Genomic DNA, 56,966 nt, shown 5'->3' with positions numbered 1-56,966 from the left:
CACGTGCACCAGCGCCATCCCGTGACCGCGGCCGAGCTCGTAGTCGTCCTTCAGCCACGTCAGGATCTCGCCGGCCTTCGTGCCCGGACCGAACCCCTTCGAAGAGGCCTCGGCGATGAACTCGCGCGGGGTCTTGCCGGTCTTCTGCTCGATGTTGTCGAGGTACGCCTGGAACGACATGGTCGAAGAATAGGGCCGCACTAGGCTCGGGGCCATGCTTCTCAGCGACCGGGACATCAAGGCCGAGATCTCGGCCGGCCGCATCGGACTCGAGCCGCTCGATCTGAGCATGGTGCAGCCGTCGAGCGTGGATGTGCGCATCGACCGCTTCTTCCGCCTGTTCGACAACCACAAGTACCCCTTCATCGACCCGGCCGAGGATCAGCCCGAGCTGACCCGCCTGATCGAGACGAAGGCCGACGAGCCGTTCATCCTGCACCCGGGCGAGTTCGTGCTCGGCTCGACCTTCGAGCTCGTGACGCTGCCGGATGACGTCGCCGCGCGCCTCGAGGGCAAGAGCTCCCTCGGCCGCCTCGGACTGCTCACCCACTCCACGGCCGGCTTCGTCGACCCCGGCTTCTCGGGCCACGTCACGCTCGAGCTGAGCAACATGGCGACGCTGCCGATCAAGCTCTGGCCGGGGATGAAGATCGGGCAGCTCTGCTTCTTCCGCACGAGCTCGGCGGTCGAGAACCCCTACGGCTCCGGCGCCTACGGCAACCGCTACCAGGGCCAGCGCGGGCCGACCGCCTCGCGCTCGTTCCAGAATTTCCACCGCATCGACGTGCGCATCACGGATGCGGGTGCTGCCGGCGAATAAGCCTGCGGATCCGCGCGCCGAATGACGACGTCGCCGCGGTTCCCGTCGACCACCGAGCGATCTGCGCGCGCACGCGCCCGCGCGTGCCTGATAGCCAGCACTGAGAGACGAGTCAAGCGTGCGCCCCGCGCTCACCGGTGACTTATCCTGGGCGCGACGGCGTTATCGGTATGCCAACTCGACGGTCATGGGGGATCGGACGAGGGGTGGCGCTGGCAGCATCCGCGATCTGCGAGTTCTGCATGCGCGCTCGTGCGAGCGACGAATCCAGGGGGCCGACGCCATGACCACCACCGACTACGCGACTCCGCCGCCGGCGCGCTCGGGCGCGGTCGGAGGCCGCTATCAGCTGCTCGAGGCGATCGGATCCGGCGGCGCTGCGAGCGTCTATCGCGCTCGCGACACCGTGCTCGGCCGCGACGTGGCCGTGAAGGTCTTCCGCGCCGAGTCGATGGTCGCCGACGAGCTGGTGCGGCAGGAGCGCGAGATCCGCATGCTCAGCGGCCTGCAGCATCCCGGACTCATCGCCGTCTACGACGCCGGCCGCCAGAACTTCGACGGCTCGATCCGCCGCTTCGTCGTCATGGAGCTCGTCGCGCACGCCTCGCTCGATAAGGAGCTCGAGCGCGGCAAGATGGCGCCGCACGACGTCGCCGGACTCGGCGCCCAGATCGCCGAGGCGCTCGCCTACGTGCACGAGCAGGGCGTCGTGCATCGCGACGTGAAGCCGGCGAATATCCTCATCGGCGATGGTGGCTCGGCGGGCTTCCGCCGCCGCGCGAAGCTCGGTGACTTCGGCATCGCGCACTACCTCGGCGGCCACCGCATGACGAGCGACGGCACGATCCTCGGCACCGCCGCCTATCTCAGCCCCGAGCAGGTCACCGGCGGCGAGGTCACGCCGGCGAGCGACGTCTACTCGCTCGGACTCGTGCTGCTCGAAGCCCTGAGCGGCGTGCAGGAGTTCGAGGGCACCGTGCTCGAGGCGGCGATCGCGCGCACCAACCGCGATGCGCGCATCCCCGATGACCTGGCCGAGGAGTGGCAGCTGCTGCTCGGCGCGATGACCTCGCGGGATGCCATGGAGCGGCCGAGCGCGGCCGAGGTCGCCGCGATCCTGCACGGGCAGCCCGAGCCCGAGTTCACCGGAACCGGACGCCGCGCCAAGGGATCGCGCCTGCACCGGCGCAACGCGTTCCATGGGCTGCGCAGCCGCCGCCGCCGCAATGCGGGACTCGGGGTCGCGCTCGCCGGCATCGTCGCGGTGTCGTTCTTCCTCGGCCTCTGGCTCGGCGCGGCGCTGTTCTGAGCGTCAGGCTCTCGCGGGGAACGCCGGCCACTCGGCCAGCTGCAGCGCGATCCACGGGCTGAACGCGAAGGGCGTCGCCTCGACGGCGGTGCGCAGCGCCCCCGGCTCGACCCAGGCCCACTCGACGACCTCGTCGGCCGCCGGCCGCGGGTCGCCTTCGGCGCGCGCCACGTAGACGGGGCAGATCTCGTTCTCGTAGACGCCGAGCGCGTCGCGGGCGCGGTAGCGGAAGTCGGGCAGCACGAGCTCGGGCTCGCTGATCGCCATGCCCAGCTCGCGCTCGGCGCGGCGGCGCACAGCGCTCGGGCCGGATTCCCCCGGTGCCGGGTGGCCGCAGAAGGCGTTGGTCCAGACCCCGGCGAAGGTGCGCTTCGACAAGGCGCGGCGTGTGATCAGCACGCGGCCCGCGGCATCCAGCACGTGGCAGGAGAAGGCGAGATGCAGCGGCGTCGCTGCGTCGTGCACGAGCGCCTTGTCAGCGGTGCCGATCGGTGTGCCGTCGTCGGCCAGAAGCACGACCAGCTCGGGATCGGCGGGGTCGCCTCCGGCGAGCGGCACCGGGCGGCCCTGCTCGGGCGCGGTCGCGTGCGACTCCAGTTCGGGATCGGTCGCCGACTCGGACTCGATCGGCGGCTCCGTCGTCTGCGGTTCCGCTGAATGCGCCGGAGAATGAGTCATGCCGCGGGATACCCTGCCTCGATGATGGACGGACCCGACCGCCTGTTGACCGCGACGAAGCGGCGTGAGCTGGTCGACGCCGTTCTCGGGCGCTTCTTCAGCCTAGCTCGCACTCGTGCGGCCGCTCTGGGCCCGGACTACGTCGAGCTCTGGGAGGCGCTGGAGGCCAACACCGTCGGGGGCAAGCGCTTCCGTCCGCGTCTCGTCTTCTCCGCCTACACGGCGCTGGGTGGATGCGACGACGAGGCCGCCGCGAACGTCGGCGCCGCCTTCGAGCTGCTGCACACCGCGCTGATCGTGCACGACGACGTGATCGATCGGGACTTCGTGCGCCGTGGCTCCCCCAACATCTCGGGCACCTACCGCGACCGCGCGGTGCGCCGCGGCGCGTCGGGCGCCGACGCCGAGCACCAGGGCATCAGCGCCGCGGTGATCGCCGGCGACCTCGCCCTGTTCAACGCCTACCGGCTCATCGACCGCAGCGGCGTCGCCGACGACGTGCGCTCCGCCCTGCTCGACCTGCTCGACGAGGCCATGTTCGCGAGCGCCGCGGGCGAGCTCATCGACGTCGATCTCGCGGGCGCGCCCGAGGTGCCGAAGGTCGACGACATCCTCTGGATGGAGCGGCTCAAGACCGCCGTGTACTCCTTCGAGGGCCCTCTGCAGGCCGGCGCCGTACTGGCCGGAGCCGCGCCGACCGTCGTCGCCGCCCTGGGCGAGTTCGGCCGCGAGATGGGCATCGCGTACCAGATCGTCGACGACGTGCTCGGCGTGTTCGGCGCCGAGGAGGAGACCGGCAAGACCACGATCGGCGACCTGCGCGAGGGCAAGCGGACCGTGCTGATCGCCTACGCCGACTCGACGCCGCAGTGGGGCGCCGTGGCTCACCTGTTCGGCGATCCGGAACTGTGCGAAGAGGATGCGGGCCGCCTGCGCGGCGCCCTCATCGACGGCGGCGCCCGCGAGTTCGCCGAGGGGCTCGCCCGCTACTACGCGAACCGCGCGCTCGCCCGCCTGGCCGAGCCGCACATCCCGACGGCTCTGCGTGCGGAGCTGCACCCGATCGCCGATGCCGTGCTGAGCCGGGTCCGATGAGCGCGGGACCACGGACCGGGGCTCGCGGCTCCGGGGCTCATGCCCGTGCCGTCATGGAGTTCGGTGCGGTGCTGGCCGCGGGCGCTGTGGGTCGCGCTCACGGCCGGGCCACGGGAGGATGGACGCGATGAGTCGCCTCAGCCTCTACGACCGGGTCGCCGACGAGACGTCGAGCGTCGTCATCCGGCGGTACTCGACCTCGTTCGGGCTCGCGTCGCGACTGCTCGCGCCCGGCGTGCGGCAGCACGTCGAGAACATCTACGCGCTCGTGCGCGTCGCCGACGAGATCGTGGATGGCGGGGCCGCCGAGGCCGGACTCGCGCCGTCGGCCGCGGGACGCGTGCTCGATGAGCTCGAAGCCGAGACGGATCGCGCCGTCGCCGAGGGATACAGCGCCAACCCGATCGTGCACGCCTTCGCGCGCAGCGCTCGGCACAGCGGATTCGGCCCGGAGCTGACGGCGCCGTTCTTCGCCTCGATGCGCACCGACCTCGACCGCAGCAGCTACGACGAGGCCGGCTTCGACGCCTACGTCTACGGTTCGGCCGAGGTCGTCGGGCTCATGTGCCTGCGGGCCTTCGTGCGCGACGAGCACGGCACGACCCCGGCGGCCGACGTGCTCTACGAGCAGCTGGTGCCCGGCGCGCGGGCGCTCGGCTCGGCGTTCCAGAAGGTCAACTTCCTGCGCGACCTCGCCGCCGACTTCCGCGAGCTCGGCCGCAGCTACTTCCCCGGCGTCAGCGTCACCTCCTTCACCGAGGCCGACAAGGTGCGCCTCGTCGACGACATCGACCGCGAGCTCGCGATCGCGGCCGCGGCGATCCCCGAGATCCCGAGCGGGTCGCGCCGCGCCGTCGCGCTCGCGCACGGACTCTTCGCCGAGCTGTCGACGCGCATCCGTGCGACGCCAGCCTCGGTGCTGATCGACACGCGCGTGCGGGTGCCGAACCCGATGAAGGCGAAGCTCGCGGCGCTCGCGGTCGCCGGCCGCTTGCCGGCGAATGCGGGCGGAACCGGGCCGGATGCGGCACCGACTCCGCCGGAATCAGAGGTGCGCGCATGAGCCGCATCGTCGTCATCGGGGGCGGAATCGCCGGGCTCGCCGGTGCCGCCCTGCTCGCGCGCGACGGGCACGAGGTCGAGCTCGTGGAAGCACGCCCCGAGGTCGGCGGCCGCGTCGGCAGCTGGGACGCCGACGGCTTCCGCTTCGACACCGGGCCCTCCTGGTACCTCATGCCCGAGGTCTTCGATCACTTCTTCCGCCTGCTCGGCACGACGACCGACGAGCAGCTGCGGCTCGTGCAGCTCGACCCCGGCTATCGGGTCTACGCCGAGGGCAACCCCATCCCGCTCGACATCGCCGCCGACGTCGAGGAGACCCTCGCGCGGGCCGAGCGCATCGAGCCCGGATCCGCGAAGCGCCTGCGCCGCTACCTCGCCCGCGCCGGCGAGACCTACGACATGGCGCTGCGGCGGTTCCTCTACACGACCTTCCGGTCGCTCCCCCGCGTCTTCGGGCCGGAGGTCGTGCGCCGCACGCCGCGCCTCATCCGCCTGCTGCTCGAACCGCTCGGATCGCTCGCCCGGCGCACGGTGAAGGACCTGCGGCTGCGTCAGGTGCTCGGCTACCCTGCCGTGTTCCTCGGCTCGGCGCCCGACCTCGCGCCGAGCATGTACTCGCTCATGAGCCACCTCGACCTCGTCGACGGCGTCCGGTATCCGATGGGCGGGTTCCGGGGCATCATCGACCGCATCGAGGCACTCGCACTCGCCGAGGGCGTGACCGTGCGCACCGGGTCGCCGGTGGCGCGCATCCTCACCTCCGGCGGCAGCGCGGTCGGCGTCGAGCTGGCCGACGGATCGACGCTGTCAGCGGATGTCGTCGTCAGCGCCGCGGATCTGCACCACACCGAGACGCGGCTGCTCGCCGAGAGCGAGCGCAGCTACCCGGAGTCGTGGTGGCAGCAGAAGGTCGCCGGGCCGAGCGCGCTGCTCGTGCTGCTCGGCGTGCGCGGCGAGATCCCCCAGCTCGAGCACCACACTCTGCTCTTCGCGCAGGCCTGGGAGGAGAACTTCGCCGCGATCTTCGGCGATGCGCCGAAGGTGCCGGATGTGCCCTCGCTCTACATCTGCAAGCCGAGCGGCATCGATCCTTCGGTCGCGCCGAACGGGCACGAGAACCTCTTCGTGCTCGTGCCGCTGCCGGCCGACCCGCTGCTCGGCGCGGGCGGCGTCGACGGCGACGGGGATGCGCGCATCGAGGCGCTCGCCGACCGGGTGATCCGGCAGATCGCCGACTGGGCCGACATCCCCGACCTCGCATCGCGCATCGTGGTGCGGCGCACGATCGGCCCGGCCGACTTCGTCGCCGATCTCAACTCCTGGCGCGGCACGGCGCTCGGTCCGGCGCACACGCTCAAGCAGAGCGCCTTCTTTCGCGCGGGTAACGCGAGCAAGAAGGTGAAGAACCTGCTCTATGCCGGCGGCTCCACGATCCCGGGCATCGGACTGCCGATGTGCCTGATCAGCGCCGAGTTGCTCGTGAAGCGACTGCGGGGCGACACCTCGACAAGCCCCCTGCCCGAGCCGCTCGCCCCATCGGGTTCTGCAGGATCGCCGCGCGATCCTGCAGAAACCGGCTCCAGGGTCGGCGCGTGAGCATCCTCTACCTCGTCGCGCTGGCGATCTCGCTCACCGGGATGGTCGTGCTCGACCGGCGGTTCCGCCTGTTCTTCTGGCGGGATGCGCGTCGCGCCGCGATCGTGCTGCCCGTCGGCATCCTGCTGTTCCTGGTCTGGGATCTCTTCGGCATCGGGCTCGGGATCTTCTTTCGCGGCGAGACCGTCTTCATGACCGGCCTGCAGCTCGCGCCCGAGCTCCCGGTCGAGGAGCTCTTCTTCCTGACGCTGCTCTGCTACCTCACGATGAACGTCTACGGCGGCGCGAGCGCCCTGCTCGACGCGCGCGGCCGGACACGAGCCGCTTCACATTCCGGTGACGGCATGGATGGCGCGGAGACGCCCGTCGACGGGAGCGCGCGATGACCTACTGGGCGCTCAATGCGTTCTTCCTCGGCGCGATCCTGATCGTCGTCATCGCGGCACTGCTGGCGCGCCGCACCCCGCGGTGGCGTGCGCTGGCGATCACGGCGGTCGTGCTGCTCGTGATGACCGCGCTCTTCGACAACGTCATGATCGCCGTCGGACTGGTGGGCTACGACCCCGCGCGCATCAGCGGCGCGAAGCTCGGCATCGCCCCCCTCGAGGACTTCTCCTACGCGATCGCCGCGGTCGTGCTCCTCCCCGTGCTCTGGCACCTCCTCCCCCGCAGCGCATCCCGCGCGACCCCTCACGAGGGCTCACGTCAGGAGGGGGAGGCGTGATCCGGGCACTGCTGCTGTCGTCGCGGCCGCTGAGCTGGGTCAACACGGCCTATCCCTTCGCGGCGGCCTACATCCTCGCGATCACGGGCGGCGTCGCCGCATCCGGTGGAGCGGGCGCGCCGGGCGGAGGAACGGCGCCCGGCGTGACGGTCGATGCCCTCGGCCCCTTCGTCGAGCCGAGCGTCTGGGATGCCCGCACGATCGCGCTCGCCGTGATCGGCACCCTGTTCTTCCTCGTGCCCTACAACCTCACGATGTACGGCATCAACGACGTCTTCGATTACGAGTCCGACCTGCGCAACCCGCGCAAGGGCGGGGTCGAGGGCGCCCTGCTCGACAAGCGCCTTCATCGCGCGACGATCCTCGCGAGCACCGTTCTGCCCATCCCCTTCGTCGTGGCTCTGCTCGTGATCGGCGGCCTCGACGCGTGGCCGAGCTGGATCGTGCTGGCCGTCAGCCTGTTCGCCGTCGTCGCGTATTCCGCTCCGGGCATGCGCTTCAAGGAGCGCCCGTTCCTCGACTCGATCACCTCGAGCACCCACTTCGTCAGTCCCGCGGTCTACGGCCTCGCGCTCGCCGGCGCGCAGATCGACGGCAAGCTGCTCGCCCTGCTGGCCGCGTTCTTCCTCTGGGGCATGGCGTCGCACGCCTTCGGCGCCGTGCAGGACATCGTGGCCGACCGCGAGGGCGGCATCGGCTCGATCGCGACCGTGATCGGCGCGAAGGCGACCGTGCGACTGGCGTTCGCCGCCTACCTGCTCGGCGGGGCGCTGCTGCTCGCGACCGACTGGCCCGGCCCGCTCGCCGCGATCCTCGTGCTGCCGTACGCCGCGAACGTCGCGCCCTTCTGGAACGTGACCGAGGCGGATGCCGAGACCGCGAACCGCGGCTGGAAGCGCTTCCTCTGGCTCAACTTCGTGACCGGTTTCCTCGTCACGATGCTGCTGATCTGGTTCGCCGCCGTGCGCACGGTGAGCTGACAGCACCGGGCGGTCTTCACCGTCGATGCGCCGCCCGCCGTCCGGCTCGACGCCGGCCACGCGCGCCGAGTCTGAGTGCGCCGCTCCGCGCGGACGGCGTAATGTCCGGTTGCGACACCGAGTCCGACGAGGGGAGACGCGATGCCGAACGGCGAGCTCAACCCGACCGTCTACGACGTCGCCGCCCGGTCGGGCGTCTCGATCGCGACCGTCTCGCGCGTGCTGCGTCGGCCCGACGAGGTGCGCCCCGAGACGGCCGCGAAGGTCATGGATGCGGTGCGCGAGCTCGGCTACGTGCCCAGCGCGTCCGCTCGTGGCCTGGCCGGCCGGCGCACCCAGGTCATCGGCCTGCTGCTGCCGGGCCATCAGGAGGGCGACCCGGTTCCGGATCCCGGCCCCGCCACTCCCCCGCGCATCCGCGACGACCGGGCGAGCGCCGAGCAGGCCGCCGAGGAGTCGGGCACGGGCGGGCCCGTGAACCTCTACTACGACGAGGTCATCCGCGGCGCTGAAGGCGAGGCGTCCGAGCAGGGCTTCGCGCTGCTCATCGCCGCCGGAACCGCCTCGCACCGCGAGCGTCTGGTCGGTGAGATCGCCGGCCGGGTGGATGGGCTCGTCGTGCTGGCCGCGACCCTCGGCGACGAACTGCTCGCCCGCACCTCGACGCGCGTGCCGGTCGTGCTGGTGGCCGACTCCGGCGACGAGCACGACCTCGATCACGTGGTGGTCGACAACGAGCAGGGCATGCGCGCCCTCGTCACCGAGGTGCTGCGGGATGCGGCGGTGCGCGACATCGCGTACATCGCCGGCCCCGAGGACTCCCCCGACGAGCGCGACCGCCGTCGTGGTTTCGACCGCGCGATCGACGACGCCCGCGACGACCGCACCGAGTTCGGCGACGCCGCCGACTCCCCCGCCGTGCGCATCCTGCGCGGCGACTTCTCGGTGGCGTCGGGGCGCCGACTCGCGGATCGGCTGCTCGCCGAGGCCGGTTCGGAGACCGAGAGCGATGCCGGCTCCGGCGTCCGACTGCCCGACGCGATCGTCTGCTCGAACGACCAGAGCGCGCTCGGGGTGCTGCAGTCGCTGACGGCGGCGGGCGTGGATGTGCCGGGTCGCGTGCGGGTGAGCGGCTTCGACGGCGTCGAGGCGGGCCGGTTCTCGACCCCGCGACTCAGCACCGTGCGGCAGCCGATGGCCGATCTGGGGCGCATCGCGGTGCGCACGCTGCTGCGTCGACTCGCCTCCCCCGATGCTCCGCGGCAGCGCGTGGTGCTGCCCGTCGAGGTGCTGCTGCGCGAGAGCGCGCCGCCGCACGTCTGAGCGTTCCGCCGCGTCGCCGACGCCGGCGACCCCGCTTCCGAGCGGTGCGCCCACCGCGCGGAGATCCCCACGATTCCGGCATTCGGGCAGGTTTCCGCACACCCGGCCGGGCGTCGCGACAGACCCTCACAACCTGAACGCGACCTGGCAAGCGAACTTGACACGCCGATGTAAGCGCATACATTGGGTGAGCCGGATGCGCTCTCACCAGCGCGCCCGACGGACCCGATGGCGGGACCCGGTTCACCGAGCCCCGCCCCAGCGAAGAGGCGGAGAGCGATGAGGCCGACGACGACGAGGCGATCAGCGCAGCGCGAGGGCGTCGGCCCCGCGCGTCGAGCAACCGAGGCGACACCCCTCCGCGACGAGCCCCGCCGCAGCAAGCCCAGCGGGCCCCGCACCCGCCGCGCCCGCATCCTCACCGGCGTCGCCGGTCTGGCCGCCGCCGCGCTCGTGCTCACCGGCTGCGCCGTGCAGGTGCGCTCGCAGCCCGACCCGACGATCGGCGCCGACACGATGCTGATCAACGCCGACCACGGCAATCCGCAGTTCGACCGCAACTTCAACCCGTATCTCGCGAATGCGCGCACGGCGTCGAAGTGGATGTACGAGCCGCTCATCCTCACGAACCCGCTCGACGGCGAGCAGACGCCCTGGCTCGCCAGCGCCGTCGACCAGCCCGACCCGAAGACGATCGACTTCACGATCCGCAAGGACGTGACCTGGAGCGACGGCGAGCCCTTCACGGCCGACGACGTGAAGTTCACCTTCGACCTGGCGAAGAAGTTCCCGCCGCTCGACATCAAGGGCATCTGGCAGCACATCGACTCGCTCGAGGTCGAGAAGGGGACGGGAAGCGGCGCCGACGCCGCCGACCACCTGATCGTGCATCTCAAGACCGACGACGTGCCGGCCGTGGGCATCCTCGGCGGCGTCTACATCGTCAGCGAGCACCAGTGGTCGAAGGTCAAGGACCCGACCACGTGGCGCAACCCGAACCCGATCGGCACCGGTCCGTTCACGCTCGGCAACTACTCGCCGCTGCAGTACTCGATGGACAAGAACGAGAACTACTGGCAGGCCGACAAGATCGAGATCGAGCACCTCATCCTGCCCGCCACGAACAGCCAGCTCGACACCGTCGCGCGCGGCTACGACTGGGCGTACAGCTACATCTCCGACGTCAGCGGAACGTGGGGCGCCGCCTCGAAGAGCAACCAGTGGTGGTTCCCGGCGGCCGGCGTCATCGGCCTCACGCCGAACCTGACCAAGGCGCCCTTCAACGACGTGGACGTGCGCCGCGGCATCTCGCTCGCGCTCGACCGCGACAAGATCGCCGACAGTGCGACCGAGGGCAACCTGACCGCGGCGGGTCAGACCGGCCTGATCCTGCCCAACCAGGAGAAGTGGCTGAACCCCGACATCCCTGACGGCGGGCTGATCAAGCAGGACGTGGATGCGGCTCTCGCGAGCTTCGCGAAGGCCGGCTACACCCAGAAAGACGGCAAGCTCGTCGACCAGAGCGGCAAGCAGCTGAGCTTCTCGATCCTCACCGCCAACGGCTACAGCGACTGGCTGCGCGCCGTGCAGGAGGCGCAGCGCAACCTGACCGCGATCGGCATCGACGTGAAGATCACGGCCCCGCAGCCCGCTGGCTACCAGCAGGCGATCGACAACGGCAAGTTCGACATGGCGATGGGCGGCATGGGCAACGGCGACGTCTACCAGGCCTACAACTCGCTGCTGTCGAGCGACTTCTACCAGCCGGTCGGCAAGAGCGCGCAGAACAACCGCGAGCGCTTCAAGGACCCGGCCGTCGACAAGCTGCTCGTCGAGCTGAAGTCGACCATCGACGAGGCCGACCAGAAGCCGATCGTCGACCAGCTGCAGCAGGTCGTCTACGACCATCTGCCCATCATCGGCATGTACTACGGCGGCAGCTGGGGCCTGTTCAGCGACGCGAAGTTCACCGGCTGGCCGACCGAGAAAGACCCGTACATGATCCCGCAGAACTACGACTCCGCCCCGCTCGGCATCTTCGTGCGGCTCAAGCGGGTCGACAAGTGAGGGGGAGGGGAACGATGAAGTACATCCTCCAGAAGCTCGGTCTGTTCGTGCTCACGCTGTGGGCCGCCGTGACCCTGAACTTCATCCTGCCGCGGCTCATGCCGGGCACCCCGGCCGACGCCGCGATCGCGAAGCTGTCGCAGAACGGCCCCGTCACCGAGGCGACCCGCAAGGCGATCGAGGCGCAGCTCGGAATCCCGAAGGGCAACATCTTCGAGCAGTACGTGAGCTACTTGCACCAGGTGGTCACGCTCGACTTCGGCACGAGCTACACCTTCTATCCGCAGTCGGTGTCGCAGCTGGTGAGCGGAGCGCTGCCGTACACGATCATCCTCGTCGGCGTCGTCACGATCCTCGCCTTCGTGATCGGCACGCTCATCGGCGTCGCCGCCGCCTGGAAGCGCGGCACGTGGATGGATGCGCTGCCCACCCTCAGCGGCAGCTTCATGTCGACGTTCCCCTACTTCTGGACGGCGCTGCTGCTGCTGTTCTTCCTCGGCTACGTGCTGCACGTCTTCCCGACGACGGGCGCCTACTCGGCGACCACAACGCCGGCATTCACCGGTGCGTTCGCGGTGGATGCGCTCTACCACGCGATCCTGCCGGCGATCACGATCCTGGTGACGTCGCTGGGCGGCTGGATCCTCGGCATGCGCAACGCGATGATCAACACCCTCGGCGACGACTACGTCACCTTCGCCGAGGCGAACGGCCTGAAGAGCCGCACCGTCGCCATCCGCTACGCCGCCCGCAACGCGATCCTGCCGAACCTGACCGGCTTCGGCCTCGCCCTCGGCGGCGTGGTCGGCGGCTCGGTGCTGGTCGAGCAGGTGTTCGGCTACCCGGGCATCGGCTACCTGCTCTTCAACGCCGTCATCGGGCAGGACTACCCGCTGATGCAGGCGCTGTTCCTCATGATCACCGTCAGCGTGCTGGTCGCGAACTTCCTCGTCGACATCCTTTACGGCGTGCTCGACCCGCGGACCCGGAAGTGAGGGGCACACGATGACCAGCACTCAGATGCTCAAGCTCGACGACCCGGCACAGCAGAAGCAGCCGGGGCCGCTGCGCACGATCGGCCGCATGATCCGCGTGATCTGGTCGAACAACAAGGCCAAGCTCGGCATGATCATCCTCGCGATCTTCCTGCTCGTCGCGATCTTCGCCCCGCTGCTGGCGCCCTACGGCGCGCAGACGAACACCTTCGAGCGCAACGCCGACGCGAGCCCCGCCCACTGGCTGGGCACGACGGCCGCCGGTGAGGATGTGCTGAGCCAGCTCATCTACGGCGCGCAGGTGAGCGTGCTGGTCGGCTTCGTCGCCGGCATCCTGGCGACGCTCGTCGCCGTCGCGGTCGGACTCAGCTGGGGCTACATCCGCGGCTTCGGCGCCGACGTGATCGGGTTCATCGTGAACCTGTTCCTGGTGATCCCGGCGCTGCCGCTCATGATCGTCATCGCCGCGTACCTGCAGAACGGCGGCTTCGGCGTCATCATCGCCGTGATCGTCGTCACCGGCTGGGCGTGGGGCGCGCGCGTGCTGCGCAGCCAGACCCAGTCGCTGCGCGGCCGCGACTTCGTCACCGCCGCCCGCTTCTCGGGTGACCGGGCAGGGCGCATCGTGTTCCGCGAGATCCTGCCGAACATGACGTCGCTCATCGTCGGCTCGTTCTTCGGCGCCGCGACCAGCGCGATCCTCGCCGAGGCCGGCCTCGAGTTCCTCGGGCTCGGCGACTCGAGCATCGTCAGCTGGGGCACGATCCTCTACTGGGCGCAGAACTCGAACTCGCTGCTCACCGGCCAGTGGGTGCTGCTGTTCGCCCCCGGTCTGTGCATCGCCCTGCTGGCGATGAGCCTGACCCTGATCAACTTCGGCGTGGATGCGGTCAGCAATCCCCGCCTGCGCGAGGGGAAGTCCAAGTGATGAGCGACACGACACTGACCGTCGGCGGCGCCGGCGCGCCCGCCGGTTCGCCGGCCGCCGGAGCGGGGGCGAACCCGGCCGAGCCTGCCGCCGAGAAGCCGATCCTCGACGTGCGCGAGCTCTCCGTCGTCTACGAATCGCCGGGCCAGGCGCCCGTGCAGGCCGTCGACCACGTCTCCTTCACCCTGAAGAAGGGCGAGTTCGTCGGACTCGTGGGGGAGTCGGGATCGGGCAAGTCGACCCTCGGCTTCGCGCTGACCCGCCTGCAGAAGCCGCCGGCCCGCACGAACTCGGGGCGCATCCTCTTCGACGGCCGCGACATCCGCGAGCTCGGCACCGAGGAGCTGCGGCAGCAGCGCCAGGGCGGCTTCGCGATGGTGCTGCAGTCGGGCATGAACGCGCTCAACCCGGTGCGCCGCATCCGCGACCACTTCATCGACATCTACAAGGCGCACGGCCACGTGCCGCGCGACCGCTGGCAGAAGAACAGCGAAGACCTCATCGCGAAAGTCGAGCTGCCCGTGTCGATGCTCGACCGCTACCCGGGCGAGCTCTCGGGCGGCATGCGCCAGCGCGTCTCGATCGCGCTCGCGCTTTCGCTCGAGCCGCAGCTGATGGTCTTCGACGAGCCGACGACCGCGCTGGATGTGCTGGTGCAGCACGCGGTCATGGACACGATCCGTGCGCTGCAGCAGTCGGAGGGCTTCACGGCCGTGCTGATCAGCCACGACCTCGGCATCGTGCTCGAGTCGACGGAGCGCGTGCTCGTCATGCACGAGGGGCGCATCGTCGAGGACGGCAGCTCGCAGCAGATCCTCGAGGATCCGCGGGACGAGTACACGCGGATGCTGCTGTCGCACTACGCCGACCCGCGTGCCGAGGTCGTGTCGCTGCCCGGCTTCGAAGACCGCAGCGTGCGTCGCGCCGAGAACCGCACGCGCGCCGACAGCGCGACGTCGACCCCTTCGGTCGCGACGCGCGGCAAGCGCTCGGCGCAGGCGGCGATCGTCGTCGACGGCGTCTCGAAGACGTACCCGGCGCCGCGGCGCGGTGAGGACCCCGTGCGGGCGGTGCGCGACGTGTCGTTCACGCTCGAACCGGGCCAGTCGCTCGCGCTCGTCGGCCAGTCGGGTTCGGGCAAGTCGACCCTGGCGAAGATGATCACCGGCGTCGAGGAGCCCAGCGAGGGCCGCATCACCTTCGGCGACCTGGATGTGGCGAAGCTGCGCGGGCGCGGGGTGCGCGAGCTGCACCGCGACGTGCAGATGGTCTTCCAGGATCCGTACGCGGCGCTGAATCCGCTGCACACGGTGGAGTACATCCTCACCCGGCCGATCGTGAACTTCACCGGCGCGACGAAGCAGCAGGCGCGGATGCGCGTGCGCGAGCTTCTCGAGACCGTCGGCCTCACGCCCGTCGAGCAGTTCGCGCAGAAGCTGCCGCACCAGCTCTCCGGCGGCCAGCGTCAGCGCGTCGTCATCGCGCGCGCCCTCGCGAGCGACCCGCAGGTGATCATCGCCGACGAGCCGGTCTCGATGCTCGACGTCTCGCTGCGGGCCGGCGTGCTCGCCCTGCTCGAGGACCTGCGCGAGCAGTGGGGCGTCTCGCTGCTGTACATCACGCACGACCTGCTGAGCGCGCGCCTGATCACCGACGACATCCTCGTGCTGCACGACGGCCAGGTCGTCGAGCGTGGCGAGACGGCCCAGGTGCTGCAGCACCCGCAGGACGAGTACACGGTCGCCCTGCTGGATGCGGTGCCCGACCCCCGTCGCGCCCGCGCCGCGAGCTGATCCGCCGAGCGCGGGCCTCCGTTCCGAGCGCGTGGTGTCGTCACCGCGCGCTCGGAACGGCACCCCGCCCTCGCGCCACTACGCGACGGCACTACTTGGATCGACCACGAAGCGTCCGTAGTCTCGGGGAGTGATCCGCGGTCGACGTCTGCTCATGTTCGGTGCTCTCGCCCTCGCGGCGGCTTCGCTCGCGGGATGCGCGGTGGGAGCGCCGGCACGCGACGCGACCCCGGCGAGCGGAGCCAAGAGCGGCACGGCGGCTGGCGCCGGCACGGGCGACGCCACCCCGGCCGACGCGGTGCGCGACCTGCCGAAGATCGCGAGCTGCGACGAGGTCGGCGCGGTCGTCGCGTCGTACATCGACGGCATCCCCCTCAGCCAGGAGGAGTCGTACATCCAGTCGGATGAGATCTCGTGCGTGTGGTCGCCGCCGCAGGGGTCGATCACCGACCTGTCGCAGATCCAGACCTTCGGGGTCACCATCTCCGAGGGCGAGGACGAGATCCCCGATCCCGCGGCACTGGGCGACTACGGATCGAAGCTGTACTTCACCGACCCGCGACTGGATGCTGTCGGGGGCATCGCACTCTGGCTGACGACCGACACCTCGGTCGTCGGCGGCGGAACCGGCACGGTGCTGGTGCCGGGGGTCGAGGTGACGCTGGTCGACGCCCGCTGGGATCAGAACGCGTACCTCGACAAGGACGCCCTCGTCACCCTCGGGTTGCAGCTGCTCGCCCTCTGACGGGACCCCCTGCTCGCGGTCACGGCGTCGCGACTCGCCCACTTCCGCGGCCTGTCGCCCTCGCGTGACCGCGGACCTGGGCAACTCGCGTTCGTGACGCCGTGAGTTGCCCAGTTCCGCCGGGTTCGGCGCCCGCAATCCGGCAGAACCGGGCAACTCGACGGGGGGTGATCGGCGTGCCGCCGACCCCGGCGGCGGGCGCGTTTCACTTCGCGGGCTGCGGCACCTTCACGAACAGCATCAGCACGAGCCCCGCGAGCAGCACGATCACGATGCCGAGGATGCCCCACGCCGTCGCGCCGAACAGGCCGATGAACAGGGCCCAGAGCGCGGGGGAGAGGAAGCTCGCCGCCCGTCCGGTTGTCGCGTAGAGGCCGAAGATCTCGCCCTCGCGTCCGGCCGGCGTGACGCGGGCGAGGAACGAGCGCGACGCCGCCTGCGCGGGGCCGACGAACATGCACAGGATCAGGCCGAAGATCCAGAACACGGTCGTGCCCGCGTCCCTCGCCAGGAAGACGATGAGGCCGACCGCGACGAGCCCGATCAGGGCCCCGAGGATGACCGCGCGGGCCCCGAAGCGGTCGTCGAGCCGGCCGACGGCGATCGTCGAGACGCCCGCGATGAGGTTCGCGGCGATGCCGAACACGATCACCTCGGTGTCGCTGAAGCCGAAGATGCGGGCCGCGATGATCGCGCCGAAGGTGAAGACGCCGGCCAGTCCGTCGCGGTAGACGGCGCTCGCGAGCAGGAACCAGAACGTCGGGCGGGTCTCGCGCCAGATGCGGCGGATGTCGCGCGCCAGCACCACGTAGCTGCCGAAGAACGACACGCGCTCGCGCTCCGGCGCGGGCGGCGCCTCGGGCACGTTGAGGAACAGCGGGATCGAGAACAGGATCGCCCAGACGCCGCAGCCGACCGCGATGAGGCGGATGTTGAGGCCCTCGCCGGTCGGGATGCCGAACCATCCGCTCTGCTGCATCACCACGACGATGCCGAGCGCGACGATGCCGCCGAGGTAGCCGAGACCCCAGCCGAGGCCGCTGATGCGTCCGATCGTCTTCGGAGTGGAGACCTGCACGAGCATCGCGTTGTAGTTGACGCCGGCGATCTCGCTGAACACCGAGCCGATCGCGACGAGCGCCGCGCCGTACCAGAACCACGACGCGGATGCCGTGGTGAAGAACATCGCGAACATGCACAGCACGAGCAGCACGGTCGAGATGCCGAGCCACAGCTTGCGGCGTCCGGCGGCGTCGGAGCGCTGGCCGAGCACGGGCGCGAGCAGGGCGATCAGCAGCCCGGCGATCGCGACCGCCCACCCGAGGTTCGAGGTGAGGTCGGCCGTGGCCGCCTCGCGGATCGGGTCGTTCTCGTCGAGCGCCGCGACATCCTTGGGCAGGAACAGACTGCTCGTCAGGTAGACCGTGAAGACGAAGGTCGTGATGACCGAGTTGAAGGGCTGCGTCGCCCAGTCCCACAGCGCCCACGAGGCGACCTGCTTGCGGGGGATGACGCGCCCCTCCTGCAGCTCGATGCCGGTCACGCCGACCGCGCCCGTGTTGGCGACGATCGGGGGAGTGGCGGCGTGGGTGGCGCCCGCGCTCGCGTCCGCGGGCGTGCCCGCGTCGGACTGCGGCGAGGCGGGCGTCGGCGCCTGGGGATCGCTCATGGCCGCACCCTAGTCGCCCCGGGTGTCGCGCTCGCGCCCCCTCTCCGGGGCGGGGACCGGCCGCCTCCTCGTTGCCGGTCTCCACCGCGCCGGAGGAAGGTGATCGGTCGCCAACTGTCGCTATCGCGGCCGGATGGCGACAGTCAGCGACCGATCACCTGGGGTCGAGAAGGGGTACGGCGCGCCCGAGCGAGACGACGGCTCAGGCCGCGGGGATGATGCCGATGTTGAACGACGGTCCGCGCTGCATCATGAGGATCGCGTAGAGCACGAACCAGTGCTCGGGGCCCTTCGCGGTGGCGATGCCGCCGAGGTCGATCTGCTGCGCCGGCGCCCAGCCGAGGTCGGCGAGCACGCCCGAGACGAGCTGCTTCGCCGACTCGTCGTCGCCCGACAGGAAGACGTTCGAGGTGGAGGCGAGCGCGCCCGGGTCGACCGCGGTCACGAGCGCGAGCGAGTTGAGCGACTTCACGACGCGGGTACGGGGGAGCGCCTGCTGCAGCTTCTCGCCGAGGCTCGAGTTCGGGTACATCAGCTCGAACGCCGGGGTGACCGCGTTGCCGAGGTCGATGAGCACCGTGCCGTCGAGCGCGTCGGCGAGCGTCGGCAGCACCTCGAGCGAGACGGAAGCCTGCAGCGCGCTGACGACGAGGTCGGCGCCGTCGATCGCGGCGGCGGGCTCGAGCGCCGGAGCCGGCAGCTCCTTGGCGTCGGGGGTGCGCGAGCCGAAGACGACATCGTGGCCGGCGCGGATCAGGCCGCCCGCGAGGGTGATGCCGACCTGACCGGTTCCGAGAATGGTGATACGCATGGGATGTCCTTCTTCCGAGATCCGACCTCGTGCCGGATCATTCGAATTGGAACAAGTGCACGGCATCCGTGGTTATTCCAATTCGAACGAAAAAGTTTTCCCGACGTCTGGAGAGCCCGTGGCCGACCGCAAGCTCGACGCGACCGAGCTCGCCACGTATCAGGCGCTCGTCACCGCCGGCACCCTGATCGAGCGCGCCGTCACCGCGCAGCTCGCCGAGCACGGGCTCACCCCGCTGCAGTTCTCGATCCTCGCGACGCTGCTGACTCAGGGCGAGAAGCGGATGCGCGATCTCGCCGACGCGATCGTGCACTCCCGCAGCGGCCTCACCTACCAGGTGACTCAGCTCGAGAAGCAGGGCCTCGTGCAGCGCTCCGCGGCCGCCGGCGACGATCGCGGCGTGCAGGTCGCGCTCACGGCCGAGGGCCGCGCCCGGGTCGAGGGCGCGTTCCCCGGGCACACCGCGCTCGTGCGCGACGCGATCTTCGACCACCTCGACCGCGCCGAGCTGGATGCGATCCGTGAGCCCCTCGACGGCATCGTCGCCCGCCTGCGCGAGCGCCGCTGAAGCGGATTGCCGTGCGCGGAATGCTGAGTCGCGACTGAGAGTTGAGTCTCATGTACTCAAGTTTCGACGTCTCGGGTTGACAGCAGTTATCCACAGGTTTCAGACTTGAGGCATCGCGGCTCAACCCGCGGTCTCGCCCGGGCGATCCCTTCGATCACCCGGGACGCCGAGGCCGCCGACCCAGCCGCCCTCAGAACTCCAAGAACGTCAGATCCACTTCATCCGCACCACAGAAACAGGAGCAGAACCGCACATGGCTCGAGCAGTAGGAATCGACCTCGGCACCACGAACTCGGTGGTCGCCGTTCTCGAAGGTGGAGAGCCCACCGTCATCGCGAACGCCGAGGGCTTCCGCACGACGCCCTCCGTGGTCGCCTTCACCAAGGACGGCGAGGTGCTCGTCGGCGAGACCGCGAAGCGCCAGGCCGTCACGAACGTCGACCGCACCATCTCGTCGGTCAAGCGCCACATCGGCACCCCCTGGACGACCGAGATCGACGGCAAGAAGTACACTCCGCAGGAGATCAGCGCCCGCATCCTCGGCAAGCTCAAGCGCGACGCCGAGCAGTACCTCGGCGAGACCGTCACCGACGCCGTCATCACCGTCCCCGCGTACTTCAACGACGCCGAGCGCCAGGCCACCAAGGAGGCCGGCGAGATCAGCGGCCTCAACGTGCTGCGCATCATCAACGAGCCCACCGCCGCCGCGCTGGCCTACGGCCTCGACCGCGGCAAGGAGGACGAGCTCATCCTCGTCTTCGACCTCGGTGGCGGCACCTTCGACGTCTCGCTGCTCGAGGTGGGCAAGGACGACGACTTCTCGACGATTCAGGTGCGCGCCACCTCGGGCGACAACCGCCTCGGCGGCGACGACTGGGACCAGCGCATCGTCGATCACCTGGTCAAGAAGTTCAAGGAGACCACCGGCGTCGACGTCTCGGGCGACAAGATCGCCCTGCAGCGTCTCAAGGAGGCCGCGGAGCAGGCGAAGAAGGAGCTCTCGAGCTCGATGAGCGCCAGCATCCAGCTGCCCTACCTCTCGCTCACGCAGAGCGGCCCGGCGAACCTCGACGAGACCATCACGCGCGCGCAGTTCGAGCAGCTGACCAGCGACCTCATCGACCGCACCCGCAAGCCCTTCGAAGACGTCATCCGCGAGGCGGGCGTCTCGGTGAACGACATCGCGCACGTGGTGCTCGTCGGCGGCTCGACCCGCATGCCCGCGGTCGCCGAGCTCGTCAAGAAGCTCACCGGCGGCAAGGACCCCAACAAGGGCGTCAACCCGGATGAGGTCGTCGCCGTCGGCGCCGCCCTGCAGGCCGGCGTCCTCAAGGGCGAGCGCAAGGACGTGCTGCTCATCGACGTCACCCCGCTGAGCCTCGGCATCGAGACCAAGGGCGGCATCATGACCAAGCTCATCGAGCGCAACACGGCCATCCCGACCAAGCGCAGCGAGACCTTCACGACCGCCGACGACAACCAGCCGTCGGTCGCGATCCAGGTCTTCCAGGGCGAGCGCGAGTTCACCCGCGACAACAAGAACCTCGGCACCTTCGAGCTGACCGGCATCGCGCCGGCCCCGCGCGGCGTGCCGCAGGTCGAGGTCACCTTCGACATCGACGCGAACGGCATCGTGCACGTCTCGGCGAAGGACAAGGGCACCGGCACCGAGCAGTCGATGACCATCACGGGCGGCTCGTCGCTGCCCAAGGAGGACATCGAGCGCATGGTGCGCGAGGCCGAGGAGCACGCCGCCGAAGACAAGGCCCGTCGCGAGAGCGCCGAGCTGCGCAACAACGCCGAGCAGCTCGCCTACTCGGTCGAGAAGCTGCTCACCGACAACGCCGACAAGATCGGCGACGACGTCAAGAGCAGCGTGCAGACCGACGTCGACGCGCTGAAGACGGCCCTGGCCGGTGACGACGAGGATGCGGTCAAGACCGCCTTCGAGAACCTGTCGACCAGCCAGACCAAGATCGGCGAGGCCATCTACGCCTCCGGCCAGGCCGACCAGGCCGCGTCGGACGCGTCGACCGACGGCCCGCGCCCCGCTGACGAGAAGGCCGACGAGGACATCGTCGACGCCGAGATCGTCGACGACGAGGAGCCCAAGAAGTAACCATGACCGACGAGCAGAACCCCGAGAACGACGGGCGCGACGAGCAGGAGTCGAACGCGGACCGCGTCAACGACAAGCGCAAGATCGACCCGGAGACGGGCGAGCCTCGCGGTCAGGCGGGTGCGGCATCCGGTGAGAACCCGGATGCCGCCCCGGCGGGCGCCGGAGCGGCGGACGCGGCCCCGGCCGGCGCCGACGCCACCGACGACGAGCTGGCCGCCCTGCTCGCCGAGGGCGAGCGCGACCTCGTGGCCGAGTACCGCGACACCGCGGCCCGCGCCCAGGCCGAGCTGGTCAACTTCCGCACCCGCGTGGAGCGCGACCGCGCCGCCAACCGCGAGGCCGTGATCGCCGAGGTCATCCGCTCGCTGCTGCCGGCGATCGACGACCTCGACCGGGCCGAGAAGCACGGCGACCTCACCGAGGGCAGCCCGCTCGAGATCGTCGCGCAGAAGCTGCGCGGCGGCTTCGACCGCTACGGCCTGAAGAAGGTCGGCGAGGTCGGCGAGCCCTTCGACCCCAAGCTGCACGAGGCGCTCGTGCAGATCCCCTCGGCCGACGTGACGGTCAATACCGTCGCCGACGTCATCGAGACCGGCTACCTGCTGGGCGAGCGCCTCATCCGCGCCGCCAAGGTCGCCGTCCACTCGCCCGAGTGAGGTGATCGATGGCCAGTCAGGACTGGTTCGACAAGGACTTCTACGCCGTCCTCGGCGTGAAGAAGGACGCCTCCGACGCTGAGCTGAAGAAGACCTACCGCAAGCTGGCTCGCCAGTTCCACCCCGACTCGAACCCCGGGGACGCGAAGGCGGAGGCCCGCTTCAAGGAGATCAGCGAGGCCTACTCGGTGCTCTCCGACAAGGAGCAGCGTCAGGAGTACGACCAGATCCGCGCCATGGGCTCGGGCGCTCGCTTCACGGCGGGCGGCCCGGGCGGCGGTGGCGGATTCGACGACGTGTTCGGCGGGATGTTCGGGCAGGGCGGCGGGCGCGCGCAGTACAGCGCCGGCCAGTACCAGGACCTCTTCGGCGGACTGTTCGGAGGCGCAGGCCAGGCCGGCTTCCAGCCGAGCGGCGGCTTCCGCGGCTACGGCGGTCCGACGCCGGGGCGCGACCTCAGCGCCTCCACCTCGCTCGACTTCACGACGGCCATCCACGGTGAGACCGTGGAGCTGCAGGTCGGCGGAGCCCGGGGGCGCACCGTCAAGGTGCGCATCCCCGAAGGCGTCGCCGACGGTCAGAAGATCCGTCTGCGCGGCAAGGGCGAGGCCTCGCCCGACGGCGGCAGCGCCGGCGACCTGGTCATCACGGTGCACGTGCGACCGCATCCGGTGTTCAAGCGCGACGGGCTCGACCTGCGCGTCGACCTGCCGGTGACCTTCGCCGAGGCCGCGCTCGGGGCGACCGTCGAGGTGCCGACGCTGGGCGGCAGCCCGGTCAAGCTCAAGGTCGCCGCGGGAACCCCGAGCGGACGCGTCCTGCGCGTCAAGGGTCGCGGCGTCGCCACCGCGAAGGGCACCGGCGACCTGCTCGCGACCGTGCAGATCGCGGTGCCGAGTCACCTCTCGGGCGACGCCCGCGAGAAGCTCGAAGCCTTCGCGGCGGCCATGCCGGCCGAGAACCCGCGCGAGGACCTGCTCGCCCGGGCGGGCGACTGACCTCGGCGGCTCACGCCGTGCCGACGGTGCAGACCGTTGCGAGATGGATGCGGGGCGCCCTGTCGCGGGCGCCCCGCATCATCCACACTGAGAACAGAGCCGCGCTGACGGCGTCACGCGGGCGGCGTATCCGGCACTGAGAACAGAGCTGGCCGACGAAGAAGGAGGAGCGCATGGACGAGCTGAGTCCCGTCTTCCCGATCGCGGTCGCCGCTGAGCTCGCGGGCATGCACCCGCAGACCCTGCGGCAGTACGACCGTCTCGGGCTCGTCGTGCCCCGGCGCACCGCCGGGCAGTCGCGCCGCTACTCGATGCGCGACGTCGTGCAGCTGCGCGAGATCGCGCGGATGAGCGCCGAGGGGCTGAACCTCGAGGGCATCCGCCGCATCCTCGAGCTCGAGAACCAGGTGTCGTCGCTCGGCGCGCGCGTGCGCGAGCTCGAGGCGGCGCTCGCCGACGAGATGCTCGCGCGCCCCGGCCGGCGCGTGTTCGCCGCGGGGGAGTCGGGCGACGTCGTGTCGCTGCGCGCCGGCACCCGCGCGAAGAAGTCGAACCAGGTCGTCGTCTGGCGGCCGTGGGGCGTGCGCGACTGATCCGCCGACAGAGTCGCGGAGCTGGGCTGAGCTGACCGAGCGGCCCGCGACGCCCGGGCTGCTGCGTCTAGCGCGGGACCCGGGTGTCGCCGACCGCGATGCGGGTGTCGACCGATCGCGCGACGCCCGCTCTGGGGGCGGTGATCCGGGCGCACCCCCATAGGGGCCGTCGGCCGCGGCGGGTACGCTCCGAACGGTGCGGATGCCCGACGTCCGCGTGATCGGGGAGCACTGACATGAGCTGGCAGCCGGAGAGCGCCTACGGCGACCGCGACGCGTCCCGTCCGGCCGCGGCGCAGCCCGCGCCCGAGTGGGTGGCGCCAGGCGGCGCGCCGTCGGCCGCTGCGGGATCCGCGCAGTCCTGGCCGGCGCAGTCGGGCCCTGGGAGCGCTCAGCAGCCGCAGCCGCAGCAGCAGGCCTGGCCTCAACAGCCCGCGTCGCATCCGCCGGCATCGCCCATCCCGCCGCAGCAGTACCCGCAGTACGGCCAGCCGCCCGTGCAGCCGTTCCCGCCGCAGCCGTTCCCGCAGTACGGCCAGCAGCCCTACCTCCAGCCGTACGGCGCAGCACCGACGATGTACCCGGCGCCGATGATGTACCCGGCTCCGGTGGCCTTCCGCCCGCCGCCCAGACCGCCGCTGACCCGCGAGCTCAATCGCGCGGCCGCTCGCGCCGGCATGCTCGGCTTCGGTGCGATCACGCTCGGCTGGAACCTGCTCAGCATCGGCGCGGTCGCGCTCGGCTTCCTCGGCCTCATCTACTGGGCGGCGAGCTCGAGCGGCGACCTCGGCAGCTTCGTCACGCTGGCCCACTACTTCGACCGTCAGACCGGCGGCATGCTGCTGCCGCTCTCGATCGGCTTCACCGTGCTCGGCGTGGTGCTCTGGGTCGGCGGCGTCATCGTGAGCCGTCTGCTGCTCAGGCGCGCCGGGCATCCGAAACCGGGCGGGGTCACCTGGGCCGGGATCGGCATCGGCGTGGGGATCAGCGCGATCATCGTGCAGCCGGTGACATGGGGCGTCGTGCAGGCCGCGCTGGTCTCGTCGTACTCGTCGATCGACACCGCGGCGCCGTCGTCGCTCGACCCCGGGATCCTCGGTCGCGCGTTCATCGCCCTGGGCGTCGACGTGCTGGTCGTCGTCGGCGTCTCGGTCGTCATCGGCTGGCTGTGCTGGTGGTGGATGGCTCACGCGATGCGCCCGGAGGCGCCCAAGCCCCCGGCGCCGTCGGGCCCGCTGCTTCCCGGTTTGGCGCCCGAGCGCGGACCGTGGGATCCGCCCGCGAAGCGCGAATCGGCGACCGGCTACTGAGCCTCGTCGGCGCCGGGTCACCCTGACGGGGACGTGAAGCGGATGCGCGGCGTCCCTAGCATCGGCGACATGACCTGGCAGCTCGGCGCGCATCCGGACGATGTGACGCGCACCGACGGTCAGGACGAGGGCGACCGCGCGGCGGAGAGCGCGGCGGCGGTCGACGGCGAACGCCGGGTCGGGGTGCAGCACCCGGGAGGGGAGCGCCCGATCAACCGGATGGTCGGCCGCGTCGTGATCCGGCCGCGTGCCGACACCCGGCAGGCCGATCTGCTCGCGCTGCTGCCGATCCTGCCGGTGCTGCTCAGCATGGGCGGTCCGGCGTTCTCGATGGGCTGGTCGCCGCTCAGCGTCGTGCAGCTCGCGATCCCGGTCGCCGTGGTGCAGGGGCTGATCGCGCGTCGCGACCGGCGCATCATGAGCGATCGCGGCTTCGTCGACCTGCCGAGCTCGCTGCTCGCGCTGCTGTCGCCGATCCTCTACCTGGGTCTGCGCGCGCGAGCCTGTTCGGGGCACGATGAGAGCGCTCGCTCGATCGTCCGCTGGGCGATCGGGGTGACCGTCGTCGCCGTGCTCCTGGTGGCGATCGGGTCCGGGTTCCAAGCCGCGATGTCGCCGCTGTTCACGGGTGCTGAACAGGAATGAACCCTGGCCGCTGAGGGTTGAGCCAAGTAGACTCAAGTTTAGGATCCGTGCTCTCCCGAGCGCGCATCCGTCACCACTGACACGACCGGCACGCCCGCGGCGCATCGCCGCGACAGAGAGGACAGATCAGCCAGATGGCCAACATGCAGGGGGCGCCCTCCAGCCAGGAGGAGCAGAAGACCGCCCTCGAGCAGTACGGCGTCAACCTCACCGAGATCGCCCGCTCGGGCAAGCTCGATCCGGTGATCGGCCGCGACGCCGAGATCCGGCGCATCAGCCAGGTGCTGACCCGCCGCACCAAGAACAACCCCGTGCTCATCGGCGAGCCCGGCGTCGGCAAGACCGCCGTCGTCGAGGGGCTCGCGCAGCGCATCGTCGCCGGCGACGTCGCCGACTCGCTCAAAGACAAGCAGCTCGTCTCGCTCGATCTGGCCGCGCTCGTGGCCGGCGCGAAGTACCGCGGCGAGTTCGAGGAGCGCCTGAAGGCCGTGCTCAAGGAGATCAACGAGTCGGACGGACGCGTGATCACCTTCATCGACGAGCTGCACACGCTCATGGGCGCCGGCGGCGGCGAGGGATCCGTCGCGGCCGCCAACATGCTCAAGCCCATGCTGGCTCGCGGCGAGCTGCGCCTCATCGGCGCCACCACGCTCAACGAGTACCGCGAGTACATCGAGAAGGATGCCGCGCTCGAGCGCCGCTTCCAGCAGGTCTACGTCGGCGAGCCGACCGTCGAGGACACGGTCGCGATCCTGCGCGGCCTCAAGGAGCGCTACGAGGCGCACCACAAGGTCTCGATCGCCGACAGCGCGCTCGTCGCCGCCGCATCCCTCTCGAACCGCTACATCACCGCCCGCCAGCTGCCCGACAAGGCGATCGATCTGATCGACGAGGCCGCGAGCCGACTCAAGATGGAGATCGACAGCTCGCCGGTCGAGATCGACGAGCTCAAGCGCGGCGTCGACCGCATGCGCATCGAAGAGCTCGCGCTCAAGCGCGAGAAGGACGACGCATCCAAGGCCCGCCTCGCGAAGCTGCGCGAGGAGCTGGATGCGCGGCAGAAGCAGCTCGACGCGCTGCAGGCCCGCTGGCAGGCCGAGAAGAACTCGCTGCACAGCGTCGGCGATCTGCGCGCGAAGCTCAACGACGCCCGCATCGACCTCGACCGGGCGATGCGCGAGCAGAACTGGACGAACGCGTCGAAGCTCAACTACGAGATCATCCCCGCGATCGAGAAGGCGCTGCTCGAAGCCGAGCAGCAGGAGCCCTCGGGTCCGCGCATGGTCGGCGACCAGGTGACCGACGAGGACATCGCGGCCGTCGTCGCGGCCTGGACCGGCATCCCCGTCGCCAAGCTCAAGCAGGGTGAGACCGAGAAGCTGCTGCACCTCGAGCAGGAGCTCGGCAAGCGCCTCATCGGCCAGAAGGATGCGGTGCGCGCCGTCAGCGAGGCCGTGCGCCGCACGCGCGCGGGTATCGCCGATCCCGACCGGCCGACCGGGTCGTTCCTGTTCCTCGGCCCGACCGGCGTCGGCAAGACCGAGCTCGCGAAGGCGCTCGCCGAGTACCTCTTCGACGACGAGAAGGCGCTCGTGCGCATCGACATGTCGGAGTACGGCGAGAAGTTCGCCGTCTCGCGGCTCGTCGGCGCCCCTCCCGGGTACATCGGCTATGAGCAGGGCGGACAGCTGACCGAGCTCGTGCGCCGCCGGCCGTACTCGGTCGTGCTGCTCGACGAGGTCGAGAAGGCGCATCCCGAGGTCTTCGACCTGCTGCTGCAGGTGCTGGATGACGGGCGCCTGACCGACGGTCAGGGGCGCACGGTCGACTTCCGCAACACGATCCTGATCCTCACCTCGAATCTGGGCTCGAACTTCCTCGTCGACCAGACCCTCGACTGGGAGCAGAAGCAGGGTGCCGTGCGCGACCTCGTGCAGCGCTCGTTCAAGCCGGAGTTCGTGAACCGCCTCGACGACATCGTCGTGTTCGCGCCGCTCACCACGGGGGACCTCGGGCAGATCGTGTCGCTCTACGTCGACCGCCTCGAGCGGCGGCTCTCGGAGCGGCGGCTGCAGCTCGCGGTCACGCCGTCGGCGCGTGGCTGGCTGGCCGAGCAGGGCTTCGACCCGATCTACGGCGCGCGTCCGCTGCGGCGGCTCATGCAGCACGAGATCGACGACAAGCTCGCGCGCGCGCTGCTCTCCGGTCAGATCGGCGACGGCGACACGGTGCGGGTCGACGTGGATGCGACGGGCGACGCCCTCGCGGTCACGCGGATGGAGAGCGCGCCGGAGGCGGACCTGCCGGACGCTGCGCCCGCGTCCTGACCGCGCCGGCGGTTCTCGGAGCTGGGGATCTGCTGCTCAGGCGGCGGGAGCCGCCGGGCGGCGCAGGCGCGCGAGCTGCAGGTAGAGCAGGCAGCCGAGGCAGACGCCGAACACCGAGTTGAGGAACGCGGCCACGAAGGCGAGCGCCGCCGCGATCGGCACGACGAGACCGAGGCCGCCGAGTGCGGGGGCGCCGGATGCGAGGGCGATGAGTCCGAGAACGGCGCCGACCGCCGTGATGGCGAAGCCGATGCCCTGCGCGAAGGTCGGCGGGCGGGGATCCTCGAGCTCGGTCGGCGGCGCGAGCCGCGGGCGCACGAGCGCCGCGTAGAGCCGGCCGTAGGGGTGACGTCGGATGCCGGCGAACGCACCCCAGGCGAACACGAGCGCGATCGCGGTCAGCAGCAGGGTCGCGGCGAGGGCGGCTCCGCTCAGCGCGAGGGCGATGACGACGAGCAGCAGCACCGCGGTGATCGCGGCGCCGAAACGCGGGCCGCGCGGGTCGATGCCGCCGGCGGGGCCGGGCGGGTTCGGGGTCGAGGTCATGCGGGGCTCCCGATGATGCGGTCGAGTTCAGTGCGCAACGGCGCGAGGCGCGGGGCGCCGCCGATGCGCGAGCGCACGGCTCCCGCGCGGTCGAGCAGCAGCAGCGTCGGCGTCTGCAGAACCCGGAAGCGGCGCACGAGCTCAGGGTGCGCATCCACATCCAGCTCGATGCGGCGCAGGCCGGGCAGCTCGCCGCGCAGGCCGTCGACGAGGCGGGCGGTCGCGACGCACGAGGTGCACCACTCGCTCGAGAACTGCACGACGGTCACGTCGGCGCCGAGCGGCTCGGGCAGATCGGCGGCGGAGATCACGTCGCCGGGTCCGTCTGCCGCCGCGTCAGCGCGCGAAGGGACGAGCGGGATCGCGAGCGGGGGCGTGCCGTGGGTCGCGGCGGCGATTCCGATGAGCGCGTGCGTGCCCGCATCCACCGGGCGGATGCGACCCTGCTGCGACCGCAGCACGAGTCCGATCACGGTCGCGAGCGCGATCACGCCGACGAGCGCGGCGGCGACGACCAGGGGCGACATGCGGGAGACGGTATCCGCGCGGCGCCCATCCCGGAACAGCCCTCGTCACCCGGCGTAACGCCCGCCGTCACCCGGCGTAACGCGTCGCTCGCCGCGGGCACGCAGCTCGCCGCATGCGTCGGGTCCGCCGGGTCCCGTCGGCGGTGCCGCTCACCGCAAGCGTGGGCTCGGCCGCACCGGGACCTGCGCCGGGCGGCCTAACTCAGGATCGGACGACGATTCCGCCACCTGGCCGGCCGACTTCCGCGGATTCTCCTGAGTTGCGAGGCCAGCGCCGCACGTCGGTCGCGCGGATCGAGCGCCACGGTGGATCCACGCTGAGGGACCCGTGAGGGGTCGGAAAGGCCCCCGCGACGGCCGGAATCGGTGCGTTCGAGGGGCCTTTGCGACCCCTCAGCAGAGGGGGCCGGGTCGGCGCCGGTCAGCCCGCGAGCTCGTAGCCGAAGGCGGCGGCGACGCCCGCGTTGGTGACCTGGCCGGCGCGGGTGTTGAGTCCGAGCGCGAGGGCCGGGTCGGCATCCAGGGCCGCGTCGACGCCGTGCTCGGCGAGGGCCGTCAGGTACGGCAGGGTCGCGTTGGTGAGCGCGCGCGTCGAGGTCTCGGGCACCGCGCCGGGCATGTTCGCGACGCAGTAGTACAGCGCGTCGTGCACGGGGAAGGTGGGGTCGTCGTGCGTCGTCGGGTGCGAGCCCTCGAAGCATCCGCCCTGGTCGATCGCGATGTCGACGAGCACGGCGCCCGGCTTCATCGTCGCGACCATCGCATCCGTCACCAGCTTCGGGGCGGCGGCACCGGGGATGAGCACGGATCCGATGACGAGATCGGCGGCGGCGACCTGCTCGGCGATCTCGAGGCGGCTGGATGCGCGGGTCTGCAGCTTCGGGTACTGCTTCTCGAGCTGGCGGAGGCGCGGCAGCGACAGGTCGATGACGGTCACGTCGGCGCCGAGTCCGAGGGCGTTCGCGGCGGCGTGCTCGCCGGCGACGCCGCCGCCGATCACGACGACCTTCGCCTTCGGGGTTCCGGGAACGCCGCCGAGCAGGGTGCCTCGTCCGCCCGCGGCCTTGAGCAGGGTCGCGGCGCCGACGACGATCGAGAGCCGGCCGGCGACCTCGCTCATGGGCGAGAGCAGCGGCAGGCTGCGGTCGGGCAGCTGCACCGTCTCGTAGGCGATCGCGGTGGTGCCGGCGGCGAGCAGCGCATCCGTGAGCGGCTGGTCGGCGGCGAGGTGCAGGTAGGTGAAGAGCACGAGGTCGCTGCGCAGGAAGCCGTACTCGGCGGCGATCGGCTCCTTCACCTTGACGACGAGCTCGGAGCCCGACCACAGCTCCTCGGCGGTCGCGATCAGCGACGCCCCGGCGGCGGCGTAGGCCTCGTCGGTGATGCCCGAGCCGAGTCCCGCGCCCGACTGCACGCGCACGTCGTGACCGCGGTGCACGAGGGCGTCGACGCCCGCCGGGGTGATGGCGACGCGGTTCTCGTTGTTCTTGATCTCGGTGGGGATCCCGATCCGCATGGCGGCTCCTGACGACGATGTGGGGCACGGACGATGTGCTCACCAGCGTGACAGCGATTCGTTACAGCGGGATTACCGGCGCAGAAGATTCGGATGCGACGGTTTCGTCGCTAGATTCGGACGCATGACGAGCGCCAAAGCGGATTCCGCGCCGAAGGATCTTCGCCCGGCCGAACTGGACGACACCGACCGCGAGATGGTGCGCATCCTCACCGCCGAGGGCCGCATCACGAACGCCGAGCTCGCCGCGGCGCTCGGGGTCGCCCCGTCGACCGCGCACGCGCGCCTGCGCTCGCTGGTCGAGCGCGGCGTCGTGACCGGCTTCCACGCGAGCGTGGACCAGCGCCGGCTCGGCCGCGGACTGCAGGCGATGATCGGCGTCACCCTGCGCCCCGGCTCGCGGCAGGAGAGCATCACCGCCTTCGCGGAGGAGGTGCGCCGGCTGCCCCAGGTGCTGCAGCTCTTCTTCCTCGGCGGATCCGACGACTTCATGGTGCACATCGCCGTCGCCGACAGCTCGGACGTGCGCGCCTTCGTGGTCGAGCACCTCTCGGCGCAGCAGAGCGTCGCATCCACCCGCACGAGCCTCGTGTTCGACTACCACCGCAACGGGGTCGCGGCGTCGTTCGCGTGAGCCGGCGAGCGGCGATGGTGTCGACAGGATCGCGCGGCGATCCTGGATTCGCCGCACGATATCGCGCGGCGAAGTCGAGATCGTGCGGCGCGAGCCGGCGCGCACGTCGGAGGCGCAGGCCTCAGGGGCGCTGCGGGTAGACGCCCTGCAGCGCGATGATGAAGTTGACCGTGAGGAACGGCGGCATGTTGTTGTGCGCCTGGCTTCCGCCGGTGACGCCGATCGCCGAGGGGTCGAGCGTCGCATCGGCAGCGGATCGGGGGGCGTAGCCGCGCTCGATCGCGCGGCCGCTGCGAGCCTCGGCCCAGGTGGCGCCCGCGGCGGAGCTGACGTCGCCCGCCGCCGCGACGGCGACCGGGGTGTGCGTGTGGGTGGGCATCTGGGACGCCAGCAGGGTGACGCTTTCAGATCCGGCACGCTGCCCCGCGACGTAGCTGCTGAGGCCCGGCGCCTGGCCGATCCCGATCGGCGAGGCGCCACGCAGGTCGGGCAGGCCGAAGTTGGTTCGCCCGTCGCCGCCGAACTTGGTTCCGAGCAGCGAGAACAGCGCGGTGTTCTGGCTGATCGGCAGCGTCTGCCCGTTGCAGAGTGCCCAGCCCTTGGGGGCGAAGTTGAATCCGACGGCGATGATCTCGCCCACGAACGGTTCCATGACGTCTCCTACTGCCGACTCGGGAAGATGCCGTAGAGGGCGATGATGTACGACAGCGCGAGCTCGGGCGGGCGGTTCTCGTGCGGCTGGCCACCGCCGCTCGACCCGATCGCTCCGCCGGCCAGCGAGGCGGATGCCGCCGACGTGGCGTAGGCGGGCTTCGCTCCGGCGGCCCAGACAGCGTCAGCCGGTGACGGAGACGTGCCCGGTGCGCTCGAAGCCACCGGGATGTGATTGTGCGCGGGCATCTCCGGGACGGTGAGCGCGTGCCCGACCTCGCCGCCGTTCTCGCCGATCGTGCGGTTCGCGCCTCCCGGGTACTGCCCGTAGTGCAGGGCGATGCGGCCGCGCAGGTCGGGCAGTCCGAAGGTCTGGTAGCCGTTGCCGCCGTACGTGGTTCCGAGCAGCGCGAACAGGGCCTGGTTCGAATTGATCGGCAGAAGCTGGCCGTTGCAGAACGCCCAGTTCTTGGGAGCGAAGGTGCCGGCGAACAGGGAGATCTGGCCGACGAAGGGCTGATCCATGGTCGTCTCCTCTCAGGCCTGGCTCGGGAAGATGCCCTCGACGCAGATGCAGAATCGCACCCCGAGGTACGGCGGCATGTTGTCGTGCGGCTGGTTTGCGCCTGTCGGCGACAGGGCGGAGGTCGACATGGCCGTGGTCGGGGGCTGCGAGCTGAAGGGCGATTCGGCTCGGCTGGTCCAGCGTCGGCCCGATGGCGTCGCCGAGCTCGGCGCTCCCTCGGTCGCAACAGCTGTGTGGGTGTGTGACGGCAGCTGCGCCGACGTCACGGTCACGGTCTCCACACCGACCCGGGTTCCCAGCGGGTTCGCCGCGCCCTGATAGACGCCCTGACCGATCGGCATCCGCCCGCGCAGGTCCGGCACAGCGAAGGTGCTGATGCCGTCGCCGCCATAGGTCGTGCCGACGATCGCGAACAGTGCGTCGTACTCGCTGATCTGAAGCAGGCTGCCGTCGCAGTCGCGCCAGCCGAGGGGCGCGAAGTCGCCGGCGAACATCATGATGTCGCCGAGATAGGGATCACTGGGCACGGGGCCTCGCCTCTCAGATCCGGTTCACGAGGGCCTGCGCGCGGCGGTCGCCGGCGGGGCCGATCGGGGTGAGCAGGAAGTCGCTGGTCGGCACGCCGTCGTGGCCGAGCTGCCAGATGCCCTCGGCGAAGTCGTCGGGGGCGTGGAACAGCAGCGTGAAGCGGTTCTCGTCGCCGGTGGCGGCGCCCGCGACGTCGGCGATCGCGTCGAGCACGAGCGAGCCGGTGCGGCCATCGGGGGCGGATGCGGTGAGCGCCTGGCCGACGAGCGGGGCGAAGTCGCTGCGCACGGCGGCGCGCAGCTCGACGAGTGCGGCGGCGGTCGTCGGCGCGGCGGCTCTCGCGGCGCCGGCGCCCGAGCCCCCGGCGGTGCTCGCCGGCGCGGTAGCGGTAGCGGTAGCGGTGGCGGGGGCGGCCTGGGCGGCGCCCGCAGCGGCGGCGGCCCCGACCGCGGCGAGCGCGGCGGCGCCGGCGCTGACGACGGCGGTGCGGCGGGTGAGCTGCATGGATGCTCCGGATGCGGTGGCGGCATCCGCTGACGGAGGCTGCGCTGTCGGGTGGATGCGGCGGGCGGGTCCGTGGTGCGGGCGCCGGGCATCCGGGTGTCGAGGGTGCGGCATCCGGGCGGTCAGGGTTCACCGCGCCGGCACGTGCGTGCCGCGCGCTCAGCATAGGTGCGCGTCCGCCCGCGCGGACCCCCTCGGCGGACCCCCCGAACTGGGCACCCGCGCCGCGTAGTCGGCGGCGTCGGGCGCGCGGTACTTTTCGCTTCGCGCGTGTCACCGTGCGCGGAGTCCTCGACATCCTCCGCGCGCGCCCGAGCTCCGACCCGCGCATCGACGAGAGGGCCGCGACGGCCATGACGACCAGCACGCCGACCCCGGGCGCCGCTGCGCGCCGCGACTCGGTCGTTTCGGCGGATCGCTTCGCCGACCGCCCCGCACCCGGCCCCGCACGCCGCCCCGCTGCGCGCTCGCCGCGGGCGGGTCGCATCCCGTTCCTGGCCGCGGGTCTCGCGGTGCTGCTCGCCGCCGCCGGCGTCGTCGCCCTTCCCGCCGATGCGGCGCTGGCCGCGACGACGATCGACGTCAGCACGACCGCCGACGGCGACGCGAACAGCGCCTGCACCAACGCCTCGGTGACGACGACCGCGCCGAACACGCCGGTCACCCTGCGCAACGCCCTCTGCGTCGCCGGCAACACGGCATCGGCCACGACCATCCGCATCGGCAGCGGCGTCTACCAGCTGACCCAGGGCGAGATCGCCTTCGGCCAGAAGCCGGGCGCCGACATCACGCTCGTGCGCTCGGGCGGCGGCACGACCGAGATCGTCGGCGACGGCCAGCACCGCGTTCTCGACATCGACCCGAACCTCGTCGGCGGCATCTCGGTGACGCTGCACGACCTGACGGTGCGCGGCGGCGTCGACGACCTCGCGCAGCCGGGATCGCAGGGATCGGGCGGCTTCGGCGGCGCCGGCATCATCGCCGGGTCGGGCGCCGATGCGTCGGTCGCCGGCGACAGCCTGACGCTGCTCTACGTGACCGTCACCGGCAACACCGTGAAGGCGCACGCCTCGCCGACCGTGAACTCCGGCGGCGGCGGCGTGCAGTTCATCGGCGGCTCGCTCACGATCACCGGCTCGACCATCTCGGGCAACAGCTCCAACGCCGGCCCCGGCGGCGGCGTCTACTACGAGGCCGCAGCGGGACGCTCGGGTGAGAGCCTGACGGTCACGAACTCGACCTTCTCGAACAACACCGTCGCGAACGCGAGCACCTACCCCTCGGGCGGCGCGGGCATCTCCGTCGCCGGCGTGACCGGCTCGACCGCATCCATCACCGGGTCGACGTTCACGGGCAACACCGGCAGCGCGACGGGCACCGGCGGCGCCGCCGGAGGCGCCATCCGCCTCGCCCCGGCGGGCACCTCGTCGGGCGCGGGCACCGCGACCGTCAACTCGAACCGGCTGATCGGCAACCGCGCGATCGCCGGCGCAGGCAGCCAGGTCGCGGTCGACACGACGACGACCGCGCTGCACTACAACGACATCCGCCCCGCCGCCGCCGACACCGCCCCGGTCGTCACGGCGAGCCCGGCGACCGCGGTCGACGCGACGCAGAACTGGTGGGGATGCGCGACCGCGCCCGGCGGCGCCGGCTGCCCGACGGTCACGGCCGGCATCCCGGTGACGCCGTCGCTCGTCTTCACCGCCGACGCGACGCCCGCGACCGTGTCCGCTCCGGGCGCGCGGGCGACGATCGGCGCGAGCTTCGTGCGCGACTCCGCCGGCACCGCCTTCGCCGCGAACCTGCTCGGCGCCTTCAGCGAGGCGGCGACCTTCAGCACCGACACCGGAACGCTCGACTCCGCCTCGGTCGTGCTCTCGAGCGGCACCGCCTCGGCGCAGCTCACGACCCCGTCGACGCCCGGCCGTTCGACCGTCACCGTGACCTACGGCGGCCTGGCGAAGCAGGTCGTCGTGACGGCGCCGCAGGCTCCCGCCTTCACGAGCGGGTCGTCGGCGACCTTCACGGCCGGCACCGCGGGCAGCTTCACGATCACGACGACGGGCTACCCGACGGCCGCCATCACGCGCACGGCCGGCGCCCTGCCCGCCGGACTCACGCTCACCGACAACGGCGACGGAACCGCGTCGCTGGCCGGCACCCCGACCGGGTCGGACTCCGTGACGCTGTCGCTCAAGGCCGACAACGGATCGGCATCCCCCGCCACGCAGCAGCTCACCGTGACCGTGCGCCAGGCCGCCGCGATCACCAGCGCGGCGACGACCACCTTCGTCACGGGCTCGGCCGGATCGTTCACCGTCACGGCCTCCGGTTCGCCGAAGCCGACGCTGACCGCGTCGGGCGCGCTGCCCGCGGGCGTCACCTTCGTCGACAATGGCGACGGCACCGCGACCCTGGCGGGCACGCCGAGCGCCGGAACCGGCGGGCAGTACCAGCTCAGCATCACGGCCTCGAACGGCGTCGGCGCGAACGCCGTGCAGCCCTTCACCCTGACGGTGAACGCCCCGCCGACGATCGACGGCGGCGCGACGGCCTCCGCGACCGCCGCGACCGGCTCGGCGTTCTCGCGCACGATCACCACGACCGCCGGCTATCCGACGGCCACGACGATCACCGAGACCGGCGCACTGCCCGCGGGCGTCACCTTCACCGACAACGGCGACGGCACGGCGACCCTCGCCGGCACCCCGGCGGCGCTCAGCGGCGGCATCTACTCGCTGCAGATCAGCGCCGGCAACGGCGTCGGCACGGCCGCCACCCAGCAGCTCACCCTCACCGTGACGCAGGCGCCCGCCGTGACCTCCGACCCGTCGTCGCAGTCGACCACGGTCGGAACGTCGGTCGCGTTCAGCGCCGCGGCCACCGGCTACCCGACCCCGAGCATCCAGTGGCAGAAGAGCACGGATGGCGGTATCACCTTCGCCGACATCACCGACGAGACCAGCGGCACGCTGAGCCTGACCGCGACCGCCGACTTGGATGGCGCGTGGTTCCGCGCGGTGTTCACGAACGGCACCGGATCGGCGACCACCACCGCAGCGAGCCTCGCGGTCGGCACCGGACCCGCCATCACGAGCGCCGCCACCGCGACGATCTCGGGTGACGGGGCGACGCAGACCATCAGCATCACGGCGTCGGGCAAGCCGACGCCGACCCTCGCGCTGACCGACGGCGCCGTTCCCGGGTTGGTCTTCGCCACCGGCACCGGCACCGGCACCGGCGCCGGCACCGCAACGCTGACCGGCGTGCCGACCAGCGCGGGCGAATTCACCCTGAAGCTCAGCGCGAGCAACGAGCACGGCACCGGCACGCAGACGCTCGTCGTGACCGTGCAGCAGAAGACCGCGATCACCTCGCCGTCGGGTGCGGACTTCGCGGTCGGCTCGCCCGGATCGTTCACCGTGACCACCGACGGCGGCTATCCGACCCCCGCCTCGCTCGAGCTCGACGGCGACGTTCCCGAGGGGCTGACCTTCGTCGACGACGGCGACGGAACCGGCACGCTGTCGGGCACGCCGGCGACCGGCACCGGCGGTGTGGCGAGCGTGGATGTCGTCGCGACCACCGCGCCCGGGCACGTCGCCCGCCAGACCCTGACGATCACGGTCGGCGAGACCGCGGCCGTCACCGGCCCGGCCCGCGTCGACGCGACCGCCGGAGTGCCGTTCAGCGCGACCGTCACCACCGCGGGCGGCTACCCGACCGCGGTCACCCTCACGGCGGGGCCGCTGCCCGCCGGCGTCGACTTCGTCGACGAGGGCGACGGCACCGGCACCCTCTCGGGCACGGTCGCCGAGGCCGGATCGAGCGTCATCACGATCACCGCCACGAACGCCACCGGAGCGACCACCGCCCAGGTGACCCTCGTGGTCGCCGAGCCGGCCGTCGTGCCGCTGCCGCTCATCCTGCCGACCCTCACCGGTTCGCTCACCGGGGTTCCGGCGCAGCTCGAGCAGGGCCAGAGCTTCACCGTGAGCGGATCGGGCTTCGCCCCGCACGCGCCCATCACCCTGGGTCTGTACTCGACGCCGACGACGCTCGCGACGGTCGAGGCGGATGAGACGGGCGCGTTCACGCAGACGCTGACGGTTCCCGCGGACTTCGCGGTCGGCGACCACACGGTCGTCGCCACGGGCATCGGCGCCGACGGCGCGGCGCGGTACCTCGGAGCGCCGACCACGGTCTCGGCGGCCGACGTCGACCCCGGTGACGGCGGCACGACGCCGGGCGGCGGCGCTGGCGGCGGCACCGGGTCGGGCGGATCGGGGGCGACCGGTTCGGGTTCGGGTTCGGGCTCGGGACTCGCGGCGACCGGTGTCGGCGAGGCCTGGATGCTCGCGGCCGCGCTCGCCGTGCTGGCTCTGCTCGCCGGCATCCGCCTGGTCGTCGCGCGCCGCCGCGCCGCGTGATCCGCTGATCGCGCGCCCCTGACTCGAACGGGCGCGGGGGCTCCACTCCGCGCCCGCTCGACCCCTCTGCGCGTCAGAGCAGGCCGAGCTCCATCGCGCGGGTCACGGCCCGGGTGCGGTCGCTCACCTCGAGCTTCTCGAAGACGTGCAGCAGGTGCGTCTTCACGGTGGCCTCGCCGAGCAGCAGCTCACGGGCGATGCGCGGGTTGCTGAACCCCTGCGCGACGAGCGCGAGCACCTGGCTCTCGCGCGGGCTCAGGGTCACGACGGGCTCGGCGGATGCGGCCGGCCGCGCGACGTGGGTCACGAGCGCCGCCGCGATCGACGGCGCCAGCGCGACCTCGCCACGCGCCACCGCGCGCACGCCGGCCAGAACCTCCGCCTCGGGCGCCGCCTTGAGCAGGTACCCGGTCGCGCCGGCCTCGATCGCCCGCAGGATCGCGTCGTCGCTCTCGTAGGTCGTCAGCACGAGCACCCGCGTCTCCGGCAGCGCGGACCGGATGCGCGCCGTCGCCTCGTCGCCGTCGATCCCGGGCATGCGCAGATCCATCAGCACCAGATCGGGCGTGAGGGCGAGGGCGCGCTCGACCGCCTCGAGTCCGGTGGATGCGGTGCCCACCACCTCCACGTCGTCGGCCGCGTCGAGCAGCGCGACGATGCCGCCCCGAACGATCGGGTGGTCGTCGGCGACGAGCACCCGGATGCGCGGTGTCGCGTGCTCGTCGGGAGCAGCGGCCGGGGTCATGCGGGGGCTCCCGTCGGGAGGGTCGCGCGCACGCGGGTTCCAGAGGCGTCGCTCGTGACCGCGAGCGCCCCGCCGGCGAGGGCGAGACGGTCGCGCATCCCGCTCAGGCCGAAGCCGGGAGACGGCGCGGTGGCGTCGAAGCCGGCCCCGTCGTCGTGCACCTCGAGCGCGAGCGACGCGAGACCGGCATCGGTCGTCGAGGGCGCGCCGCGCTCGCCGATCGCCGCGGTCGGTGCATCACCGATCGGGCCCGCGTCGCCGACCGGGGTGCGCAGCGTCAGGCGCACTCGCGTCGCGCCGGCGTGCTTGCGCACGTTCGCGAGCGCCTCCTGCGCGCAGCGGATCAGCACCACCTCGCGGTCGCGGTCGAGCGTGATCGCGGCGACGTCGACATCCACCGACACCGTGACGCCGGTCTCGCGTTCGAAGCGCTCGGCGAGGCGGCGCAGCGCCGGGGCGAGGCCGCCCTCGAGCGTCGGGGATGCGGTGCTCGCGACGAGCGCCCGGGCCTCGCCGAGCGCGGCGCGAGCGGCGTCTTCGAGGGCGTCGAGGTGGGCGAGCCCCGCGGTGAGCTGCGCGGGGTCGATCCCGCGCTCCAGCTCGCGGCGGGCCTGCTGGGCGAGCAGCACGAGCCCGGTGAGATCCTGCGCGACCGTGTCGTGGATCTCGCGCGCCAGCCGCTCGCGCTCGCTCGCGACCCCGGCATCCCGGTGCGCGGCGGCCAGCGCATCCTGTGTCGCCCGCAGCTCGTCGAGCAGCACCCGGCGCTGCTCGCTCTGCTCGGCGATGCCCGAGATCCAGAGCCCGAAGACGACCGCGAAGACCAGCGACACCACCTGGATCGCGATCGCCCCGCCAACGAAGTCGCGCTGCGCCATCGCGATGCCGACCGCGACGGCGAGCACGACGCTGCCCGTGATCGCGCGCCGGCGGCCGTCGAGCGACATCCAGATCAGCGGGAAGGCGAGGCACTGGAGCGCCGCGAACGAGGGATGCGCGAAGGTCGCCGCCGCCGCCCAGATCACCACGATCACGGCGAACGGGACCGCGAGCTCGCGTCGCTCGTCGCAGCGTCGGCCGAGCGTGAACCATGCGACCAGCAGCAGGACCGCGCCGGCGAGACCCACCGCGCCGCGCAGCAGCTGGATGCTGCCGGCGCCCGCGACGAACACGAACCACGCGCAGATCAGCGCCTGCGCGCCGACGACCACGCAGACCGCGATCGTCCAGCCGAGGTGCCTCATTCAGCCATCCTCGCGGATCCAGCGGAAGGTGAGACGGCAGAGCACGAGACCGGCGACGAGCCAGACGCCGCACACGATCGCGACCTCGGGCAGCTGCCAGCTCGACGCCTGTTCGAGCGACTTGAAGCTGTCGGGCAGGAACACCGACCGCATCCCCTGCGCCAGCCACTTCAGCGGGAACACGCTCGCCGTGTTCTGTAGCCACTCGGGCAGCTGCGAGAACTGCAGGTACACGCCCGAGATGAACTGCAGCACGATCGTCACCGGCACGATCACGGCCGTCGCGCTGCGTCCGCTGCGGGGCAGCCGCGAGATCGCGATGCCGAGCACCGCGCTCGTCAGCACCCCGAGCAGGAACACCCACGCGAAGGTCAGCCAGCGCTGCGGCTCGGTCGGCAGCGCGACACCGAACACGACACGGGCGACGAGGATGAGCAGCGCCGCCTGCGCGGTCGCGGTCACCAGGGCCTGGCCGAGCTTGCCGATGAAGTAGCTCGCGACCGGCAGCGGGGTTCCGGCGAGACGCTTGAGGGTGCCGTCGCCGCGCTCGCCCGCGATGTCGACGCCGAGGTTCTGCACGCCGCTGAGCAGGATGCCCGCGGCCAGCATCGCCGGCAGGTAGTAGCGGGCGACGTTCATCTCCGAGCCGGCGGGCCCGAAGCTCAGGTTCGCGAACGCCGCCGAGAAGATCGACATCATCACGATCGGGAACAGGAACGTGAACACGAGCGCATCGCGCCGGCGGAAATAGGCGGCGATCTCGTAGCGCGCCCGCTCGAGGCCGAGGCGGAGCGTGCGCGCGGGGGAGCGGTCGAGGGCGCCGGGGCGGCCGGAGGCTCCGGGGGAGTCCGGGTGGTTCGGGATGCGCGGGGCGCGGTTCTCGGTGGTCGTCGCGGCGCTCATGCGCGAACCTCCTCGGGCTTCGTGGTGCCGGGCTTCGTGGTGTCGGGGCTCGTGCTGGGGGTGTCCGCCGAGGCAACCGCCGCATCCTCGCGCTCGACCTCGGCGATGAGCTGCAGGTAGATGTCCTCCAGGCTGGGACGCACGACCTCGAGGCCGCGCGGCTCCAGTTCGGTCGCGGCGCCCGCGCTCGACCCGGCCGCCGCATCCCGCGCGAGCTCGCTCTGCAGGTGCGCGACCAGGCCGGCCGGGCGCTCGGTGCGCTGCTCGTGCAGGGCGCCCGCGGCATCCCGCCAGCGCACGATCGGAACGCGCGCCGCAGCCCCGCCGAGCTCGTCGAGCGGCCCGAGCGCGCGCATCCGCCCGCCCGCGATCACGCCCGCCCGGCTGGCCAGCTGCGCCGCCTCGTCGAGGTAGTGGGTGGTGAGCAGGATGCTCGTGCCCTCGGCCGACAGCTCGCGGATCAGCTGCCAGAACTGGCGCCGCGCCTCGGGGTCGAAGCCGGTGGTGGGCTCGTCGAGGAAGAGCAGCTCGGGGCGTCCGATCACGCCGAGCGCGACATCCAGTCGGCGCTGCTGCCCGCCCGAGAGCCTCCCGACGCGGGCGTCGGCCTTGTCGTCGAGGCCGACCGCGGCGATTGTCTGGTCGACGTCGCGCGGGTTCGGGTAGAAGGAGGCGCGGTGCCGCAGCTCCTGGCGCACGGTTCCGGTCGCCGGTTCGCCCGAGCTCTGCAGCACGATGCCGAGCCGGGCGCGCCAGTCGAGGCGGCCCCGGCTCGGGTCGACGCCGAGCACGCTGACCTCGCCGCCGGTGCGACGGCGGTAGCCCTCGAGGATCTCGATCGTGGTCGACTTGCCGGCGCCGTTCGGCCCGAGCAGGGCGAAGGTCTCGCCCCGCTCGATGTCGAAGTCGATGCCGTCGACGGCGTTGCGGTCGGCGTAGCGCTTCGTGAGTCCGCGCACCCGCACGACGGGGTCGGCGGTGCGGACTCGGCCACCGGCGGGAGTGCTGCTCGTGCCGGCGCTCGCGCCGGATCCGCTGCTGTCTCTGCTCATGCACCTAAGCGTCGCGGCGCCCGCGCGCGGCGAACAGCCGTGCGCCGGTTGATTCCGCATCCCCCGATCGGTGGATGCGCGAGCCAAATGCACGGCGCGCTCAGGCGAGCGCGGGGATGACCTCCCGCTCGAACAGCTCCACGCCCGAGCGGTCGTAAGCCGACTCAGGGAAGTTGTGGATCGCGTAGCCGAGCCCGCGACCGGATGCCGCCTGCAGCTTCTCGACGATCTGCTCGGGCGTGCCCGTCAGCTGCCCGCCGTTCCGCAGGTCGGCCACGTAGCCGGCGGCGCCGTCATCCCCCAGGTAGGGCTTCACGCGCGCCTCGATGCGGTCGATGCGCTCGCTCACCTCGGCCTCGGTCGCGCCGATCACGGTCTGGAAGTTCGAGCTGCGCGTGATGGCGTCGAAGTCGGTTCCGACGGTCGCGCAGTGCTCGCGCAGCAGCGCGCTCTTGTGCTCGAAGGTCTCCGCGTCGCCGGCGAAGTTCGTGTACTGCGCGTACTTCGCGGCGATCTTCAGCGTCACCTTCTCACCTCCGCCCGCGATCCAGAGGGGGATGCCGGGCTGACCATCCACGACCGTCTGCAGCGGCTGCGGGCGCACCTTCGCGCCCTCCACCTGGTAGTGCTTGCCGTTGAGGGTCGCCTCGCCGGTCTCCCACGCCTGCTTGAAGATCTGCACGCCCTCGTCCAGTCGCGCCAGGCGCTCGCCCGCCGACGGGAAGCCGTAGCCGTAGGCGCGCCACTCGTGCTCGTACCAGCCGCCGCCGATGCCCATCTCGGTGCGTCCGCCCGAGACGATGTCGACCGTCGCCGCGACCTTCGCCAGGTAGGCGGGGTTGCGGTAGCTCATGCAGGTGCACATCTGGCCGAGGCGGATGCGCGAGGTGGATGCCGCGAACGCCGCCATCAGCGTCCACGCCTCGTGCACGGCCTCGTCGGTCGGCTGCGGAACCGGGTGGAAGTGGTCGAAGACCCAGAGGGATTCCCACGGTCCGGCGTCGGCGGCGGACGCGAGGGAGCTCATGACGTTCCAGTGCTGGGCCGGCTCGATGTCGACGAGGTCGTGACGCCAGCCCTGGGGGATGAAGATGCCGAATCTCATGCGGCGCACGCTACTCCGCGCATCCGCCCGACCGGTGCCGGCTCAGCCCACCCGGAGGCGTGCGCGTGCGGAAGCCCTCTCCCGCGGCGGCTCGTGGCCGGATGCGGGAGGGGGCTCACGCGATCCCCTCGGCGACCCCGGCCCCATCGGGCGGCGGCACGAGGGCCCGGTCGGGAGCGGCGCCGAGCCGGGCCCCCGCGTGCTCGCGGGGTCGTCGAGGGGAAGCGGAGGGGCGTCAGGTGTACCAGGTGGGCTCGGGGATCTCGCCGAGCAGGGCGTAGCGGCCGACCTCGCGCCGCTTGTAGGGGACCGGGTCGTGCAGGCTGTGGGTGCGCAGGTTGCGCCAGAAGATGTCGAGTCCGACCGCGCTGGCCGAGGCGCGGGCGCCGGTCAGCTCGAAGACCTTCGTGGCGACGTCGAGTCCGTCGTCGACGATGCGCGCCTTCGCGGCCGCGATGCGCACCGCGATCTCACCCCGGCGCCGCTCGGTCAGCTGCTCGCGCGGGGCGTGCAGCACCTCGCTGATCTCGGCGCCCACCGCATCCAGCAGCGCCTCGTCGGCCCACAGCTTCGACTGCAGCTCGCCGTAGCCCTCGAGGATGTACCACTCCTCGGTCGCGCGGCCCTTGTCGTCGCCGCCGTACGGCCAGGCACGCGAGTTCTCGCGCGTGTACGCGGCGGCGCGCTCGAGGGCGCCCTGCGCGATGCCGAGGTAGAAGTTGGCGAAGACGAGCTGGATGGCCGGCACATTGAGCGTGTTGTAGACGAGCGGCTGGAACTGCTTGTCGACGAAGCCGGCCGCACTCGCCCAGTCGACCCGCACATCCTTGATCTCGACCGACCCCGACTCGGTGAGGCGCTGGCCGAGGTTGTCCCAGTCGTGGGCGAAGCGGATGCCCTGCTGCTCGGTCGGAACGATCGCGAAGACGTGCGTCTCCGATCCCTCGATCACGCCCTCGAGCACGGTCAGGTCGCTGATGACCCCGCCGGTCGAGAACGACTTGCGGCCGTTGTAGACGAGCGTGTCGCCCTCGTCGTGGATCGTCAGGTCGGCGTCGCGCGGGTTGACCGCGCCGCCGAAGAAGGCGTTGGTCGAGGTCGCGAGCTCTTCGACGGCGGATATCTGCTCCTCGGTCGCGACGAGCCGGGCCGCCCACGCCCACAGGTAGTGGTAGCCGAGCAGCTGCCCGATCGAGCCGTCGCCGCGGGCGACCTCGCGGATCACCCGGTAGGCCGTATCCCAGGTCTGCCCGCCGCCGCCGTGCTGCGTCGGCCCCAGCAGGGTGACGAGACCGGAGGCCTTGAGCAGCCCCACCTCGGTGCGCGGCGCCGCGCCGGCGCGGTCGCGCTCGACGGCGTCGGCGGCGAGGATGTCGGCCACCTGGCGCGCGCGGTCGATCCAGCCGGCGGCGTCGATCGGCCGGGCGACGCCCTGCCAGCGGTCGGTCAGCGCATGCGCCGCCGATCCGTGCGCGGTGCTCGTGCTCTGTGTCGTGTCGGTCACGGTTCTCCCTCTCCCTCGGGGTGTCGGTGAGGCACGGTAGACACGGGAGACGGATGCGCGGAAGCGACGGTTACGGGCCGCGGCGGCGCGTGACGGGGCGGGTCGGCGGGTGACGCGGAACGACCCCGGATGACGTCATCCGGGGTCGTTCGAGGTCGCCCAGCGTCGCTCGGATCGCGCCCGCGCGCGCCCCCGCTGACGACTGCAGGATCGCGCGGCGATCCTGACCGCGCCGCACGATATCGCGCGGCGATATGAGGATCGCCGCGCGATCCTGCCCAGGAGGGAGGGTCAGGCGGTGCCGCCGCCGCGCCCCTCGACGAGCGCGTCGCGCACCTTCTTGCGCAGCACCTTGCCGATGAGCGACTTGGGCAGCTCGTCCCAGATGAAGACCTGGCGCGGAACCTTGTACGGCGTCAGCTGCTCGCGCGCCCGCGCGCGCAGCGCATCCTCGTCGACCGTCTCGCCCGGCTTCGGCACGACGACGGCGACGACGTGCTCGCCGTCGCGGTCGTCGGGGATGCCCACCACCGCGACGTCGGCGACGCCCTCGAAGCTGCGGATCGCATCCTCGACCTCGCTCGGCGACACGTTGAAGCCGCCGGTGATGATGAGCTCCTTGGCGCGGTCGACGACCTTGATGAAGCCCTCGGTGTCGATGCGCACGATGTCGCCGGTGCGGAACCAGCCGTCGAGGAACACCTCGGCCGTCTGCTCGGGCTTGCGGTAGTAGCCCTGGAAGATCTGCGGACCGCGCACGAGCAGCTCGCCGTCTTCGCCCGCGGCGACCTCGCGCGTCGGGTCCTCGCGGTCGACGACGCGCACCTCGGTGCTCGGCAGCGGAAGCCCGATCGTGCCGGCCTTGCGGTTGTCGGCGACCGGGTTGGCCGAGATGACCGGCGAGGCCTCGCTGAGTCCGTAACCCTCGACGAGGTGGCCGCCGGTGGCCTTCTCCCAGGGCTCGACGACCTTCTCCGACAGCGGCATGGCGCCCGAGATGGAGATGCGGATGCCGTCGAGTCCGACCTTCTTGGCGGCGGCCGCCACGGTGAGCCGCTCGTAGATCGGCGGCACGGCCGGCAGGAACGTCGGCGGGTGCTTCTTGATGACGGGGAGCACGAGGTCGGGGTCGAACTTCGGGAACAGCACGAGGCGCGCGCCCATGCTCATCGCGAAGGTCAGGCACAGCGTGAGGCCGTAGGCGTGGAACAGCGGCAGCACCGCGTAGACGACGCAGTTCCCGCGCTCGATCTGCGGAACCCACGCGCGCGACTGCGCCGCGTTCGCGGTGAGGTTGCGGTGCGTGAGCACGGCGCCCTTCGGGGTTCCGGTCGTTCCGGAGGTGTACTGGATGACGGCCGTGTCATCGGCGGTCGGACCCGCCACCGACTTCTTGATGCGCTTGCTGTCGACGAGGGTCTCCCACGTGACGGTGCCGCGCACCTTCGTGGTGAGGTCGGCGCGGGCGTTGCGCGCCTTCGCGATCGGCAGGCGCAGCGCCGCGCGGGTGGTCGCCTTCATCGCCCGCGTGATGTCGACCGAGATGATCGTCTCGGCCGCGACATCCACCGGGAAGTCCTGCAGGGTCGCGACCGTCTTGTCCCAGGCGATCACGACCTTCGCCTCGTGGTCTTCGAACTGGTGGCGCAACTCGCGCGGCGTGTAGAGCGGGTTGTGCTCGACGACGATCGCGCCGAGCCGCAGGATCGCGTAGAACGCGACCACGTGCTGCGGGCAGTTCGGCAGCACGATCGCGACCGGGTCGCCCTTGCGCACGCCCAGCTTGCGCAGGCCCTCGGCGGCGCGGTCGATGCGGTCGCCCAGCTCGCCGTAGGTGGTCTCGGCGCCGAAGAACTCGAGCGCGGTGCGGGTGCGGAACTCCTTGGCCGAGCCGCGGATCAGCTCCACCAGCGTCTCGTCGGAGTGCTCGATCTCGTGCGGCACGCCCTCGGCGTACGAGTCGAGCCAGGGTCGCGGCGTGTCGTTGCTCACCCGCTCACCCTACGAGAGAACGGGAAAATGGCGGTCGCGGGGCGGTGGCGCTGGACGGATCGCCCTCGCGATCGACGCAACTCAGGAGATCTGCGCGCAGATGGGGCGTGTGCCTCACCAGAGCACGGATCTCCTGAGTTGCGTCACTGAACGGTGGCGGTGGCGGTTGCGCTGCTGCTGGCGGCGCGACCGCGGCGCGCCTGCACGAAGCCGGCGACGACGAGCAGGGCGGCGGTGAGCGCGAGCGCCCCGCCGCCGAGCTGCACCGCCGCGTGGAACTGCCCGGTCTGCGCGGCCGTCCAGTGCCCGGCGGTGAGCGACCCGGTAAAGATGCCGGCGAGGATCGTGCCGACGACGGCGATGCCGACGCCGTTCGTGACCTCGCCGGCGGTGTCGGCGAGGGCGGCGCCGATCGTGGAGCGGCTCTCGGGCAGGCCGCGCATCACGTTCGTGCCGGCGACGACGCCGGCCACGCGCATCCCGGCCGCGACGAGCACGAGGGCGAGCGCGATGAACGGGTAGCCGAGGTGCCCCAGCAGCGCGTAGACGGCCAGGCCGGCGACGACGGCCGCGGCGCTCATCCACGCCATCCGGTCGAGCCCGAGGTGCTGCATGAGCGGACGGATCGCGGCGCCCCCGGCGATCAGCACCACGACCTGCGGCAGCAGGCCGAGCGCCGCGAGGGCGGGCGGCCAGCCGTAGTCGAGCTGCAGCTGCAGCGTGACGAGGTAGCCGAGGCCGGCGGTGGCGAGGGTCGCGGCGGCCTTGAAGGCGAGCCCGCTTGCGACGAGGGGATGCGCGAGCAGGCTCAGGTCGAGCAGCGGGTGCCGGGCGGTGCGCTGGCGCACGACGAAGAGCGCGGCGCACGCGAGGGCGGCGACGGTCGCGGCCCACGGCATCCAGGGGGCGATGGCGGCGGCCGACGCGGCGGCGTGCGCGGCGTGCTCGGAGTGACCGGTCGAGGCGGACGCGCCCGCCGCATCCACCGGCCCGAAGGCGCTGACGAACAGGGTCGGGGCGACGAGCGCGAGCGTGATCGTCGCGGTGCCGAGGAGGGCGCCGAGCACGTCGATCGGATCGCGGTGCAGCTCGGCCGCTCGGTCGCGCTCGACGCCGAGCAGGATGCCGACGATCGCGAGCACCGCGACCGGCACGTTGACGAGCAGCAGCACCTGCCACGGCGCGACGCCGAGCACGAGGCCGCCGGCGGTGGGGCCGATGGCGAGGCCGACGAGTCCGACGGTCGAGATGACGTTGATGGCCCGCACGCGCAGGGCGTCGTCGCCGAAGAGGCGAAAGGCGAGCGCCATCGATCCGGGGGTGGTCATCGCGGCGGCGACGCCCATCGCGAGGCGCACGGCGATGAGCTCGGCGGGCGTCTGCACGAACGCGGTGGCGAGGCTCGAGAGGGCGAGCAGCACGAGGCCGATGACCATGAGGCGACGGCGGCCGAAGCGGTCGGCGACGGCGCCGAAGGCGAGCATGAGCCCGCCGAAGACGACGGCGTAGGCGCCGGTGACCCACTGCAGGGCCGTCGTCGAGGCGTGCAGCTCGCGGCCGATCGTGGGCAGCGCGACGGTGAGGATCGAGTTGTCGAGCATCTCGAAGAGGAACACGGCCGCGAGGCCGGCGAGGGCGATCCACGCGTCGCGCAGGCGGCGCGGGGCGCGGCGGGGCGAGGTGGATGCGGCGGGCGCTGCGGCGACGGATGCAGCGGAGCCGGCAGGGGCGTCCACGGCGCCGGTTACGGTGGTCTCAGTGGAGGACATGCCACTAAGTTAAGTCAGTAAGCATAGTGAGTCAAGCTATTCGGCGATCCCGTCGTGCGCATCCGCTCGCTCGTCCCGATCCGCGGGGCTTTCTGACGACGCATCCCGTTCCGGCGGGGGAGAGCGAGGAGCCCCGGATGCCCAGAACCGCACCCCGCGGCGGACCGCAGACGCGCGTGAAGATCGCCGAGGCGGCATCCCCGCTGTTCGCCGAGCGCGGCTTCGACGATGTGACGGTCGCCGAGATCGCCCGCGCGGCCGGGGTGTCGAGCGTGACGGTGTTCAAGCACTTCCCGCGCAAGGAGGACCTCTTCTTCGACCGCACGGTCGACGCCGAAGAGCTGCTGCGCGACGCCCTGCGCGAGCGCCCCGACGGAGTCGCGGCCGTCGCGGCGCTGCGGGATGCGCTGCTCGAGATCGCCGACACACGGGCCCCGCTGTCGGGCCTCGCCCACGGATCGCCCGGGTTCTACCGAACGGTCGCCGGCTCGCCCGCCCTGCAGGCCCGCGCGCTCGAGATCGCCGCCGGACTGCAGGCGCTGCTCGCCGCCGAGCTCGCCGCCGACGCGCGCTTCGAGGGGGATGCGGTGCTGCTCGCCGCCTTCGTGCTGCAGGGCTACGCGACCGTCATGGTCGGCACGGCGCAGCGACTGCTCGCGGCCGACCTGCACACCGGGCCGGACGGTTTCGCGATCGCGACGGAGCGCGAGACGGAGGCGATCGCCGCCGACCACCGCGCCCGAATCGAGGAGCTCTTCGCCGCGATCGCCGAGGGCGTGCCGGCGCGCGGCTGAGGCGGCGATGCAGACAGCTGTACGTGACTCGATCTCGGAGCCGTACGCCGCGCGTGCCACAGTGAGCACATGACCGACGCCGTTGCCGCTCAGCCCGCTGCCGCCGCTCAGCCCGGCGCCGAGCCCAGCGCGACCGCCGCATCCGGCCCGCTCGACGTGCTCGTGGTCGGCTCGGTCAACCTCGACACCGGGTTCGTGCTCGACCGGCTTCCGCGCGACGGCGAGACGATCGAGAGCCGCGACGTGCGGCGCAGCGGCGGCGGCAAGGGCGCGAACCAGGCGCTCGCCGCCGCGCAGCTCGGCGCGCGCACGGCCCTACTCGCGGCCGTCGGGTCCGACGCCGACACGGCTCTCGCCGACCTGGTGGATGCGGGTGTCGACCTCGCGACGCTCGTGCGCATCCCCGACGCCCTCACCGGGACGGCCGTGCTGCTCGTGACTCCGGGCGATAACGCCATCGTGATCGCACCCGGCGCGAACGCGTTGCTCTCGGCGGATCACGTGCGCGCGCTCGACGAGCCGGCGGCGGCCGCCCCGCGCGTGGTCGCCCTGCAGCACGAGGTGCCGGACGCCGTCGTCGAGGCCGCGGTCGACCGCTGGGCGGGACGCTCGCTCGTGGTGCTGAACCCCTCGCCGTGGCGACCCGTCACAGCCGAGCTGCTCGCCCGCGTCGACGTGCTCGTCGTGAACCAGGGGGAGCTGGGCGAGCTGCTCGGCGCCCCTGGCACTGTCGAACTCGCCGATCGCGCCGCCGTCGAGGCCGCGCTGGCGACGGCGGAGCTCTCCTCCCGCGCGGTGGTGGTCACGCTCGGCTCCGACGGCGTGCTGCTCCGGGCCGGGGGTGAGACCGTCCACCTGCCGGCGTTCGAGGTGGATGCGGTCGACACCGTCGGCGCCGGCGACGCCTTCCTGGGGGTGCTGGCGGCGGGGCTCGCGTCCGCGTCGGCAGCCCCCGACCGCGGTGCCGCATCCCTCGACCTCGCGGCCCTCACCGCCGCCGCACGTCGCGCGACCGCGGCGGCGGCGCTCGCGGTCACCGTGCGCGGCGCCCGCAACCCCTCCCTCGCGCCCTCCGCGGTCGACGCCCTGCTCTCCGACGTCTGACACTTCACCCTCGGGTCGCCCGTGCGCCGGGCCTGCGGGAATCGCGCGCGGCGCATCCGCGGGTCTAACGTGTCTTCACGGCTCACCCGAAGCTCCGAACGGCCCGTCCCCCGGCGGGCCCATCCCTGCAGAGAGGACCCCGCGTGACCGACGAAGACGGAGGCTCTGGCGCGCCCGGAAACGGCGCCGGAGCGAGCGGAACCCCGAACGGCGCTCCCGGTGCCGCCCCCAGCCCGGCGACCACGCCGAGCCCCGAGCGGCATCGTGACGTGGAGGTCGCCGACCTCGCCGACCGCCTCGAGAACGAGCGAGAGACGACGGGCGACCGCGGTCACGCCGAGCACGAGTTCGACGGCGAGGACGCGGGCTACCACAAGTCGCTCAAGCCCCGGCAGATCCAGATGATCGCCATCGGCGGCGCGATCGGCACCGGGCTCTTCCTCGGCGCGGGAGGTCGTCTGCACGACGCCGGCCCCGCGCTCGCGATCGTCTACCTGATCTGCGGCTTCTTCGCGTTCCTCATCCTGCGCGCGCTCGGCGAGCTCGTGCTGCACCGCCCCTCGTCGGGTTCGTTCGTCAGCTACGCCCGCGAGTTCTTCGGCGAGAAGATCGCCTACGGCGCCGGCTGGCTCTACTTCCTCAACTGGGCGACGACGGCCATCGTCGACGTCACCGCGGTGGCTCTCTACGTGCAGTTCTGGGGCAAGTACGTGCCCTTCCTGCACGACCTGCCGACCTGGGTCACCTCGCTCGTCGCGCTCGCGCTCGTGCTCGGACTCAACCTCGTCTCGGTGAAGGTCTTCGGCGAGATGGAGTTCTGGTTCGCGCTCATCAAGGTCACAGCGCTCGTCGCCTTCCTCGTGGTCGGCATCGTGTTCCTCATCTTCGTCGGCAAGACGGATGTCGGCCCGACCGGCATCAGCGTGATCACCGAGAACGGCGGCTTCTTCCCGCTCGGCGCGATCCCGGGAGTGCTCGCCATCACCGGCGTCGTCTTCGCCTACGCCGCGATCGAGCTCGTCGGCACGGCCGCGGGTGAGACGAAGGAGCCGGCGAAGGTCATGCCGAAGGCCGTCAACACGGTCATCGTGCGCATCGCGATCTTCTACGTCGGCTCGGTGCTGCTGCTCTCGCTGCTGCTCCCGTTCACCGAGTACGACAAGGACACCTCGCCGTTCGTCACGTTCTTCTCGCACGTCGGCGGGCCGGAGCTCAGCGCCACGATCGCCTCGATCATGAACTTCGTCGTGCTGACGGCCGCCCTGTCGAGCCTCAACGCGGGGCTCTACTCGACCGGACGCATCCTGCGCTCGATGTCGGCGAATGGCTCGGCGCCGAAGTTCACCGGCGTGATGAACAAGTCCGGCGTGCCCTACGGCGGCATCCTGCTGACCGCGGGGATCGCTCTGCTCGGCATCGGCCTCAACGCCTGGCTGGGCGCGAGCGAGGCGTTCAAGGTCGTGCTCGACGTGGCCGCGCTCGGCATCATCGGCGGATGGGCGACGATCATGATCTGCCAGATCCAGCTGCAGAGATGGGCGAAGCAGGGCAAGGCGACCCGTCCGCACTTCCGCCTGTTCGGGGCGCCGTTCACGGCCTACCTGACGCTGGCGTTCCTCGCATTCGTGCTGATCAGCGAGGCGTTCAGCGAGTCCGGCCGATGGGTTCTCGCCTCGCTCGTGGTGCTCATCCCGCTGCTGATCCTCGGCTGGTTCCTGCAGCGCAAGCGCATCATGGAGGCCGCGCGGATCCGCGAGGGCTACACGGGCGCGTTCTCGGTGAAAGCCGATCGCCCGAACTTCGACGCCACGCGCGACCGGCGCTGACGATCTCCGGCAGGATCGCGCGGCGAAGCAGGTGAGGGGCCCGGGTCGATCGACCCGGGTCCCTCGTCATTCGTCGGTTCGGGTCGGCGCGGATGCGGGCGCGGATGCCGACGCGGAAGCCGGCCGGCCAGCGGGCGTCGCCGCCGCAGGGTTCGGCCAGGCCAGCGCCGTCGCCATCCGCCCGATCGCGGGCACGCGCGTCGCGAGCCGGAACGCGGCGAAGCCGAGCGCCGCACCCGCCGTGTTGCCGATCAGGTCGTCGAGCTCGAAGATGCGGCCGGTGCTGATCGTGACGTCGCCGAGCAGCTGCGTCAGCTCGATGCCGAGGCTCAGGGCGAGGGCGACGACGATGACGCGTGCCGCGGTCGGGCGCCGCAGCACGAGCGGCAGCAGCACGCCCGCCGGCGCGAACATCAGGACGTTGAGCAGCATCCCGCTCGGATCGGCCGGCACGTCGATGAGCGGCACGAGGTTCACGAGCACCGAGAGCGGCGCGAGATCGTCGCGGGCCGATCCGATGAGGATGTCGGCCGGCAGCAGCGTCGAGCGCAGCACGCCGGCGCCGTAGACGACGAGCGCGGCGGCGAGCACGACACGCGGAACGGTCAGCGCACCGTGGCGCCGCAGCCTCCAGAGCAGCAGCGCGAACACGATCGCCGCGAGCGGCACGAGCACCGGCATCGCCGGGATCTCGCAGCTCATGCGCGCGCCGGCGGAGTCGTGCGGATGGAGCTTGCCGCGCGCCTCGCGGAGGTCGCGCGAATCGTCGGGGTCATGCCCCGATCCCAGCGGACCCGCGCCCGGCGCACGTCAGCTCGCAGGATGACGCCGCGGGCCCGCAGGATGATCCCGCCGCGCGACCGCCCGGCAGCCGCTCCGGCCGCGCAGGTTCGGGGACCGCCGTCCTACCGCCCGAGCTCCTCGCGCACCGCCGCGACGAAGCGGTCGACGTCGGCCTCCGTGGTGTCCCAGGCGGTCATCCAGCGCACCTGACCGAGGTCGCGGTTCCAGTCGTAGAAGCGCACCTTCTCGCGGATGCGGTCGGCGGATGCGCCGTCGAGCTCGGCGAACACGGCGTTCGCCTGGGTCTCCTGGCTGAAGCCGAGACCCTGGATCGAGCCGTCGGTGACCCCCGCATCCAGCTTCGAGCGCAGCAGCGCCGCCATCGCGTTCGCGTGCTTCGCCGAGCGGATGCCGAGCGAGTCGCCGGAGCCGTCGCCGGCATCCTCGAACAGCGCCAGCAGCTGCGCGCTCGCGAAGCGCATCTTGCTGCTGAGCTGCATCGACAGCTTGCGCAGGTACTTCAGTCCGGTGCCGGCCTGCGGGTCGATCAGCACGATCGCCTCGACGCCGAGCACGCCGTTCTTGGTGCCGCCGAGGCTGAGGATGTCGACACCGGCTTCGCTCGTGAACTCGCGGAACGGAACGCCCAGGGCGGCGGCCGCGTTCCAGAGCCGCGCGCCGTCCATGTGCACGGCCATGCCGTTGCCGTGGGCGTAGTCGGCGACCGCGCGCACCTCGTCGGGCGTGTAGACGGTGCCGAGCTCGGTCGACTGGGTGATGCTGACGGCGAGCGGCTGGGCGCGGTGCTCGTCGCCCCATCCCCACGCCTCGGTCGCGATGAGCTCGGGGGTGAGCTTGCCGTGCGGAACGGGAACGGGGTAGATCTTCACGCCGGCGACGCGCTCGGGTGCGCCGCCCTCGTCGGTGTGGATGTGCGCGTTCGCCGTGCCGATCACGGCGCCCCACGGCGGCAGGATCGCCTTGAGCGACACGACGTTCGCGCCGGTGCCGTTGAACACCGGGAAGACCTCGGCCTCGGCGCCGAACTCGCGGCGGATGACCTCGCCGAGACGCTCGGTGTAGACGTCTTCGCCGTAGGCGACCTGGTGGCCCTCGTTGGCGGCGGCGATGGCCGCCAGCACCTCGGGGTGGATGCCCGCGTAGTTGTCGCTGGCGAATCCGCGGTAGTCGGGGTCATGCAGGCGCTCGGTCACGGGCTCCATCCTGGCATCGGAGGGCGCGGCGGCATCGTGTGCGGCGTGCACGGAAACCGGTGAGAGCCGAGGTCAGGACGCAATATCGCTTCGCGGCGACGGTGGCCGGCATCCGTGCGCGTCGCAGCGGGGGCGGATCAGTCGGCGGGACAGGGGCCGCGGTCAGGCGGTGATTCGGATGACGGCGCGCGGCTTGTTCGCGCCGAGTCCGCGCGCGAAGAGCCGTTCGAGGAACATGATCACGTGGTACTCGGCGCCGTACTTCGCGCGCACCGCGGCGGTCGCGCGCTCGACGTCGGCGGCGTCCGAGCTGACGGTCGCCCGGGCCTCGACCAGCGGGGAATCCGACTTGACCGTGCCCCGACGCCCGCACGGCTGCACCGTGACCCGGCCGTCGTTCTTCAGCCGCTTGAGCTTGCCGGTGCCGAGCGGCGTGATGACGACCAGCGCATCCCCGTCGCGGGCGATCCACACCGGCGTCGACACGCCCTCGCCGTTGCGGCGGAAGGTCGTCAGCGCGACGAACGGCGTCGAGGCGAGTGAGAGCAGCGGCGAGGAGTCGGGCACCCCACGAACATAGGTGGATGCGCCTCCGTCGCGAGCGCGCATCCACCTGCTGTTCAGATCACCTGTGGTTTCAGACCTACTTGCGCAGCGCGTCCTTCCACTCGACGCGGGCGCCGAGCTTGAGCAGCGAGTTCTCGTAGATGCGCGAGCCGATCGCGAGCACCACGAGCGTCGACGCGATCAGCACCACCAGGGCGATCAGCGGCTCCCACCACTGCGCGTCGCCGAGGAACAGCCGCAGCGGCATGCCGATCGCCGCCGAGAACGGCACGTACGACATGACGCTCACGACGAGCGCGTTGCTGTTGAAGAAGACGATCGCGAAGTACGGCAGCATCACGAGCATCGTCACCGGGGTCGTGGTCGAGCCGATGTCCTCCTGGCGGGAGACCATCGCGCCGGTCGCCGCGAACAGGGATGCCAGCAGCACGAATCCGAAGATGAAGAACACCACGAACCACACCAGCGGGGCGCCGAGCAGCTGCAGGATCTCGGTCTGACCCGTCACGGTCAGCCCGACGACTCCGGCAGCGGCGATCAGCGCGATCTGCCCGAAGGCCAGCACCGACGATCCGAGCACCTTGCCCGCCATGAGGGCGCGAGCCGGCACCGCGGCGACGAGGATCTCGATCACGCGCGTCGACTTCTCCTCGACCACCGACTGGGCGATCGTCTGCCCGAAGGTCATCGCGGCGGAGAAGAAGACGATGCCGAAGGCGAGCGCGACCAGGTACCGCAGGTTGCCGTCCTTCGCGTCGGGGTCGAGCAGCGTGACCTTCGGGGTCACGCTGAGCTGCTGCACGAGCGACCCGGGCGCCTCGTCGTTCGCGACGATGGTCAGCTTCGTCGGGGAGGTGTCGTCGGGCACGATCGCCGCATCCACCTCGCCCGATCTCACGAGCTTCTCGGCGGCGGCGCGGTCGGCGGCGTCGGTGACGGCGAGGCCCTTCTGCCCGTCGAGCAGCTGCTGCGCCTGGCCCACCGCGGCGACCTTGGTCGGGCCCGCGTTGGCGCCGATCAGGTTGCTGGCGATGATGCCGCCGAGCACGAGCAGCAGCAGGATGCCGGTCGAGATCAGGAACGCCTTGCTGCGCAGCCGGGCGCGGATCTCACGGCCGGCGACGAGGCCGGCGGCCTGCGCGAGGCTCGGCGAGGCGGGCGCGCGGTCGGGGCCGGCGGATCCGGGGCGGGCGGGGGATGAGGTGGCGGTGCTCACTGGATGACCTCCGTGAAGATCTGCGCGAGGGAACGCTGCTGGCGGGCGAAGGTCAGGACATCGCCGCGGCTGACCGCCTCGCGCAGCACGGCCTGCACGGCCGCCTCGCTGTCGGCGTCGAACACGGCGAAGCCGGCGTCGAACTCGGCGACGTGGATGCCGGGCTGCTCGCGCAGCCAGCCCGCGTCGGCCGAGCCGAGCAGCTCGTAGCGCAGGCCGGAGTGCTGCTCGCGCAGGGATGCGGTCGAACCGGAGGCGCGGATCGTGCCACCGGCGATGATCACCAGGTCGTCGCAGAGGCGCTCGACGATGTCGAGCTGGTGGCTCGAGAACAGCACGGGGACTCCGGCCAGCGCACGATCCTTCAGGACGCCCACGACGGTGTCGACGGCGATCGGGTCGAGGCCCGAGAACGGCTCGTCGAGGATCAGCACCTCGGGCCGGTGCACGAGCGCCGCGGCGATCTGCGCGCGCTGCTGGTTGCCGAGGCTGAGCTTCTCGATCTCGTCGTCGCGGCGCTCGCCGAGTCCGAGCTGGTCGATCAGCTCGTCGGCGTTGCGCTTCGCGCCGGCGGCGTCGAAGCCGTGCAGCCGCGCGAGGTAGACGAGCTGCTCGGTGAGCTTCATCTTCGGGTACAGGCCGCGCTCCTCGGGCATGTAGCCGAAGCGTCGGCGGTCGCCGCCGCCGAGCAGGGCGCCGTCGAGCGCGACGGTTCCGGCATCCGCATCCAGCACCCCCAGGATGATGCGCATCGTCGTGGTCTTGCCGGCGCCGTTGCCGCCGACGAAGCCCGTCATGCGTCCCTCGACGACATCGAACCCGACATCGTCGAGCACCGCGCGGGCGCCGTATCTCTTCTGGAGTCCTCTGACTTCGAGCATGCTCCGACGCTACGGATGTCGGATGCCGCGCGCCTCAGCCCTGGGTCGGGTCTCTCGGCGACGTGCGCCGCGGCGCTCTCCACCTCACGGGGGAGGCGTGGGCGCGCGGCGCGGGTCGCGGTGCGCGCGCGCCCGTGGCCACACGGCGTCGGCGGATTTCGTGGGTGGCCAGAGATGTACGGGACACGCCGGGACGAGCGTGCGTTCGTGGCCACCTTCGCCGCGGAGGCGTCGGCGGCGGCGCGGCACGACTGCGCCGCGACGGGGCGGGACGCGTCAGGCGGAGGGCGCCACGAAGCCCGAGTCGTAGGCCCACACGACGGCCTGCACGCGGTCGCGTACGCCGAGCTTGAGCAGCACGTTGGACACGTGCGTCTTCACCGTCGCCTCGCCGACCACCAGCTCGGCCGCGATCTCGGCGTTCGACAGCCCCCGGGCGACGTGCCCGAGCACCTCGGATTCGCGCTCGGTCAGCAGGGAGGCCTCCGGCGGCAAGGTGGTGGATGCGCGGCTCGCGTCGGCAGCGGACGTCGCGCCGGTTCCGCCTGCACCCGTCTGGCGGGGGTCGCCGACCGGAGCGATGCGAGC

The 56,966-nt window shown here is 71.7% G+C and carries 52 protein-coding genes (1 of these 52 cut by a window edge); 27 read left to right on the top strand and 25 right to left on the bottom strand.

Features of this window, described 5'->3' with window-relative positions; translation table 11 throughout:
• Positions 1–180, bottom strand: partial view of a DUF4287 domain-containing protein gene (locus FJ657_RS03335; protein WP_141162230.1) — the 5' portion only. Its footprint begins 111 nt before the window's first position; 180 of the gene's 291 nt are visible here — the first part of the coding sequence; it begins with the start codon at positions 178–180; its stop codon lies beyond the left edge, outside the window.
• 34 nt (positions 181–214) lie between these two features.
• Between FJ657_RS03335 and dcd the strand changes: the two genes are divergently transcribed.
• Complete coding sequence (dcd, locus tag FJ657_RS03330; RefSeq protein WP_141162229.1) at positions 215–820, top strand: dCTP deaminase; 606 nt, start codon at positions 215–217, stop codon at positions 818–820.
• A gap of 283 nt (positions 821–1,103) precedes the next feature.
• Positions 1,104–2,129, top strand: coding sequence for a serine/threonine-protein kinase (locus FJ657_RS03325; RefSeq protein WP_181408849.1), 1,026 nt, complete (start codon positions 1,104–1,106; stop codon positions 2,127–2,129).
• A gap of 3 nt (positions 2,130–2,132) precedes the next feature.
• On the opposite strand, the gene idi is transcribed toward FJ657_RS03325, so the two are convergent.
• Positions 2,133–2,807, bottom strand: a complete 675-nt coding sequence (idi, locus tag FJ657_RS03320) for an isopentenyl-diphosphate Delta-isomerase (RefSeq protein WP_141162227.1) — start codon at positions 2,805–2,807, stop codon at positions 2,133–2,135.
• 21 nt (positions 2,808–2,828) lie between these two features.
• On the opposite strand from idi, the gene FJ657_RS03315 reads away from it, so the two are divergent.
• The 12 genes from FJ657_RS03315 (at position 2,829) to FJ657_RS03260 (ending at position 16,115) form a co-directional block, all read left to right on the top strand.
• A complete protein-coding gene (locus tag FJ657_RS03315; RefSeq protein ID WP_255447110.1) occupies positions 2,829–3,902 on the top strand; it encodes a polyprenyl synthetase family protein in 1,074 nt (357 codons plus the stop codon).
• A 127-nt stretch (positions 3,903–4,029) separates the two neighbouring features.
• Complete coding sequence (locus FJ657_RS03310; protein WP_255447109.1) at positions 4,030–4,965, top strand: phytoene/squalene synthase family protein; 936 nt, start codon at positions 4,030–4,032, stop codon at positions 4,963–4,965.
• The gene (crtI, locus tag FJ657_RS03305) at positions 4,962–6,560 is read left to right on the top strand and encodes a phytoene desaturase family protein (protein ID WP_141162225.1); all 1,599 of its coding nucleotides are present in this window, start codon (positions 4,962–4,964) and stop codon (positions 6,558–6,560) included. The genes FJ657_RS03310 and crtI overlap by 4 nt, the downstream gene beginning before the upstream one ends.
• On the top strand, positions 6,557–6,946 hold the full coding sequence (locus FJ657_RS03300; RefSeq protein ID WP_141162224.1) for a lycopene cyclase domain-containing protein: 390 nt from the start codon (positions 6,557–6,559) through the stop codon (positions 6,944–6,946). Before crtI ends, FJ657_RS03300 begins: the two co-directional genes overlap by 4 nt.
• Positions 6,943–7,284 (top strand): lycopene cyclase domain-containing protein, encoded by a 342-nt coding sequence (locus FJ657_RS03295; RefSeq protein ID WP_141162223.1) that lies wholly within the window; start codon positions 6,943–6,945, stop codon positions 7,282–7,284. Before FJ657_RS03300 ends, FJ657_RS03295 begins: the two co-directional genes overlap by 4 nt.
• Positions 7,281–8,264 carry a prenyltransferase gene (locus FJ657_RS03290; protein WP_255447106.1) on the top strand — a complete coding sequence of 328 codons (984 nt, stop codon included), beginning with the start codon at positions 7,281–7,283 and terminating at the stop codon, positions 8,262–8,264. Before FJ657_RS03295 ends, FJ657_RS03290 begins: the two co-directional genes overlap by 4 nt.
• Before the next feature lie 141 nt (positions 8,265–8,405).
• Entirely contained in the window at positions 8,406–9,587 is a 1,182-nt protein-coding gene (locus FJ657_RS03285; protein ID WP_141162222.1) for a LacI family DNA-binding transcriptional regulator, read from the top strand.
• A gap of 279 nt (positions 9,588–9,866) precedes the next feature.
• Positions 9,867–11,654 carry an ABC transporter substrate-binding protein gene (locus FJ657_RS03280; protein WP_141162221.1) on the top strand — a complete coding sequence of 596 codons (1,788 nt, stop codon included), beginning with the start codon at positions 9,867–9,869 and terminating at the stop codon, positions 11,652–11,654.
• Positions 11,655–11,668: 14 nt separating this feature from the next.
• Positions 11,669–12,649 carry an ABC transporter permease gene (locus tag FJ657_RS03275; RefSeq protein WP_141162220.1) on the top strand — a complete coding sequence of 327 codons (981 nt, stop codon included), beginning with the start codon at positions 11,669–11,671 and terminating at the stop codon, positions 12,647–12,649.
• A gap of 10 nt (positions 12,650–12,659) precedes the next feature.
• Complete coding sequence (locus FJ657_RS03270) at positions 12,660–13,577, top strand: ABC transporter permease (protein ID WP_141162219.1); 918 nt, start codon at positions 12,660–12,662, stop codon at positions 13,575–13,577.
• The gene (locus FJ657_RS03265) at positions 13,577–15,370 is read left to right on the top strand and encodes an ABC transporter ATP-binding protein (protein ID WP_141162218.1); all 1,794 of its coding nucleotides are present in this window, start codon (positions 13,577–13,579) and stop codon (positions 15,368–15,370) included. Before FJ657_RS03270 ends, FJ657_RS03265 begins: the two co-directional genes overlap by 1 nt.
• 130 nt (positions 15,371–15,500) lie before the next feature.
• Entirely contained in the window at positions 15,501–16,115 is a 615-nt protein-coding gene (locus tag FJ657_RS03260; protein ID WP_255447105.1) for a hypothetical protein, read from the top strand.
• A 205-nt stretch (positions 16,116–16,320) separates the two neighbouring features.
• Here the strand turns inward: FJ657_RS03260 and FJ657_RS03255 are convergent, their stop codons facing one another.
• Both FJ657_RS03255 and FJ657_RS03250 read right to left on the bottom strand, forming a co-directional pair.
• Positions 16,321–17,784: an MFS transporter gene (locus FJ657_RS03255; protein WP_141162217.1), complete on the bottom strand. Its 1,464-nt coding sequence runs from the start codon at positions 17,782–17,784 to the stop codon at positions 16,321–16,323.
• A 202-nt stretch (positions 17,785–17,986) separates the two neighbouring features.
• Positions 17,987–18,595, bottom strand: coding sequence for an NADPH-dependent F420 reductase (locus FJ657_RS03250; RefSeq protein ID WP_181408848.1), 609 nt, complete (start codon positions 18,593–18,595; stop codon positions 17,987–17,989).
• 118 nt (positions 18,596–18,713) lie between these two features.
• Between FJ657_RS03250 and FJ657_RS03245 the strand changes: the two genes are divergently transcribed.
• The 8 genes from FJ657_RS03245 to FJ657_RS03210 all read left to right on the top strand — a co-directional run bounded on the left by FJ657_RS03245 (position 18,714) and on the right by FJ657_RS03210 (position 27,814).
• On the top strand, positions 18,714–19,163 hold the full coding sequence (locus FJ657_RS03245; RefSeq protein ID WP_219995851.1) for a MarR family winged helix-turn-helix transcriptional regulator: 450 nt from the start codon (positions 18,714–18,716) through the stop codon (positions 19,161–19,163).
• Between the two features lie 253 nt (positions 19,164–19,416).
• Positions 19,417–21,282: a molecular chaperone DnaK gene (gene dnaK, locus FJ657_RS03240; RefSeq protein ID WP_141162214.1), complete on the top strand. Its 1,866-nt coding sequence runs from the start codon at positions 19,417–19,419 to the stop codon at positions 21,280–21,282.
• Positions 21,283–21,284: 2 nt separating this feature from the next.
• Positions 21,285–21,941: a nucleotide exchange factor GrpE gene (locus FJ657_RS03235; protein WP_141162213.1), complete on the top strand. Its 657-nt coding sequence runs from the start codon at positions 21,285–21,287 to the stop codon at positions 21,939–21,941.
• Positions 21,942–21,949: 8 nt separating this feature from the next.
• Positions 21,950–22,939 carry a DnaJ C-terminal domain-containing protein gene (locus FJ657_RS03230; RefSeq protein WP_141162212.1) on the top strand — a complete coding sequence of 330 codons (990 nt, stop codon included), beginning with the start codon at positions 21,950–21,952 and terminating at the stop codon, positions 22,937–22,939.
• 173 nt (positions 22,940–23,112) lie between these two features.
• Positions 23,113–23,532, top strand: coding sequence for a heat shock protein transcriptional repressor HspR (locus FJ657_RS03225; RefSeq protein WP_141162211.1), 420 nt, complete (start codon positions 23,113–23,115; stop codon positions 23,530–23,532).
• 236 nt (positions 23,533–23,768) lie between these two features.
• Positions 23,769–24,842 (top strand): hypothetical protein, encoded by a 1,074-nt coding sequence (locus tag FJ657_RS03220; protein WP_141162210.1) that lies wholly within the window; start codon positions 23,769–23,771, stop codon positions 24,840–24,842.
• 69 nt (positions 24,843–24,911) lie between these two features.
• Positions 24,912–25,487, top strand: a complete 576-nt coding sequence (locus tag FJ657_RS03215; RefSeq protein ID WP_141162209.1) for a hypothetical protein — start codon at positions 24,912–24,914, stop codon at positions 25,485–25,487.
• A 134-nt stretch (positions 25,488–25,621) separates the two neighbouring features.
• Positions 25,622–27,814 carry an ATP-dependent Clp protease ATP-binding subunit gene (locus FJ657_RS03210; RefSeq protein WP_141162208.1) on the top strand — a complete coding sequence of 731 codons (2,193 nt, stop codon included), beginning with the start codon at positions 25,622–25,624 and terminating at the stop codon, positions 27,812–27,814.
• Positions 27,815–27,850: 36 nt separating this feature from the next.
• On the opposite strand, the gene FJ657_RS03205 is transcribed toward FJ657_RS03210, so the two are convergent.
• The 3 genes from FJ657_RS03205 to ald form a co-directional block, all read right to left on the bottom strand.
• Positions 27,851–28,360, bottom strand: a complete 510-nt coding sequence (locus FJ657_RS03205) for a DUF4395 domain-containing protein (RefSeq protein ID WP_141162207.1) — start codon at positions 28,358–28,360, stop codon at positions 27,851–27,853.
• Positions 28,357–28,887, bottom strand: a complete 531-nt coding sequence (locus FJ657_RS03200; protein ID WP_141162206.1) for a thioredoxin family protein — start codon at positions 28,885–28,887, stop codon at positions 28,357–28,359. Before FJ657_RS03200 ends, FJ657_RS03205 begins: the two co-directional genes overlap by 4 nt.
• A gap of 421 nt (positions 28,888–29,308) precedes the next feature.
• Positions 29,309–30,403 carry an alanine dehydrogenase gene (gene ald, locus FJ657_RS03195; RefSeq protein ID WP_141162205.1) on the bottom strand — a complete coding sequence of 365 codons (1,095 nt, stop codon included), beginning with the start codon at positions 30,401–30,403 and terminating at the stop codon, positions 29,309–29,311.
• A gap of 124 nt (positions 30,404–30,527) precedes the next feature.
• On the opposite strand from ald, the gene FJ657_RS03190 reads away from it, so the two are divergent.
• A complete protein-coding gene (locus FJ657_RS03190; protein ID WP_141162204.1) occupies positions 30,528–31,037 on the top strand; it encodes an Lrp/AsnC family transcriptional regulator in 510 nt (169 codons plus the stop codon).
• Positions 31,038–31,158: 121 nt separating this feature from the next.
• Here FJ657_RS03190 and FJ657_RS03185 read toward each other — a convergent pair whose 3' ends face one another.
• The 4 genes from FJ657_RS03185 to FJ657_RS03170 are packed head-to-tail and all read right to left on the bottom strand — an operon-like array spanning position 31,159 to position 33,246.
• Positions 31,159–31,689, bottom strand: coding sequence for a phage tail protein (locus FJ657_RS03185; RefSeq protein WP_141162203.1), 531 nt, complete (start codon positions 31,687–31,689; stop codon positions 31,159–31,161).
• 8 nt (positions 31,690–31,697) lie between these two features.
• On the bottom strand, positions 31,698–32,213 hold the full coding sequence (locus FJ657_RS03180) for a phage tail protein (protein ID WP_141162202.1): 516 nt from the start codon (positions 32,211–32,213) through the stop codon (positions 31,698–31,700).
• Between the two features lie 12 nt (positions 32,214–32,225).
• Positions 32,226–32,741 (bottom strand): phage tail protein, encoded by a 516-nt coding sequence (locus FJ657_RS03175; protein ID WP_219995850.1) that lies wholly within the window; start codon positions 32,739–32,741, stop codon positions 32,226–32,228.
• Positions 32,742–32,754: 13 nt separating this feature from the next.
• Positions 32,755–33,246: a DUF6916 family protein gene (locus FJ657_RS03170; protein ID WP_141162201.1), complete on the bottom strand. Its 492-nt coding sequence runs from the start codon at positions 33,244–33,246 to the stop codon at positions 32,755–32,757.
• A gap of 278 nt (positions 33,247–33,524) precedes the next feature.
• Here FJ657_RS03170 and FJ657_RS03165 point away from each other — a divergent pair, with 278 nt between their 5' ends.
• On the top strand, positions 33,525–37,679 hold the full coding sequence (locus tag FJ657_RS03165; RefSeq protein ID WP_141162200.1) for a beta strand repeat-containing protein: 4,155 nt from the start codon (positions 33,525–33,527) through the stop codon (positions 37,677–37,679).
• Between the two features lie 73 nt (positions 37,680–37,752).
• Here FJ657_RS03165 and FJ657_RS03160 read toward each other — a convergent pair whose 3' ends face one another.
• The 8 genes from FJ657_RS03160 to FJ657_RS03125 all read right to left on the bottom strand — a co-directional run bounded on the left by FJ657_RS03160 (position 37,753) and on the right by FJ657_RS03125 (position 47,993).
• Positions 37,753–38,424, bottom strand: a complete 672-nt coding sequence (locus tag FJ657_RS03160) for a response regulator (RefSeq protein WP_141162199.1) — start codon at positions 38,422–38,424, stop codon at positions 37,753–37,755.
• A complete protein-coding gene (locus FJ657_RS03155; protein ID WP_141162198.1) occupies positions 38,421–39,668 on the bottom strand; it encodes a sensor histidine kinase in 1,248 nt (415 codons plus the stop codon). Before FJ657_RS03155 ends, FJ657_RS03160 begins: the two co-directional genes overlap by 4 nt.
• Positions 39,669–40,571 carry an ABC transporter permease gene (locus FJ657_RS03150; protein ID WP_141162197.1) on the bottom strand — a complete coding sequence of 301 codons (903 nt, stop codon included), beginning with the start codon at positions 40,569–40,571 and terminating at the stop codon, positions 39,669–39,671.
• Complete coding sequence (locus tag FJ657_RS03145) at positions 40,568–41,623, bottom strand: ABC transporter ATP-binding protein (RefSeq protein WP_141162196.1); 1,056 nt, start codon at positions 41,621–41,623, stop codon at positions 40,568–40,570. Before FJ657_RS03145 ends, FJ657_RS03150 begins: the two co-directional genes overlap by 4 nt.
• A 100-nt stretch (positions 41,624–41,723) precedes the next feature.
• Positions 41,724–42,728, bottom strand: a complete 1,005-nt coding sequence (locus FJ657_RS03140; protein ID WP_141162195.1) for an LLM class F420-dependent oxidoreductase — start codon at positions 42,726–42,728, stop codon at positions 41,724–41,726.
• 235 nt (positions 42,729–42,963) lie between these two features.
• Positions 42,964–44,232 carry an acyl-CoA dehydrogenase family protein gene (locus FJ657_RS03135; protein ID WP_219995849.1) on the bottom strand — a complete coding sequence of 423 codons (1,269 nt, stop codon included), beginning with the start codon at positions 44,230–44,232 and terminating at the stop codon, positions 42,964–42,966.
• 291 nt (positions 44,233–44,523) lie between these two features.
• Positions 44,524–46,224, bottom strand: coding sequence for a long-chain-fatty-acid--CoA ligase (locus FJ657_RS03130; protein WP_141162194.1), 1,701 nt, complete (start codon positions 46,222–46,224; stop codon positions 44,524–44,526).
• A 143-nt stretch (positions 46,225–46,367) separates the two neighbouring features.
• Entirely contained in the window at positions 46,368–47,993 is a 1,626-nt protein-coding gene (locus tag FJ657_RS03125; RefSeq protein WP_141162193.1) for an MFS transporter, read from the bottom strand.
• 137 nt (positions 47,994–48,130) lie between these two features.
• Here FJ657_RS03125 and FJ657_RS03120 point away from each other — a divergent pair, with 137 nt between their 5' ends.
• From FJ657_RS03120 to FJ657_RS03110, 3 genes are all read left to right on the top strand, one after another.
• Positions 48,131–48,787 carry a TetR/AcrR family transcriptional regulator gene (locus FJ657_RS03120; protein ID WP_141162192.1) on the top strand — a complete coding sequence of 219 codons (657 nt, stop codon included), beginning with the start codon at positions 48,131–48,133 and terminating at the stop codon, positions 48,785–48,787.
• A 69-nt stretch (positions 48,788–48,856) separates the two neighbouring features.
• The gene (locus FJ657_RS03115; protein WP_141162191.1) at positions 48,857–49,891 is read left to right on the top strand and encodes a PfkB family carbohydrate kinase; all 1,035 of its coding nucleotides are present in this window, start codon (positions 48,857–48,859) and stop codon (positions 49,889–49,891) included.
• A gap of 269 nt (positions 49,892–50,160) precedes the next feature.
• The gene (locus FJ657_RS03110; RefSeq protein ID WP_439653930.1) at positions 50,161–51,717 is read left to right on the top strand and encodes an amino acid permease; all 1,557 of its coding nucleotides are present in this window, start codon (positions 50,161–50,163) and stop codon (positions 51,715–51,717) included.
• 66 nt (positions 51,718–51,783) lie between these two features.
• On the opposite strand, the gene FJ657_RS03105 is transcribed toward FJ657_RS03110, so the two are convergent.
• From FJ657_RS03105 to FJ657_RS03080, 6 genes are all read right to left on the bottom strand, one after another.
• Positions 51,784–52,419 carry a VanZ family protein gene (locus FJ657_RS03105; RefSeq protein WP_141162190.1) on the bottom strand — a complete coding sequence of 212 codons (636 nt, stop codon included), beginning with the start codon at positions 52,417–52,419 and terminating at the stop codon, positions 51,784–51,786.
• A gap of 203 nt (positions 52,420–52,622) precedes the next feature.
• On the bottom strand, positions 52,623–53,723 hold the full coding sequence (locus tag FJ657_RS03100; RefSeq protein WP_141162189.1) for a threonine aldolase family protein: 1,101 nt from the start codon (positions 53,721–53,723) through the stop codon (positions 52,623–52,625).
• A 153-nt stretch (positions 53,724–53,876) separates the two neighbouring features.
• Complete coding sequence (locus FJ657_RS03095; protein ID WP_255447103.1) at positions 53,877–54,281, bottom strand: PPOX class F420-dependent oxidoreductase; 405 nt, start codon at positions 54,279–54,281, stop codon at positions 53,877–53,879.
• Positions 54,282–54,357: 76 nt separating this feature from the next.
• Positions 54,358–55,497 (bottom strand): ABC transporter permease, encoded by a 1,140-nt coding sequence (locus FJ657_RS03090; RefSeq protein ID WP_141162187.1) that lies wholly within the window; start codon positions 55,495–55,497, stop codon positions 54,358–54,360.
• A complete protein-coding gene (locus tag FJ657_RS03085; RefSeq protein WP_141162186.1) occupies positions 55,494–56,378 on the bottom strand; it encodes an ABC transporter ATP-binding protein in 885 nt (294 codons plus the stop codon). The genes FJ657_RS03090 and FJ657_RS03085 overlap by 4 nt, the downstream gene beginning before the upstream one ends.
• Before the next feature lie 276 nt (positions 56,379–56,654).
• Positions 56,655–56,966: response regulator transcription factor (locus FJ657_RS03080; protein ID WP_219995848.1), on the bottom strand; the 312-nt coding region annotated here is incomplete at its 5' end.

This window comes from Schumannella soli (genome assembly GCF_006517435.1).
GTDB classification, from domain to species: Bacteria; Actinomycetota; Actinomycetes; order Actinomycetales; family Microbacteriaceae; genus Schumannella; species Schumannella soli.
This window is presented reverse-complemented; position numbering and strand designations above follow the sequence as displayed.

Bases quoted from the DNA above. Each gene is read 5' to 3' on its own strand.
- FJ657_RS03120 (WP_141162192.1), top strand. From the start codon at position 48,131: ATGCCCAGAACCGCACCCCGCGGCGGACCGCAGACGCGCGTGAAGATC.
- FJ657_RS03170 (WP_141162201.1), bottom strand. From the start codon at position 33,246: ATGCAGCTCACCCGCCGCACCGCCGTCGTCAGCGCCGGCGCCGCCGCG.
- ald (WP_141162205.1), bottom strand. From the start codon at position 30,403: ATGCGGATCGGGATCCCCACCGAGATCAAGAACAACGAGAACCGCGTC.
- FJ657_RS03185 (WP_141162203.1), bottom strand. From the start codon at position 31,689: ATGGAACCGTTCGTGGGCGAGATCATCGCCGTCGGATTCAACTTCGCC.
- FJ657_RS03150 (WP_141162197.1), bottom strand. From the start codon at position 40,571: ATGAGCGCCGCGACGACCACCGAGAACCGCGCCCCGCGCATCCCGAAC.
- FJ657_RS03275 (WP_141162220.1), top strand. From the start codon at position 11,669: ATGAAGTACATCCTCCAGAAGCTCGGTCTGTTCGTGCTCACGCTGTGG.
- FJ657_RS03220 (WP_141162210.1), top strand. From the start codon at position 23,769: ATGAGCTGGCAGCCGGAGAGCGCCTACGGCGACCGCGACGCGTCCCGT.
- FJ657_RS03230 (WP_141162212.1), top strand. From the start codon at position 21,950: ATGGCCAGTCAGGACTGGTTCGACAAGGACTTCTACGCCGTCCTCGGC.
- FJ657_RS03310 (WP_255447109.1), top strand. From the start codon at position 4,030: ATGAGTCGCCTCAGCCTCTACGACCGGGTCGCCGACGAGACGTCGAGC.
- idi (WP_141162227.1), bottom strand. From the start codon at position 2,807: ATGACTCATTCTCCGGCGCATTCAGCGGAACCGCAGACGACGGAGCCG.
- FJ657_RS03205 (WP_141162207.1), bottom strand. From the start codon at position 28,360: ATGACCTCGACCCCGAACCCGCCCGGCCCCGCCGGCGGCATCGACCCG.
- FJ657_RS03235 (WP_141162213.1), top strand. From the start codon at position 21,285: ATGACCGACGAGCAGAACCCCGAGAACGACGGGCGCGACGAGCAGGAG.
- FJ657_RS03265 (WP_141162218.1), top strand. From the start codon at position 13,577: ATGAGCGACACGACACTGACCGTCGGCGGCGCCGGCGCGCCCGCCGGT.
- FJ657_RS03315 (WP_255447110.1), top strand. From the start codon at position 2,829: ATGATGGACGGACCCGACCGCCTGTTGACCGCGACGAAGCGGCGTGAG.
- dcd (WP_141162229.1), top strand. From the start codon at position 215: ATGCTTCTCAGCGACCGGGACATCAAGGCCGAGATCTCGGCCGGCCGC.
- FJ657_RS03255 (WP_141162217.1), bottom strand. From the start codon at position 17,784: ATGAGCGATCCCCAGGCGCCGACGCCCGCCTCGCCGCAGTCCGACGCG.
- FJ657_RS03140 (WP_141162195.1), bottom strand. From the start codon at position 42,728: ATGAGATTCGGCATCTTCATCCCCCAGGGCTGGCGTCACGACCTCGTC.
- FJ657_RS03115 (WP_141162191.1), top strand. From the start codon at position 48,857: ATGACCGACGCCGTTGCCGCTCAGCCCGCTGCCGCCGCTCAGCCCGGC.
- dnaK (WP_141162214.1), top strand. From the start codon at position 19,417: ATGGCTCGAGCAGTAGGAATCGACCTCGGCACCACGAACTCGGTGGTC.
- FJ657_RS03280 (WP_141162221.1), top strand. From the start codon at position 9,867: ATGAGGCCGACGACGACGAGGCGATCAGCGCAGCGCGAGGGCGTCGGC.
- FJ657_RS03190 (WP_141162204.1), top strand. From the start codon at position 30,528: ATGACGAGCGCCAAAGCGGATTCCGCGCCGAAGGATCTTCGCCCGGCC.
- FJ657_RS03200 (WP_141162206.1), bottom strand. From the start codon at position 28,887: ATGTCGCCCCTGGTCGTCGCCGCCGCGCTCGTCGGCGTGATCGCGCTC.
- FJ657_RS03085 (WP_141162186.1), bottom strand. From the start codon at position 56,378: ATGCTCGAAGTCAGAGGACTCCAGAAGAGATACGGCGCCCGCGCGGTG.
- FJ657_RS03325 (WP_181408849.1), top strand. From the start codon at position 1,104: ATGACCACCACCGACTACGCGACTCCGCCGCCGGCGCGCTCGGGCGCG.
- FJ657_RS03295 (WP_141162223.1), top strand. From the start codon at position 6,943: ATGACCTACTGGGCGCTCAATGCGTTCTTCCTCGGCGCGATCCTGATC.
- FJ657_RS03225 (WP_141162211.1), top strand. From the start codon at position 23,113: ATGGACGAGCTGAGTCCCGTCTTCCCGATCGCGGTCGCCGCTGAGCTC.
- FJ657_RS03270 (WP_141162219.1), top strand. From the start codon at position 12,660: ATGACCAGCACTCAGATGCTCAAGCTCGACGACCCGGCACAGCAGAAG.
- FJ657_RS03105 (WP_141162190.1), bottom strand. From the start codon at position 52,419: ATGAGCTGCGAGATCCCGGCGATGCCGGTGCTCGTGCCGCTCGCGGCG.
- FJ657_RS03125 (WP_141162193.1), bottom strand. From the start codon at position 47,993: ATGTCCTCCACTGAGACCACCGTAACCGGCGCCGTGGACGCCCCTGCC.
- FJ657_RS03180 (WP_141162202.1), bottom strand. From the start codon at position 32,213: ATGGATCAGCCCTTCGTCGGCCAGATCTCCCTGTTCGCCGGCACCTTC.
- crtI (WP_141162225.1), top strand. From the start codon at position 4,962: ATGAGCCGCATCGTCGTCATCGGGGGCGGAATCGCCGGGCTCGCCGGT.
- FJ657_RS03100 (WP_141162189.1), bottom strand. From the start codon at position 53,723: ATGGAGCCCGTGACCGAGCGCCTGCATGACCCCGACTACCGCGGATTC.
- FJ657_RS03160 (WP_141162199.1), bottom strand. From the start codon at position 38,424: ATGACCCCGGCCGCTGCTCCCGACGAGCACGCGACACCGCGCATCCGG.
- FJ657_RS03210 (WP_141162208.1), top strand. From the start codon at position 25,622: ATGGCCAACATGCAGGGGGCGCCCTCCAGCCAGGAGGAGCAGAAGACC.
- FJ657_RS03155 (WP_141162198.1), bottom strand. From the start codon at position 39,668: ATGAGGCACCTCGGCTGGACGATCGCGGTCTGCGTGGTCGTCGGCGCG.
- FJ657_RS03285 (WP_141162222.1), top strand. From the start codon at position 8,406: ATGCCGAACGGCGAGCTCAACCCGACCGTCTACGACGTCGCCGCCCGG.
- FJ657_RS03145 (WP_141162196.1), bottom strand. From the start codon at position 41,623: ATGAGCAGAGACAGCAGCGGATCCGGCGCGAGCGCCGGCACGAGCAGC.
- FJ657_RS03215 (WP_141162209.1), top strand. From the start codon at position 24,912: ATGACCTGGCAGCTCGGCGCGCATCCGGACGATGTGACGCGCACCGAC.
- FJ657_RS03250 (WP_181408848.1), bottom strand. From the start codon at position 18,595: ATGCGTATCACCATTCTCGGAACCGGTCAGGTCGGCATCACCCTCGCG.